Source organism: Streptomyces capparidis (assembly GCF_054782095.1).
Genome location: NZ_BAAGTD010000007.1, coordinates 1 through 57671 on the forward strand (window position 1 = coordinate 1; position 57671 = coordinate 57671).

Below are 57671 nucleotides of genomic sequence, written 5' to 3' on the forward strand. Positions count from 1 at the left end.
GGCGCCGGGCGGCGGCGCAGGTCAGCGCGCCCGCCGCGGCGCCGGTCACCGCCAGGTGCGCGGGCAGCCGGCCCCGGGGCGCCCCGGCCCGGTGCCACCAGTCGCGGCCGTGCAGCCGGGTCATCAGCACGTCGTCGGCGTTGCCCGCCTGCTGCCGCAGCGACACCCAGCGGTCGGCGGGCCGCACCGGGTGGGCGGTGACGCGGGCGCCCTCGGCCAGCTCCCACCCGGCGTCCAGCACCCGCAGCGCCAGGTCGGCGTCCTCGCGGAAAGCGCGCCGGAACCGCTCGTCGAAGCCGCCCGCCTGGGCCAGCGCCCGGCGGCGGTAGGCCATGTCGGCGGTGATCCAGCGCGCGCCGGCGAGCCCGGCGGTGCCGCGCTCCCAGTCGGTGGGCCGGCGTCCCGGCGGCAGCGGCACCCGGATGCGGCCCTGCACTCCGCCGGTGCGCTCACCGGCGCGGGCCAGGTCGGCGGCCAGGGCGCGGCGCCAGCCGGGTCCCGGCACGGTGTCGTCGTCGAGGAACACCACCCACGGCTCGTCCACGGACCGCCATCCGGTGTTGCGGGCCGCCGCGGGGCCGCGCCCGCAGCCGGCCACCACGGTCAGGCGGTCCCGCAGCGGCTCGGGCACCGACAGCCTCAGCGGCGCGCACTGGTCCAGCGGCCGGTCGTCCACCACGACCACGCGCCGCGGCAGCGGTCCCTCGCCCGCGGCCAGCGCGTCCAGGCAGGCAGTGAGGCCGGGGCGCCCGACGGTGGGCACCACCACGGCGTACACGGGCGCGGGGACGGGGCGCCGGGCGCCGCCCCTGCGGGCGCGGCGGGCCCTGCCGCCGGGGGTGCGGCGGCCCTGGGGGCGTGCGGGGTGCTCGGGCAGGTCGCTCACGGCTGGGCCTCCCCCTCGGCGCCGCGGTGGGCGAATATCCGGCCGCGCCGCACCACGAACGAGCCGATCGCGAGCAGGTCCACCGGCGCGGACCCGAAGCACTCCAGGGCGTCGCGCGGGTCGTCCACCATGGGCCGCCCGGCCGTGTTCAGGCTGGTGTTGACGACGACGGGCAGCCCGGTGCGCCGTTCGAACTCCTCCAGCATCCGGGCCACCAGCGGCTCGCCGCCCCGGTCCACGGTCTGGATGCGGGCGGTGCCGTCCACGTGCACCACGGCGGGGATCCGCTCCCGCCAGGCCGGGGCCACGTCGTGCACGAACAGCATGTAGGGGCTGGGCAGCGGCCCGTCGAAGATCTCCGCGGCCCGTTCGGCGAGCACCATCGGGGCGACCGGGCGGAACTGCTCGCGGCCCTTGACGTCGTTGAGCCGCTCCAGGTTGCCGCAGTGCCCGGGGTGGGCGAGCAGCGACCGGTGGCCCAGCGCCCGCGGGCCGTACTCGCTGCGGCCCTGGAACCACGCCACGATGCCGTTGTCCGCCAGCGTCCGCGCCACCTCGGCGGCCACGTCGGCGGGCCGCTCGTACGGCACGCCCGCCGTCTTCAGCCACGCCTCCAGCTCGGCGTCGGACCAGCCGCGGCCGAGGTCGGCGCCCGGCATGGGCGCGACGTCCTCGCCCGCCCCTGCCGCCAGGTGCAGCGCGCCGCCGAGCGCCGTGCCGGCGTCCCCGGCGGCGGGCTGCACCCACACCCGGCCGAACGGGCCCTCCCGGGCGATCCGCGAGTTGGCCACGCAGTTCAGCGCCACTCCCCCGGCCATGGTCAGCAGCCGGTCCCCGGTGCGGCCGTGCAGCCACGCCACCAGGTCGAGCAGCACCTCCTCCAGCACGGCCTGCGCGGAGGCGGCGAGGTCGGCGTGGTCCTGGGTCCAGGTCTGCTCCGGGCGCCTGGCCGGGCAGTACTCCGCCCAGGGGACGCCCGCGGCGTGGAAGCCGCCGTCGCCGGTGGCGTACACGTGGCGGCGCAGCTCCGCCAGCATCCGGGGGCGGCCGTGGGAGGCCAGCGCCATCACCTTGTACTCGTCGCTGGAGCGCAGGAAGCCGAGGTGGGCGGTGAGCTCCTCGTAGACCAGGCCCAGGGAGTGCGGCAGCCGCTGCCCGGCGAGCGGTTCCAGGCGCCCGCCGACGCGGCGGGCCGCCAGGTGGGAGGTGGCCTCGCCGCGGCCGTCCAGGACCAGCACCGACGCCGGGTCGGCGGCGCCGTCCACGGCGTGGGCGGCGGAGGCCGCGTGGGCGACGTGGTGGGGGACGAAGCGCACCTGCTCCGGGTCGAGCCCCGGCAGGGCCTCGGCGAGGAAGCCGGGCGCCTCGCGGGCGTAGGCGAGCCGCAGGTGGTCCCACGGGTCGTGCAGCCCCATCCGCTCCGCGGGCCGGGCCAGGGCCGGGTCGAAGGAGTAGGCCACCGCGTCCAGGTCCTGCGGGCGCAGCCCGGCCTGGGCCAGGCACCAGGAGGCGGCCTTCTCCGGCAGTTCCCAGGCGGAGAAGGGCACCGGGCGCTTGCCGTGCTTGCGGCGGGAGAAGCGCTCCTCCTCCGCGGCGGCGACGGTGCGCCCGTCGACGACCAGGGCGGCCGCGGGGTCGTGGAACAGTGCGTTGATGCCCAGGATGCGCATGGACGGTGCCTTTCGACGGGGGCGTCGCGGGGTGGCTTGCCTTTCGCTGGTGGGGGCGAGGTGCGGTGGGGCGGTGGGCGGACGTCGGTCGGGCCGTCCTGCTCCGGAGGCCGCCTCCGGGCCGTCCCGGGGCCTGTCGGTCGCGGGGGCTGCCGGTCACGGGGGGGCTGCCGGTCGCCGGGGCCGTGCCGTCGGCCGCGGCCTCCCGGCCGCCGCCTTCCGGGCGCGCCCGCGGTGCCGTCCGGTCGGGGCGGCCCGTCCCGCTCACGCCTCCTGGTGCTCGCGGAACCACGCGATCGTGCGCGCCAGGCCCTCCCGGGCCGGCACGCGGGGCTCCCACTGGAGCTTGTCCCTGGCCAGGGTGATGTCCGGGCAGCGCACCGACGGGTCGTCCACCGGCCGCTCGACGAAGCGGATGCCCGAGGCCGAGCCGGTCAGCTCCACCACCAGGCGGGCGAGTTCGAGGATCGTCAGCTCACCGGGGTTGCCGATGTTGACCGGCCCGGTGAGGTCGGACGCGGCCAGGGCCAGCACGCCCTCGACCGTGTCGTCCACATGGGTGAGGGAGCGGGTCTGCCCGCCGTCGCCCGCCACGGTGAGCGGCTCGCCCGCGAGCGCCTGGCGGATGAACGTCGGCACGGCCCGCCCGTCCCTGGCCCGCATCCGCGCGCCGTAGGTGTTGAACAGGCGCACGATCGCCGTGTCGAGCCCGTGTTCCGCGCCCTCCGCCGTGGTGAGCGCCTCCGCGTACCGCTTGGCCTCGTCGTACACGCTGCGCGGCCCCACGGGGTTGACGTTCCCCCAGTAGCGCTCGTTCTGCGGGTGCTGCTCGGGGTCGCCGTACACCTCGGAGGTGGAGGCGAGCACGAACCGGGCGCCGTGCTCGCGGGCCAGCGCCAGGGCGTTGCGGGTGCCCAGGCTGCCCGCCTCCAGGGTGTGCAACGGCAGCCGCAGGTAGTCGGCGGGCGAGGCGGGCGAGGCGAAGTGCAGCACCAGGTCCACCGGGCCCGGCACGCGGAAGGGTTCGGTGACGTCGGCGCGCAGCAGCGCGAACCCGTCCCGCCCGGCCAGGTGTGCGACGTTGTCGGGCGATCCGGTGCAGAAGTCGTCCACGCACACGACGGCCGTGCCGCGTTCCATCAGAGCGGTGCCCAGGTGCGAGCCGACGAAGCCGGCGCCTCCGGTGACGACCGCCCGGTGCCACCGCCGGGTGGGTATGGACATCGCTTCTCCTGTCCTCGGGGCCGTGTGGCGACCTCAGGGGCCTCTCGGGTCGAGCCGAGTACCCCGGATCACGGCTGAAAACCTTGATATGACCGATCGAATTGTTCGTTTCGCACCTTATGTGAATCGACCGGATCCCACCTGCCGGGCGCTCCCCCCGGGTGGCCCTCACCGCCCGTCACCCGGTCGGGGGCATCGGCGAGGTTCCGCGATCGGCCCGCACGCCCCGTCCCGGCGGGTCTAAGGTGCCCGGTCGGGGGGATGGCCCGGTCACGCCCGTACGGAGAGAAGCCAGTGATGACACGCACCTCGCGCCGCCTGTCCCTGCTGCCCCCGGCCGCCGCCGCGTTCGCGCTGCTGCTCACCGCCGCCTGTGGAGCCGACTCGGACGGCGGCGGGCAGGACGGCGCCAGGAAGCCGTCGGCCGGGGCGGGTTCGTCGGCGCCCGCGGAGGCGGACCGGGCCCCGGCGGCCGAACCGGCCACCCTGGAGCAGTTGGCCTCGGCCATCGGCTGCGACGCGGACGTGGTCGTGGACGCCGAGGAGCTGCGCCAGGGCGCGTGCACCACCGGCGAGGGGAAGTACCGGCTGCTCACCTTCGCCGAGGACGCGGGCCAGGCCGCCTATCTGGCCGAGGCCAGGGACTACGGCGGCACCTACCTGGTGGGCGAGCGCTGGCTCGTCACGGCGCAGCCGAGCAGCTCCCTGACGGCCCTGCGCACCGAGCTCGGCGGACGCATCGAGGAGGGCGCCTCCCACGACGGGCACCCGGGCGGCGGGCAGGCGGCGGCGTCCGGCGCGGGCCGAGCGGGGGAGCACGGCTCGGAGCACCCGGGTCACGGCGGGGGCTGACGCCCTGCGCGGAACCGCCGGGACGGATGTGGCGGATGTTTGAACACGGCCAACTCCCGCTCCGTAACTCAGCAAGGGGGCTGCACGTCGTACCGACCGAGTGAGGGTGCCTACATGAGCCGGCAACAACGTCACAAGCGCTCGCCGATCGTCAACAGGACGGTGGCGGCGGTCGCGGTCCTGGCCTTGGGGGGCGGCGGCATCGCGTTCGTCACCGCGAACGCCTCCGCCGGAGGATCCAAGAGCGGGGGCTCGAACCAGCAGCGGAACGTGGTCAGCGCGACCGACACCATCGACTGCCCCGACGTCGGCCTGCAACTCCCCGAGGTGCCGCAGCGGGCCCGCGCCGAGGTCGACCGCAACCTCGCCCTGCTGGACAGGCAGGTCGCCGAGGCGTACGAGCGCCTGAGGACGTCGCAGGGCCAGGGCGGCCCGAACTTCGTGCAGAACGCGATCCTCGGCCCGCTGAAGGACAAGCGGGTCGCGGCGATCGACCGCATCGCCATCGCCATCGGCCGGGGCGGCACCAAGCCGCAGGGCCTGGACCGCCTCGCCGCCTGCACCCTGAAGAAGGGCCAGCCCCAGCCCGACGTCAAGGAGACCCCGCAGCAGAACGGGGGCAACGGCGACGGCGGCAACACCGGCGGCGGGAACAACGGCGGCGACCAGGGCGGCAACGGCCAGGCGGGCAACGGCCCGGTCGCGTCGGACTTCGTGGACATCACCAAGGTCCAGCCGAACGTGCAGGGCAAGCGCAACCGCGGCGGCGCCTCGACGGGGACCTTCACCTCCCGGTGCGGCACCAACGAGAACGGCCACTTCAACTCGGACAACATGATCGTCGCGCCCGGTGTGAGCAACGGCGCCCACCACATGCACGACTACGTCGGCAACCTGACCACCGACGGCTTCTCCACCAACGAGAGCCTGGCCGCCGCGGGCACCACCTGCACCAACGGCGACAAGTCCGCCTACTTCTGGCCGGTGCTGCGCGTCCAGGACGGCACCCAGGAGCGGGACGCGGCCGCGCCGGGCGGCGGCACCGAGGGCAACGTCGGCAGGATCGTCAAGCCGTCCGAGGCGCAGATCTTCTTCCAGGGCAACCCGCGCGCCAAGGTGACCGCGATGCCGCGCTTCCTGCGGATCATCACCGGTGACGCCAAGGCGCACACCAACGGCACGGCCAACGCCAACGCGTCCTGGTCCTGCACCGGCTTCGAGAACAGGGTGCAGTTGAAGGACAAGTACCCGCTGTGCCCGGCGGGCAGCAAGGTCGTGCGCACCTTCAAGTTCCAGAGCTGCTGGGACGGCCAGAACATCGACAGCGCCAACCACCGCACCCACGTGGCGTTCGCCGCGGCCGACGGCTCCTGCCCGCAGGGCTTCCGGGCCATCCCGCAGTTGGTGCAGCGGCTGGTCTACGACGTGCCGGCGCAGCCGAACTTCGCGGTGGACTCCTTCCCCGAGCAGTTGCACAAGCCGGTGACCGACCACGGCGACTTCGTCAACGTCCTTTCTGACCGGCAGAACCGGCAGGTGGCGAACTGCCTCAACAGCGGCCGCCGCTGCTGAGGCACCGCACCGCCGGGTGGCCCGGACGGACGCGCCCGAGGCGTCCGCCTGGGCCACCCGCGTCGCGGGGGACCGCACCGCGCCGCGGCGCCTCACCGACGGACCCGCAACACACCCCCTGCGTTCACCCCACCGAACGACAGTCAGTCACGCGAACCAGCGGGGCGCCCGCCCGCCTCCGCGCCCCACGGGTGCCGCGCCGCCCCGTCCACCGCCGGGCACCGCGCCCGAGCGGGCCGCCGTCGAAGCACGTATCCCCTTGTCAGGCACCCTGTGATCGTGCTTGTCTGCACATCCGGCGAGCACCGGACAGCGCCGTCCGCACCCGACCGCCGACGTCCTTCCCCCGCCCGCTCGAGGAGCTGCCCTCCATGGCCCTGTTCGACCTGCCGATCGACGAGCTGCGCGCCTACCGACCGCGGACGAACGAACCCGAGGACTTCGACCAGTTCTGGGAGAAGACCCTCGCCGAGGCCCGCGAGTTCGACCTGGGCGCCGTCTTCACCCCGGTCGCGCTGCCGCTGAGCGGCGTCGAGGTGCACGACGTGACGTTCGCCGGGTTCGGCGGCCACCCCGTCAAGGGCTGGTTCGTGCTCCCGGCGGGGACCCGCGAGCCGCTGCCCGTGGTGGTGGAGTTCATCGGGTACGGCGGGGGGCGCGGGCTGCCGCACACCCACCTGCTGTGGGCGAACGCGGGCTTCGCGCACTTCGTGATGGACACCCGCGGCCAGGGCACCGGCGGCACCCCCGGCGACACCGAGGACCCGGTCGGCAGCGGCCCCGCCTACCCGGGCTTCATGACCCGCGGCGTCCTCGACCCGCACGACTACTTCTACCGGCGGGTCTTCACCGACGCCGTGCGCGCCGTGGAGGCGGCCCGCTCGCACCCGCTGGCCGACCCCTCCCGGGTGGCGGCGATCGGCGGCAGCCAGGGCGGCGGCATCACCCTGGCCGTGTGCGGGCTGGTGCCCGACCTCGCCGCGATAGCCCCCGACGTGCCGTTCCTGTGCCAGTTCCCGCGCGCGGTCACCCTCACCGACCGGCACCCGTACCGCGAGATCGCCCTGTACCTCAAGGCGCACCGCCACCGCGGCGAGCAGGTCCTGCGCACCCTGTCCTACTTCGACGGCGTCCACTTCGCCGCCCGCGGCCGCGCCCCCGCGCTGTTCTCCGCCGCGCTGGAGGACCGGGTCTGCCCGCCGTCCACGGTGTTCGCGGCGTTCAACGCGTACGCGGGCGAGGACAAGCACATCGAGGTCTACGACTTCAACGAGCACGAGGGCGGCGGCCCGTTCCAGCAGCAGGCCCAGTTGCGCTGGCTGCCCGGCAGACTGCGCTGACCCGCCCGCCCGGCGGGGAGGGGTCTCGTGGCCGTGACGCGCCCACGCGTCCCCCGATCGAGTGGATCTCCGATCCGGCGAACGGTACGGCGACCCGCCTCCGGCGGGCGTCTTCCCACGTCGGCGCGCCCCTGCCGGTGACCGTCGGTGAGGCTCAGGCTCCGACCGCTCCTGGATCGCCTGGTCAACCCGCCACCGTTGGTGGAGACTTGCTCACGGCAAGTGGCAGGGCCGAGGGGACCGCCGCGTCACGCACCGGTGGTCGGACCCGACGAGGGGAGCACCGGTTCAATGGCACGACTCGAGCTCGACAGCGTCGTCCGCGAGTACCGACGCGGCCGGCAGTCCGTCCGGGCGCTGAACGGGGTGTCCCTCTCCGTGCGGGGCGGGCAGCTCGTCTCCGTCCTCGGGCCGAGCGGCTCCGGCAAGAGCACGATGCTGCACATGATGGGCGCCCTGGACACCCCCACCTCGGGCCGGGTGCTGCTCGACGGCACCGACCTGGGCGAGCTCGACGACGACCACCTGGCGGACCTGCGCCGGGCGCGGGTGGGCTTCATCTTCCAGTTCTTCAACCTGCTGCCCGCCCTGACGGCGTGGGAGAACGTCGCCGTGCCGCGCCTGCTGGACGGCACCCGCCTGGCCGACGTGCGCGACGAGGCGATGGCGCTGCTCGAGCGGGTGGGCCTGGGCGACCGGGTCGGCAACCGGCCCGGCGAGATGTCCGGCGGGCAGATGCAGCGGGTGGCCGTCGCCCGCGCCCTGATCATGAACCCGGGCGTGATCCTCGCCGACGAGCCCACGGGCAACCTGGACTCCCGCACCGGCGCGGAGATCCTCGAGCTGCTCGCCGGGATCGCGCACGACGACGCCGAGCGCGCGGTGGTCATGGTCACCCACAGCATGGACGCGGCGCTGCGCAGCGACCGCGCGGTGCTGCTGGTCGACGGCGAGATCGCCGCCGACGGCATGCCGCAGGAGGTCGTGGCCAAGTTCGTCGGTGACGGAGGGCTGCGGTGATCCGGCTGCTCACCGTGCCGCTGGCCCGGCTGCGCCTGTTCAACCTGCGCTACCTGCGCGAGCACCCGGCCAGGACGGGTCTGTCGTTCGGCGTGGTCACGGTCTCCGCGGCCCTGATCGTCGCGGTGCTCGGCATCTACGGCTCGGTCGGCGGCTCCGTGGAGCGCCTGTCGCAGCGGGTCGCGGGCGACGCGGACCTGGAGGTCACCGGCCGGACGGACGGCGGCCTCACGCCGTCGGCGCTGGCCCGGATCGAGGCCACCGAGGGCGTGCGCACGGCGGTGCCGCTGGTGCGCTCCCCGGTGTACGTGGACGGCGAGCGGGTGCTGCTCTTCGGCACCGACGCCCGCGCCCGCGACCTGCACAGCGACCTGTCGGCCGTGATCGACGGGGCGGCCGCCGAGGACGGCGGCGACGCGATCCTGGCCGGCCCCGGGCTCGCCGGGCGGGTCGGCGGCGACGACGCGGTCGGCGTGCAGTCCATGACCGGGCAGGACGCCCGGGTGCGGGTGGCGGGCACGCTGACCGGCGCCGGCGCGGACCGGCTCAACGGCGGCGCCTACGCGCTCGCCCCGCTGCCGCTGGCGCAGCGCCTGAGCGGGTTCGGCGACCGCCTGGAGTCGGTGCTGGTGGTGGCGCGGCCGGGCACGGACACCGGGGAGCTGCGCGAGCGCCTCACCGGCACGCTCGGGCCCGGGGCGTTCGTGGCCGAGCCGTCGTTCCGCGCCGAGCAGGCGGACGAGGCCACCGCGATGATCCGCAACATCACGCTGCTGGTCGCCATGATGGCCCTCGCCGTCGCCGGGTTCCTGATCTTCAACACGATGAACATGGCCGCGGCCGAGCGCCGCGCCGAGATGGCCGCGCTGCGGGCGCTGGGCGCCCGCCGCCGCCCGATCATGCGGGACTTCCTCACCGAGGCCCTGCTGGTGGCGCTGGCCGGCGCGGCGGTCGGCAGCGTGCTCGGGTACGGGATGGCGGGCGTGTCGGTGGACTCCCTGCCCCCGGCGATCACCGACTCGGTGGACGCCCGCATCGAGCTGGCGATGCCGGCGAGCGCGGTGCCCGTGGCCGTGGTGGCGTGCGCGTGCGCGGGCCTGCTCGCCTCGTGGCTGGCGGCCCGCCGGGTCTCCCGGGTGCGGCCGGTGGAGGCGATGCGCCCGGCCGACCCGTCGGACGCCGCCGAGGGCCCGAACGCCGGGCGCGTCTGGGCGCTGGCCGGCGCGGCGGTGCTGTTCGCGCTGGCCTTCGTGGTCGGCGCCGCGTTCGACGACGCGCGGGCGTTCGGCAGCGGGTCGCTGTTCCTGCTGGGCGTGATCCTGCTGGGGTACGCGCTGCTCGGCCCGATGACGCGGGCCACCTCGTGGCTGGCGGGGCGGCTCGGCGCGTCGGGGCGGATCGCCGCGTCCTCGGTGGACCGGGCGCCGCGCCGGGTGTGGGCCACCGGGATGACGGTCTGCCTGGCCGTGGCGATCGGCGCGGCCACCACGGGCGCCTCCCAGAACACGGTGGACGCCGCGTCCGAGAACGTCTCCACCCTGGCGGACTCCGACTTCGTGGTGCAGCGGGCCGCGAAGGACGTGCTGCCGGTACGGCCGCTGCTGCCCGACTCGTTCGGGGAGGAGCTCGCCGGGATCGACGGCGTGCGGCGGGTGGTGGCCGGGCAGTTCACCTACCTCAACCTGGCGGACGGCCGGGCCCTGCTGGAGGGCGTGGACGGGCCGAGCAACTCCACGGCGTACCGGCTGGCCTCCCCGCGGGCGCGCGAGGCGCTGCTCGACGGCTCGGGCGTGGTGGTCTCCCGGGCGTTCGCCAAGGACCACGGCCTGTCGGAGGGCGGGACGCTGACGCTGCCGACGGCGGAGGGCGACCGGCGGGTCCGGGTCGCCGACGTGGTCGACTACGTGAGCATGGACGCGGGGCTCGTCGCCCTGTCCATGGACCGGCTGACCCGCTGGTACGGCGTGCCGGGCGCGTCGTTCTACGAGGTGCTGCTCGCCCCGGGGACCGACCGGAAGGCGGTGCGCGCCGCGGTGGAGCGGCTGGCCGGGCAGCAGCCGTACCCGGTGAACGTGCTGACGGGCGCGGAGTCGGTGGACGCCACCAAGGCGGCGGTGCGCCAGATGGGCGCCCTGGCGCTGGCCCTCCAGTGGGTGATCGCGGGCGTGGCGGCGCTGGCGCTGCTGAACACGCTGATGCTGTCGGTGGTGGAGCGGCGCAGGGAGCTGGGCATCCTGCGGGCGCTGGGCGGCAGCAGGCGCTACATCCGGCGGGTGATCCTCGCCGAGGCGGCGGCGGTGAGCCTGGTCGGGGGCCTGTCCGGGCTGGTGGTCGGCACGGTGCTGCACTACCTTTCGGCGGACGTGATGGGGAAGGTCGTCGCCATGGAGATCCCGTTCGGGATCGCCCCCGCGGCGATCGGCCTCGCGGTGGGCGCGATCCTCATCGCCATGGCCGGCGCCTGGCCCCCGGCCCGCCAGGCGGGCAGGCTCGACGTCGTACGGGCGATCGGGTGGGAGTAGCCGGGTGGGGCGCGGGGCCCCGGCCTCCGCGCCCACGGGCGCGCCGGAGCGCGGCGCCGCCGGTCCCCTGCCCGCCCGGCGCGCGGGCGCCGCGAGTCCCCGGCGCGCACCGCGCGTGGGCCCGCCGCCCACGCGGCGCCGCGCCGCCGCGGGAACGCCGTGGCCGCGGAGCGCGTCCTCGTCGGTGACCCGCGCGTCGCGGCGACGCGCACCGCGCGGGGACCGGGAGCCCCGGCTCGGGGCCCCCGGGAGCGCGCACTGGCGATATTCAAGCGGTTCTGGCATAGGTTCTCCCTCGCGCGTCGAGCAGCGGGGGCCGCCGGGTCGTGGCGGTGGCGGCGTCGGCTCGACGGACACGGACGACTCAGAAGGGGGACACGGGGGCGATGGGACGTGACGCACCGGGGCCGGGCCCGCACCAGATACCCGGACTGCTGCGGTTGGCGGTGACCGATCCGCTGCGGTCGATGTACCGACTGGTGAGCCGGTACGGCGACGTGGTGCGGATGCCCGTCGCGCCCGGGCGCAGCTTCCACCTGTTCTGCCGCCCCGAGCACGTCGAGCACATCCTGGTGGCCCGGCAGGCCCGCTACGGCAAGGCGTTCACCTACCGGCCGCTGCGGGAGTGGATCGGGCTCGGCCTGATCACCAGCGACGGCGAGCTGTGGGAGCGCCAGCGCAGGCTGATCCAGCCGCTGTTCTCGTACAAGCGGGTCGCCGCGCTGGAGCCGCTGATGGCGGCGGCGGTGGAGCGGATGCTGGACGACTGGGACCGCCTCCCCGACGGCACGGTGGTGGACACGGCCGCCGAGATGAGCGGGATGACGCTGGACATCGTGGGGGCCACCCTGTTCGGCGCCGACGTCAGCGGCGAGAAGGACCGCATCTTCCACGCGGTGGAGACCCTCCAGGACGCGGTGACCAAGGTGATCCGCAACCCGTTCACCTGGGTGTCCACCACCATGGCCCGCTACACCAGCCCCGGCTTCCGGCAGTGGGACCGGGCGATGGCCACCATCGACGAGGTGGTGACCCGGGTGATCGCCGAGCGGCGCACCCGGCCGGCCCAGGGGGCGCCGCGCGACCTGCTGGACGCGCTGCTCGCCGCCCGCTACGACGACGGCACGGCGATCGACGACAAGCAGTTGCGCGACGAGATCGTCACCTTCTTCATGGCCGGGCACGAGACCAGCGCCAACTGCCTGGCGTGGACGTTCTACCTGCTGTCCACCTCGCCGGGCGCCAGGGAGCGGCTGGAGGAGGAGGTGGACACGGTCCTGGCCGGCCGGGTCCCGGGCCCCGACGACCTGGACAAGCTGGTGTGGACGAAGGCGGTGCTGAGCGAGTCCATGCGCCTGTACCCGCCGGTGTGGACGGTGGAGCGGGACGCGGTGGAGGAGGACGAGGTCGGCGGGGTGCCGATCCGGCCCGGCAGCACGGTCGTGGTGCCGCCGTACCTGGTGCACCGCCACCCGGGCGTGTGGGAGAACCCGGAGGCGTTCGATCCGGAGCGGTTCCTGCCCCAGCGGTCGGCGGGCCGGCACCGGTACGCGTTCATCCCGTTCGGCGGCGGGCGCCGCGGCTGCATCGGCAACGTCTTCGCGCTGATGGAGGTCACCCTCGCGCTGGCGATGATCACCCAGCGGTACCGGCTGGACCTGCTGCCCGGCTTCGACCCGGAGCCGAAGGTCACCGTGACCCTGCGGCCCAAGCAGGAGCTGTCGATGGTGCTGCGCCGCAGGAACGCCTGACCTCCCCGCCCCACCACCGTTCCCCCCGCAGAATCCACCGCCGAATCCACCGCCGACCCCACCGTCGACGCAAGCCTAGGAGGACCGCATGCCGGGCCGTACCGCGCCGGGACCGAGCAGGAGGGAGAGCCCACGGCTGCTCGCCGCGCTCGGCCGGGACCCGCTGGCCGCCGGGATCGAGCTGTACCGCCGCTACGGGGACCTGGTGCGGGTCCCCCTGGTCCCGGGCCACGAGCTGTACCTGCTGTGCGCCCCGGCGCACGCCGAGCACGTCTTCGTCGCCCGCCAGGACAACTACGTCAAGGCGCTGACCTACCGCCCGCTGCGGGTCTTCCTCGGCGACGGCCTGGTGACCAGTGAGGGCGAGCTGTGGGAGCGCCAGCGCAGGCTGATCCAGCCCATGTTCTCCTACAAGCGGGTGGCCGCGCTCCAGCCGGTGATGGCGCGCAACGTCGCGCGGACGCTGGACGCGTGGGATCGGGAGCCCGACGGCGCGGTGGTGAACGTGTCGGAGGCGATGAGCCTGCTGACGCTCACCATCGTGGGCGAGGCCCTGTTCGGCGCCGACCTGAGCGGCACCGCGGCCCGGGTCTCCCCCGCGGTGACGCGGATGCAGGACTTCGCGGTCACCGCGATGCGCAACCCGCTGCTGCTGAGCGCCCCGCGGCTCGGGCTGCGCACCACCCCCGGCTACCGCCGCTGGGCGGCCGCGGTGGCGGCCGTGGAGGACGTGGTGGAGCGCCTGGTGGCCGAGCGGCGGGCCCGCCCGAACAGCGGCGACCGGCCGCGCGACCTGCTGGACGCGCTGCTGGAGGCCCGGTACGAGGACGGCTCGGCGATCGACGACCGGCAGTTGCGGGACGAGATCATGACGTTCCTCATGGCCGGGCACGAGACCAGCGCCACCACGCTCACCTGGACGATGTACCTGCTGTCCGCCAACCCCGGCGCCAGGGAGCGGCTGGAGGAGGAGGTGGACACCGTGCTCGCCGGCCGCGTCCCCACGCCCGAGGACCTGGACGAACTGGTGTGGACGAAGGCGGTGCTGAGCGAGTCGATGCGCCTGTACCCGCCGTTCTGGACGCTGGAGCGGGACGCGCTCGGCGAGGACGTGATCGACGGCGTGCGCATACCCGCGGGCGCCACCGTGGCCGTGCCGCCGTACCTGGTGCACCGCCACCCGGACGCGTGGGACAACCCGGAGGGGTTCGACCCGGAGCGGTTCCTGCCGGGCCGGTCGGCGGGCCGGCACCGGTACGCGTTCATCCCGTTCGGCGGCGGGCGCCGCGGCTGCGTGGGCAATGTGTTCGCGCTGATCGAGACGGCGCTGGCGGTCGCGATGACCGCGCAGCGGTACCGGCTCGACCTGATCCCCGGCGGGGTGCCGCGCCTCCAGCCGACCGTGACGCTGCGTCCGCTCGGCGGCCTGCGGATGGTGCTGCGGCGCCGGCGCCCGAGGACGCCGGCGCCGCCCGGCAAAAACGTTCACCCCGCCGGGGTGTGACCCGCTTCCCTACAGCGGCCAGGGCAGGTCGAGCACGTGCGGCAGGCCCAGCCTGTAGCGGACCTCGTCGGCCTTCTTCAGCAGCCGGAACTCCGGCATCTCGTACAGGGGGTGCACGACGCACGGCTCCGCGTCGGAGCCCGCCGCCTCCAGGAGGGAGTTGACGGCCCGCTTGGCGGTCTCGTTGGCTCCCTCCATGGTCGCGCACGAGAGGTTGTCGCGCACGTAGTCGCCGGCGAGGAACAGGTTGGGGATGGCCGTGGTGTGCTTGGGGCGGTCGTTCCAGGAGCCCACGGTGCTGACGATCAGCGGCTCGTCGTTGGCGGCCTGCCCGCTGCCGTCGGGGTAGTGGATCGCCGGGTCCAGGAACCACGAGCGGATCGCGGAGTCGGGCAGCACCTGCCGCCCGGTGTCCTCCAGTGCGGCGCGCATCTGCGCGAGCGTCTCCTCGGCGATCTGCTCGGGGGTGCACTCGCGCGCGGGCTTGCCGTACAGGATGCCGGGCGTGTCGAAGTTGGCGATGTTGACCGACAGCACCTCCCGCACCGAGCCGTCGCCGTAGGCCGCGGCGAGGTCCTGGTGCCAGCTCTGGGCGTGGCTGATGGACACCAGCGCCCACGGCGAGTCCAGGTAGTCCACGAACCCGCGGATGATCGGGGTCGGCCGGTCCAGGAAGTACTGGATGCCGTTCATCCACTGGGTGCCCAGCCGGTCCATCCGGGCCAGCGCCGGGTCGGCGGCCCTGACGTCGGCGTTCCACAGCTTGCGGGCGCGCTCCACGGGCACGGCGCTGAGGAACCAGTCCGCCTCCACCCGCTGGGCCCGCCCCTGCGGGTCGCGGACCTGCGCCGCGGTGATGCGGCCCGAGGCGAGGGTGAAGTCGTCCACCGCCCAGCCGACGTGGAAGCGCACGCCCCGGGTCCGCAGGTAGGCCACCCACGGGTCGATCCACGCCTCGCTGCTGGGCCCGTCCAGCACCCGGCCCATGTAGCCGGTGCTGCCGCGCCCGGCCAGCGCGTAGAAGTACAGCTCGGTGAGGATGCCGGTGGCGCGGGTCGAGGCCACGTCGGGACGGGAGGCCACCAGGTGGGTGGTCATCCCGTCGGAGAGCATCTTGCGGTACTCCTCGCTCATCTCCCGGGCGCGCACGAACTTCTCCCAGGGCAGCTTCTCCCACTGCCCGTACCGGCGCGCGTCGCAACTGGTGGCGAAGATCGCCAACTGCCGGGCGAAGAACGCGGTCTCGTCCGCGGGCAGGGCCTTGAGCTGCTGGAGCGTCGCGACGACGAGCCTCTGGAAGTCCTCCAGGGTGGGCGCCTCGGTGAAGTGGGACTGGAACGCCAGGTCCTCGCGGCCCCCGGAGCGGGCGTAGAGCACGCCGTCCACCGGGATCAGCCGGTCGTGGACGGTCCGCGACCCCTCGCCGACGGGGATGCGGGCCATCGTCTCCGGCAGGTGGTGGTAGAAGCCGGGGACGTAGCGGAACCCGTGCTCGCCGGGAAGGTCGCGGCGGCCCCCGCCGCCGGATCCGGGAACCCAAATCGAGCGGGACTTGCCGCCGAGTTCCTTGCGTTCGTAGACATCGACATCGAATCCGCGCTCGACCAATTCTTGAGCGGCGGTCAAGCCGGCCACTCCGGCGCCGAACACCGCGACCCGGCGGCGCGCATCGCCCGCCGCGCGCGCCGGTGCCGCATTCCACGCGCCCAAAGTGGCCGCCCCCGCGCCGATCGCCCCCGCTATAAAGCCGCGGCGGGTCGCCTCGCCCCGTTCATGTTGGTTCGTCAACGTGCCTCCTCGCCCCCGTGGGGCCCTTTCGCGATCTTGCCCCGAGTTTCCGGCAGATGACGCTACCCGGCATCTGGTCGGCGTCAAGGGATACGCCTATCCTTGCTTCCCGTAACAGCTCGACACGGAGGAGAAGCCAGCGTGCCGGCAAGTATGTGGCGCAGAACTCTCAAAGCGGCGTTCGATCAACCCGACACCGCGGCACACCTTCTCTTCCTGCGCGATTCCCAGACAGTGACGAGAATCCACTTCCTGCACGCGGCCGCCCACCTGGGAGTGCTCGCGGAACTCGAGACTCCCTCGAGCCGGGACGCGCTCGCGGAGCGGCTCGGCGTCACCCGCACCGAGCAGTTCGGGCTCATGCTCGACCTCGGGGTCTCCCTCGGCGAGCTCGCCGTCGGCGGCGGCCGGTACCGGCTCAAGGGCCGGCGCGCCCGCGCCCTGGTCGGCGCCAACGGCAGTGTGCTGCGGGCCCTGCTGGACGAGCAGATGGGCTACCACGCCTCGGTCTACGAGCACCTGCCCGAGCGACTGCGCGGCGGCGAGCTCGGTGACTACCTGGAGGCGACGGCCGCCGTGGTCGCCGAGTCCTCCCGGGTGGCCGAGCCCGTGGTGGCGTCCTACCTCTCCGACATCGTCCGGGAGGCCGGCAACCCCCGGGTGCTGGACGTCGGCTGCGGCTCCGGCATCTATCTGCGGGCCGCGTCCCGCCACCCGGCCGCCACCGGCGCCGGCATCGACATGCAGCCCGCCTCCGTCGAGCTGACCAGGAAGAACCTGGAACGCTGGGGCATCGGTGACCGCTTCGACGTGGCCTTGGGCGACATCCGCGACGGCGGCAAGGGCATCGAGGGCACCTTCGACGTCGTCTTCCTGCTCAACAACATCTACTACTTCTCTCCGGATGAGTGGCCCGACCTCTTCGGCACGCTGCGGTCCCTGCTGAAGCCGGGCGGCACGCTGGCGCTGGTGTCGATGTTCCGCGGCACCAGCCCGACGGCGCTGAACCTGGACCTGGTGCTGGCGTGCACCAAGGGCTGCTACGCCCTGACCACCCCGGAGAAGCTCTCCGCCGCGCTGCGCCGCGCCGGATTCACCGACGTCCGCGTGGACCAGCTCGTGGCTCGCGAGTCCCTGCTGGGGATACGGGCGAGCTGACGCGCGGTGCCGGACGCCCGCCGCGGGCGCCGGAGCTGACACAGGGAACTTCAACCATCGGGCTTGCGTCCCCGGCCGCGCTGGTGACATGGTTTGCAGCGACCGCCGGGGGCCAGAAGCGGGGGCTTTCGTGTACCACCGGAATCGCAGGCGGCGCCGTAACCGGAATACGGCATGGTGAGCGCAGCGGAGCGGCCGGACGTCATCATTGTGGGCGGCGGCCTCGCCGGATTGTCCACCGGTATCGCCCTGGCCGGCGCCGGAATCGACACGGTAATTCTCGAGGCGCGGCGGAAATCCTCCGCCGACGTGTTCGGTTTTCTGCTGTGGCCGCCGGGAACGCGTTGCCTGCGCTGGCTCGGCGTACTCGACGAGGCGCTCAAGGCCGGCCAGGAACTGGAATCCCTGACCTGGTTCCTCACGGGCCGGAAACAGACCTGGCTGAGCGTCGACCTGAACTCCCTCGGCGCCGGCACGTTCCTCGGGATCCTCCCCTCCCGGCTGGAGGCCATCCTGCGGGAGGCCGCCAAGCGCAGCGGGGTGCGGATCCTGGACGCCGTCGAGAGCTGGTCGGTGTCCCGGGAGCGCGGCTCCTGGACGGTGCGCGCGCAGCGGGAGGACGGCCCGGTGGAGCTCACCACCCCGCTGCTGGTCGGCGCGGACGGGGCGGGCTCGCGGCTGCGCGAGGAGCTGGGCCTGGCCTCCTCCCGCTGGCAGCCCTCCGGCCAGGTCATCGTCACCGGCGTCGGCGGCGCCCTGCCGGTGCGGGAGTCCCGGCAGGCGCTCACCCCGGAGGGGTCCGGCGGCTGCGTCAGCATAGGGCAGGAACACAGTTGGCTGTACGCGGTGACGCCCGAGTCCGGGGCGGCCGACCCCACCGAGACACTGCGCCACTACACCTCCCTGGACCCGGAGCCCGCCGAGGCCTACCGCAACGTCGAGCGGGTGGCGGTGCTGCGCCCGTGGACGATCACGGTGCCGCGGTGGGCCACCGACGGCGCGGTCCTCATGGGGGACGCCGCGCACGGGATGCTGCCGCACTTCGGGCTCGGCGGGTCGCTGACCCTGGAGGACGTGCCCCTGCTGCTCGAGGTCGTCGAGGAGGCCCTGCGCGAGGGGGACTTCCGAGCCGCCCGGCTGGCCGCCTTCCAGGCGCGCCGCCGCGCCCGCGTCGCCTACGCCCAGCGCACCTCCAACTCCTGGGCCCGTGTGCTGGGCACCAGCCTGCCGGGCATGCAGCGGGCCAGGGACCTGAGCATGCGCCGGCTGACGCACGACAGGGAGCTGGTCGAGAGCTTCTACCGCGAGCTGGCCTCGCCCTCCGTGCCCCGACTGTCCACGCGACTGCGCATGCTGCTGCCGTAGTCCCTTTCCCCAGGTGAGTTATGTCCGAGCGAGGAATGGCCGCCGTGGTCGGCGGCCGAGGTTTCATCGGCGGCGCCATCGTCGAGGCCCTGCGGTCCGACGGCTGGAACGTGACGGTGGTGACCCACAACGCCCAACTGGCCGCACGGCACCCCGGCTACCGCTGGGGCGACATGCTCGACCCCACCACACTCGGCCCCGCCGTCGAGGGCGCCGACGTGGTGGTGCAGAGCGCCAACTTCCCCAACTACCCGTTCGAGAAGCCGCAGTTGCGGCACACGTACCTGGAGTACGACGGGCTCGGCACCGAGCGCCTGGTGCGCGCCGCGAAGGCTGCCGGGGCGCGCCGGTACATCTTCGTCTCCGGCGTCGGGGTGACCGACGACCCGGTCAAGCCCTACTACCGGGCGCTGCTGCGCGGTGAGCGGGCCGTGACCGGGTCGGGCCTGGAGGCGATGGTGCTGCGCCCGGCGTTCGTCTACGGGCCCCGGGACAACGGCATCAACCGCATCGTGCGGGCCGCCCGCTTCCTGCCGGTGCTGCCGCTGCCGGACCAGGGGCGGCAGACCCACCAGCCGGTGCTGGTGGACGACATCGGCGCGGTGGTCGCGCGGGCCATGGAGCCGGACGCGCCGCAGGGCGTGTTCGAGATCGGCGGGCCCGAGCGGATGTCGATGCGCCACATGATGGAGTACGCGCTGCGGGTGGCGGGCAAACCGCGCACGGTGGTGAACGTGCCGTCGGGGTTCGCGCGCCGCGGCGCGGGGCTGCTGGAGCCGCTGCCCGGCCCGCTGATCACCCGCAACGCCGTGGACTTCATGCTGGAGGACTTCATCGCCGACATCGAGCCGCTGCGCAAGGCGTTCGACGTCGAGCTGACGCCCTTCGAGGAGGGGCTGCGGGGCTACCTGGCCCGCTGAGTCCGGTCCGTGTGAGGAGGGGAGCGCCGCCCCGGGGCGGCGCTCCCCTCGTCGTGTCCGGGGTGGCCCGGCGCGGGACCGGCGGCCCCGCGCACCTGCCGGCCCGTCAGTCCCGCCGCGCCGCCGCCGCGGTCTCCGCGCGCAGCACATGGCGGGCGATCTTGCCCGTGGAGGTGCGTGGCAGGTCCTTGACGATCTCGATGGTGCGCGGGCGCTTGTAGGCGGCCAGGGTCTGCCGGACATGGGCGCGCAGGCGGCGCCCGGCCGCCACCGCGTCCCCCACCGCCGTCTCGCGCAGGCGCACGTACGCGGTCAGCTCCGTGGTGGCGTGCTCGCCCGGCACGCCGACGACCGCGCACTCCAGGACGTCCGGGTGGCGCAGCAGGCTGTCCTCGATCTCCATGGGCGCGACCTTGTGCCCGCCCACCTTCAGCAGGTCGTCGGAGCGGGCCACGAACCAGTACACGCCGTCCTCGTCGCGCCGCAGTTGGTCGCCGGTGCGGGTCCAGCCGCCGACCATGGTGGCCTGCGTCTTGTGGTGCCGGTTCCAGTAGCGGGCGGCGTTGGCCTCGCTCCTGATCCACAGGTGCCCGACCTCACCGGGGCCCAGCTCGCGGCCCTGGTCGTCGCGCAGTTGGGCCTCGTAGCCGGGCACGACCGTGCCGGAGCTGCCCGGCGGGGTGCCGGGGCCGTCCGGGTCCGGCTGCCCGGCGATGAAGATGTGCAGGCACTCGGTGGAGCCGAGGCCGTTGACGATGCGCAGCCCGAACCGCTCCCGCCAGCGCTCCTCCAGGCTCGCGGGCAGCGGCTCGCCCGCCGAGACGCACATCCGCACCCCGGGCAGGTCCGCCGACGGGTCGCGGTCGGCCACGGCGAGCATCGCCGAGTACAGCGCGGGCACGGCGAACAGCACGGTGGGGCGCTGGTGCCGCACCAGGTGCAGCACCCGGGCGGCGTCGGTGGTCTCCGGCATCAGCACCACCCCGGCGCCGACCGCGAACGGGAACAGGAAGGAGTTGCCGAAGCCGTAGCCGAACGACAGCTTGGCCGCGGAGAAGCACACGTCGCCGGCGGTGAGCCCGAGCCGCCGCGGCAGCCCGTCGAGGGCGGCGAGCAGCCCGCGGTGCAGGTGCACCACGCCCCGGGGGACGCCGGTGCTGCCGGAGGTGTACTGGATGACGGCCATGTCGTCGGGGCTGGTGGGGCGGATCGGGCAGTCGTCGGGCGCCCGCCGCATCCGCTCCTCCAGGCTCGCCTCATCGCTCGGCTCGCCGCCGCAGGTCCACACCTGCCCGGGCCACGGGCCGGCGCCGGGGACCGGCGCGGGGCGCACCGCCGCCGTGACGGCCTCCCGCTGGGCGGGGCCCACCACGGCCAGCGCGGGGCGGCAGTCGGCGAACACCCGGGCGTAGTCCTCGGTGGTCAACTGGGTGGCCAGGGGCACCGGCACCGCCCCGATGCGCATCAGCCCGAGGACGCAGGCGAGGTACTCCGGGCCGTCCGGCAGCACCAGCGCCACCCGGGACTCGTAGCCGACCCCGGCGGCGGCGAAGGCGCCCGCGGCCCGGCAGGCCATGCGGTGCATCTCCCGGTAGGTGACCGAGCGGTCCGCGGTGCGCGCGCACACGGCGTCGCCGCGGCCCTGCTCGAGGTGGACGTCGAGGAAGCGGTGGACGCTGTTGCCTTCGCTCATGGTGGGGTGTGCCTCCCGGGGCCTTCAGCCGGCCGCCTGTAGGACGAGTGCCGCCGCGTGCCCGCCCGCGTCGGCGGCCAGGACGAGGACCCGGGCCAGCGGCCGTTCCTCGGGTGCGGTGGTGACCCGGAGCGCGGGCAGCTCCGGGTCCGGGTCGCGGTGCCCCGCGGTGCCGGGCAGCACTCCGGCGCGCAGGGCGAGCACGGCGGCGGCGGCCTGCACGGCTCCGCCGGCGCCCGCGCTGTCGCCGAGCCCGCCCTGGACGGCGCACACCGGGACGGACGCGCCCCACAGCTCGTGGACGGCGTGCGCCTCGGCGGCGTCCAGCGCCCGGTCGCCGCAGGCGGAGACGAACACCGCGTCGATGTCGCCGGGCGCGGTCCCGGACTCGGCCAGGGCCTCGGCGGCGGCGCGACGGGCGGCCCGGGCCGGGCCGGCCCCCTCGGGGTCCGGCGGGCAGAACGCCGCGCCCGCGCCGAGCAGTTCGGCCAGGACCGCGGCGCCGCGCCGCCCGGCCGCCGCGGCGTCCTCCAGGGCCAGCGCGACCGCGGCCTCGCCGGGCACGGCGCCGTCGCGGCCCTTGTCGAAGGGGCGGCCCTGCGGGGTGCGGCCGCGCCCGGTCAGCAGCTCGTACCAGGTCACGGTGTGCACGCCGCCCGCGAGCACGGTGGCGGCCTCGCCCGAGCGGACGGCGCGGGCGGAGGCGGCCAGGGCGTCCACGGCGGCGGCGCGCCCGGTGGACACCGTCAGGTTGGGCCCGGCGGCGCCGGTGAAGATGGAGGCGACGGAGGCGGGCGCGTTCAGCCCCGTCTGCGGGCCCTGGGCGGGGTTGACGCGCTCCGCGCCGCGCTCCAGCCGCCCCGCGAACAGGCCCACGTAGTCGGCCAGGCCCGCGGTGGTGGTGCCCGCGGCCACGCCCGCGGAAGGCTCGGTGTCCCACGGCTCCTCGAAGCCGGCGGCGCGGCGGGCGGCCACCGCGGCGACGGCGAACGCCGTGCTCTCCGGGCTGAGGGTGCGCACGCCGCGCCGGCCCAGGTACTCGCGCACCGGCGGCTCGGGCAGCGCGGCCACGTAGGCGGGCCCGGCCGGGGCCATGCCCGGCGGTGCGGGCGGCTCGAGCCGCGCGGCGTGGCCGGCGCCGCGCAGCAGCCCCTCCCACAGCGCGGCCGTTCCGAACCCCGCGGCGGTGAGGGCGCCGATCCCGGTGACGACGACACGGCCGTTCACGCGCGCCCCTCCTCCGCGTCCGGCGCGGTGAACACCACGCAGCAGTTGTTGCCGCCGAACCCGAAGGCGTTGTTGAGCACGGCGCGCACCGGCACCGACCGCGGCTCCTTGACCACCAGGTCGAGGGCGAAGGCGGGGTCGGGGGTGAGGGTGTTCGCGGTGGGCGGCACCAGCCGGTCGCGGACGGCCAGCGCGCAGGCGACGGCCGCGATCGCCCCGGCCGCGCCCTGGGCGTGGCCGAGCGCGGACTTCAGCGCGGTGACCGGGACCGCGGCCGGGCCGAACACCTCGGTGAGCGCCGCGGCCTCGGCGGCGTCGTTGGCGGGCGTGCCGGTGCCGTGGGCGCTGACGAACGACACCTGCCCGGGGGTGAGCCCGGCCATGGCGAGCGCCGCCCGCATGGACCTGGCGGCGCCGAGGCCGTCGGGGTGCGGGGCGGTCATGTGGTGGGCGTCGGAGTAGCTGCCGTGCCCGGCGACCACCGCGTACACGCGCGCGCCGCGGGCCCGGGCGCGCTCCTCGGACTCCAGCAGCAGCGCCCCCGCGCCCTCGCCGAGCATCAGGCCCCTGCGGTGCGCGTCGAAGGGCTGGACCGCCTCGGGCGCCAGCGCGCGGAAGCTGTTGAACATCAGGAACATCGCCTCGGACAGCTCGTCGGCTCCCCCGGCGACCATCGCGTCGGCGCGGCCGGAGGCGATCGCGTCGGCGGCCTGGGCGATGGCGGTGTTGCCGGCCGCGCACGCGGTGGGCAGCACCAGGTTCGGCCCGTGCAGACCGAACCTGCGGGCGGGCAGCGCGGCGATCCGCGCCGGGTCGTGCGCGGTGCCGGGGGACGGCAGCCTCCCGCGCCCGTGCGCGGCGCGCAGCTCCGCCTCCAGGTGCGGGCGGTTGCCGACGACGATGCCGAACGCGACCCCGAACCGCTCGGGCGCGTACGGCCCCGTGCGCGGCGCGCCGTCCGCCGCGTCGCCCTCGCCGTCCGCGTGGTCGTCGGCGGGGCGGAGCCCGCCGTCGCGCAGCGCCATGCCGGTGGCGGCGAGCGCGAACGACTCGCTGCGGCTGAGCGGCCCGTACCGCCGCTCGTACGCCGGGCGCGCCCAGTCGCGGACCTCGCCGCCGCGGTGGGTGAGGCAGTCGGCGGTGTCGAACAGGGTGATCTCGCCGGTGCCCGCGCGCCCCGCGAGCAGGGCGCTCCAGAACTCCTCGGTGCCCGCCCCGACGGGCGAGACCACGCCGAGGCCGGTGACGACCACGCGGGAGGGCTGGCCGTCGCGGGGCCGCCCGGGGAGGTGCTCGGTGCCGCCGCGCACGGTCAGCTCGCGAGGGCGCCGCGGGTGATCTCGACCGCGGTCCTGACCGAGTTGATCCGGACCTCGTCCTCCACGGTGTAGCGGACGCCGAGCCGCTCCTGGAGGGCGGCCACCAACTCGAGTCGCATGATCGAGTCCCCGCCGAGCTCCTCGAGGTCGGCCTCGTCGCTGAGTTCGTCCGGTTCGAGTTCCAGGATCTCCAGGGCGATGTCGCGCACCGCCGCGCGGATCTCGTCGTCCGTCATCGGACCTTTCCTTCCATGGTGGGGATCGGGTCGGGCTCGGGCTCCGGGCCGCGGGGGGCCAGGCCCAGCAGCGCGGCCAGGGCCCGCAGCGTCTCCCGGCGCACGCCCGCCGACCAGTGCATCCGCTGCGTCGCCAGTGCCCAGCCGGCCAGGCCGCACACCACGGCGACGGCCGTCTCCCTGCGCGGGGCGTACAGCGGCAGCGCGACCGCCAGGTTGAGCACCCAGTACTGGTAGAAGAACTCCCGTGTGGCCATGCTCTCGGCCGGCGACGAGGCCCGCCACAGGCAGCGGCCGAGCGCGGTGGCGACGGGCAGGAGCAGCAGCCACAGCCAGAACCGCCGCGGGAAGACGCCGACGGCGGTGAACAGCGCGACCATGACGTAGGTGGACCACACCATGCCGGTGGTGACCAGCGAGCCGTGGCGGCGCACCAGGCCGACCCACGCGCTGTGGTAGCCGATCTTCGCGTCCCCGGCCAGGTCGGTGAGGTCCTTGGCGCCGCCGAGCGCGAGCAGGGTGAGGAACCCGACGGCGAAGAACGGCAGCGGGTACTCGGCGAAGTCCGCGAGCGCGCCGGTGTCCCACTCCTCGCGGGAGAGCACCCAGCCGATCACGAACGTGCCGCCGAAGTGGAACGTCAGCACGACCGGCGCGGCCACGCGGTTGCGCGACAGCCGCAGCCCGTAGGAGTAGTTGACGCTCGCCAGCCCGCCGAGCAGCAGGAACAGGGCGAGCCAGGGGTCGGGGCGCAGCACCAGGAACACCACGTCGAGCGCGGCCACGGCGGCCCAGGAGCACACCGCGGCCCGCCGGATCAGGTCGAACCCGGCCCGGTGGCACAGCGCGGTGCGCTCGGGCCGGTTGACCTCGTCCTCGGTGCGGTCGGCGAGGCGGTTGAGCGTCTCGGTGCCCATGGAGTGCGCGAACCAGTACACCGCCCCCAGCACCACCCACTCCCACCGCGCCTGCCCTGCGGCGGACAGCGCGGCGTAGTAGGGGAGGAAGTACAGGGCGGTGAACCGGACACTCGTGGCACGCAGGAGTGCGGTTGCTCTGCTCAATCGTCCGCGACCCCACTGCTCGGTCCGTTGCGCATGGCTCTCCTAACGGGTTCGCTCCACCACGGCCGTGCACATGGCCCGCAGGCCGTCCTTGGCGGGGCCCTCGGGCAGCGGGGCGAGGGCCGCGTCGGCGCGCTCGGCGTAGCCGCGCAGGAACTCGCGGGTGCGGTCCAGCGCCGGGTGGGTGCCGAGCAGCGCCAGCGCCTCGGCGCGCTCGTCCGCGGTGAGGTCCTCCCGGGCGACCAGTTCCCGCAGCCTGGTGCTCGCGGGGTCGTCGCCCTGGGTGGCGTACAGCAGCGGTAGCGTGGTCACGCTCTTCTTGCTCAGGTCGGAGCCCGGCAGCTTGCCGAACTCCTCCTTCCTGCCGACCAGGTCGAGCAGGTCGTCGGAGACCTGGAAGGCCACGCCGAGCGCCTCCCCGAAGTCCTCCAGGGCGCGCACCGCGGTCTCGTCCGCGCCGGAGACCAGCGCGCCGAGCCGGACGCAGGAGCGCATCAGGGAGGCGGTCTTCTCGGTGACCATCGTCAGGTAGTGGTCGACGGGGTCCTGGTCGTCGGCGGGCCCGTCCATCTCGCGGATCTGCCCCGCCACCAGGCTGGAGAAGGTCTGCACCTCCATGCGGGCGGCGCGCACGGGCAGCGCGGCCAGCAGCAGGAAGGCGCGCGAGAACAGGAAGTCCCCGGCGAGGATGGCCACCGAGTCGTTCCACTTGGCGTTCACGCTCGGCACGCCGCGGCGGAGGGTGGCCCGGTCCATCACGTCGTCGTGGTAGAGCGCGGCGAGGTGGACCAGTTCCACGGCCGCGGCGGCCCGCAGGACGTCGGGGTCGCTGGGGTCGCCGAACCGCGCGGCGAGCAGGGTCAGCAGCGGCCGGTACCGCTTGCCCCCCGCGTCCATCAGGTGCCGGGACGCCTCGTGCAGCAGCGCGACGTCGCTCTTGACCGAGTCCTGGACGATCTGGTCGACCGCCGTCAGGTCGGAGTGAAGATCAGCGGCCAGCTCCTCCGCCAAGGAGGGCAGCCTGGAGTGTTCCCCTGCGCTCACGCGTTCCCCCATGATGTCCGCGCGTTGGGATCTCACCGGGCCTGGGCCCGGTGATGCCGTCAGGCATGGAGGCGAGGTTACGGAACCTTGGCCTTGGCGCGATAGTGGTTCGATCTACGCTTGGGCGCTCGAACGGGGTGCGAGCGCGGGGCGCACAGCCGGGCGCGCGGCTGTGACCTGCACATTCGATACGGAGTGGGAATGCCGCGCGCTTAGGTGGTCCAGCGCTGCTCGAGCGAGCCCCGAGCGGGGCGGCCCGCCGTCCCGCCCCCGGCTCACCCGTGAGGGCGACCACCGGCTCCGACTCCGCGGCCCGCGCCCGGCTCGCGCGTGGCGCGCTCCCGGCTCCGCGGGGCCGGGCCCGGCCGCCGAGCGTGCGCCCCGCGTGCAGAAACGATTACTTCATCGCCGCAGCTCAGAGGGGCTTGGGGGTCCTTCCAAACCCCGCCCGGCGCGCCGCGTGAGCGGCTATGCTCCTGCGACATAGCGGAGAGCGCCGGATCGATCACGCCAGGTGTTCGAATGCCGTCAGGCACTCGGTCCCGCCCGGGGTCCGGGCCGGCCGCTGCCGCCTCGTCACGGCGCGCGCCGCGCCGGGGCGCCGCGGCCGGACCCCGGCCGGGTGCGCCCGGACCGCCGCCGACCCGCCGCCGGAGCAGCCGCGCGCCGCTCCCGTCACCCGAGCCCTGTCAGGAGCCCCGCCCTGCCCAACCCCGCCCTGCCCAACCCCGCCCTGCCCGGCCACGCCCCGCCGCGGCCCCGCCGTCCGGCCCCCGCCGCGCCCCCCGCCGCCCCCCCCGCCTGACCCCGCCTCCCCACGCCCCACCCGCGTCCCCCGCCCCCGGCCCGCCCCCGCGACAACTGTTCAGAGGAAGCCGATGGCCCGTCCTGGATCACCCCCCGCGGACCGCGCGTCCGCACCCGCCGCCATATGGGCGCTGCCGCCCCTCACCGCGGCCCTGTCCGCCGCCGTGGCGGTGGCCGCCGTGGGCGAGGCGGCGCGCGGCCCCGTCGCGGTCCTCGGCGCGGTGGCGGTGCTCGCGGTCGGCGTGGCCGCCCGCGCCACCGCCGGCCGGGACCGCGCGGTGGCGGAGCTGCGCCGCGAGCACACCCTGCGCGAGGCCGCCCTGACGGACCGCCTGGCCGCCCACGACGCGGAGCTGACCAGGATCGCCCGGGACCTGCTGCCCGGGGCCGCCGACCGGCTACGGCGCGGCGACTGCTCCCGGCGGGTGCTCCGGGACGTGCTGCGCGAGGCGCGGCGGCACGAGGCGTTCGGCCCCGGCCATGTGGCGGTGCTGAAGGCGGCGGTGGAGCACCTCGCCGAGGAGGCGGAGCTGCGGGACGCCTCGCGGCGCGCGGTGGTGAGCATGATCCGGCGGGTGCAGTCCATCGTCCACCAGCAGGCCCGCGACCTGCGGGACATGGAGTACCGGCACGGGTTCGAGCAGGGGTTCTTCGACGACCTGCTGCACCTGGACCACGGCAACGCGCTGGTGGGGCGGCTCGCGGACGGCATCGCCGTGCTCGGCGGCGACCGGCCGGGCCGCCGGTGGACCCGCGACGTCCCGCTGTACAACGTGCTGCGCGGGGCGAAGTCCCGGATCCTCGAGTACCGGCGGGTCACCCTGCACTCGGTGCCGGAGGTCGCGGTGAAGGGCCCCTCGGTGGAGCCGGTCATCCACGCGGTGGCCGAGCTGCTGGACAACGCCACCCGCTACTCGCCGCCGCAGGCCCGGGTGCACCTGACCGCGTCCGAGGTGCGGTCCGGCGTGGCCATCGAGATCGAGGACGGCGGGGCCGGGCTCGACGACGACGACCGCAGGCGCATCGGCGCCCTGCTGGACGGGTCCGCCACCGGCAGGGACCTCACCGCCATGGGCGAGTCCCCGCGCCTGGGCCTGTCCGTGGTGGCCAGGCTCGCCCGGCGGCACGGCTTCCGGATCTCCCTGCGCGCCTCCGCGTACGGCGGGGTGCGGGCGGTGGTGGTGGTGCCCGAGGACGTCATCGCCGAGGGGCACGCGCCGCCGCGACTGGTGTCGGGGCTGACGGTGTCGCAGGTGGTGCGGCGGGCCGGGGAGACGCGCTCCCCGTCGCGGCTGCCCCCGATGCCCGCCCTGTTCCACGACGGGTCCGACAGCGACATCGTGGTGGAGCGCGACGCCGACGGCCTGCCGCGGCGCAGGCGCCGCTCCCCGTCCTCCGCCGAGCGCGTGGCGGCCTCCCGCCGCGCCGGGGCGGCGACGGCCGCCCCGGCCGAGGAGGCGGGGCTCGCCGGGCGGGAGGGGGAGCAGCGGGCCGGGGCGGAGCCCCTGCCGTACGACGTGGAGGGCGTCCTGGACGACGGCCTGCCGGGCAGCCCCTCCTGGGAGGCCACCCGGCGGGCGCCCGGCGGGGAGGGCGGCGGCGCGCCCGGCGCGGTTTTCGGCGCGGACTTCGGCGCGGGCGCGCGGGAGGGCGGCTCCGGGGCGCCCGGTGTGTGGCTGGGCGCCTTCTACGACGCCGTCGGCGGCGGCTCGGCGGGACCGGGAGCCGGCGGCGGCGGGTCGCCGGACGGCCCGCCCGGCGGCACGCCCGACAGCACCGACCACGGCCCGGCGGACAAGAGGGACGAGAAGTGACGCAGCGGCGGCAGAACCTGGACTGGATGCTCAACGACCTGGCGCGCGGCGTCCCGGAGGCGCGCCACGTGGTGGTGCTGTCCGCGGACGGCCTGCGGATCGCCCAGTGGGGCGGCGACATCGACGTCGCCGACCGCCTCGCCGCCGCCTGCGCGGGCCTCCAGAGCCTGTCCACCGCGGTCGCCGCCGAGCTGCCGGACAGCGACGGCCGGATGCGGATGGTGGTCATCGAGCTGGACGGCGGCTTCTTCTACCTGATGGCGGCCGGACCCGGCGCGTATCTGGCGGTGCTCGCCGAGGACGGCGTGGACGCCCATGTGGTGGGGCACTGCATGCGGGACCTGGTGGCCCGGCTCAGCACCCACCTGTCCAGCCCGCCGCGGGCCGACGGGGCGGCCGGGTGAACCGGCCGCACGGGGAGGGGCTCGCCGGACGCGTCCGGCGGGGGCGTCCGCTGCCCCCGCCGCCTTCCGGTGGCCGCCCGCCCGCCGGGCAGTTGCACGGCGCGGGGGCGCGCCCGGGGGCGCCCGGTCCTTGGGGCGCGGGGCACCCGGCGTCCCGCGCCCCGCGGGGCCCGTTCCGCGAGGGCGCCGACCCCGGAGCGGGCGGCCCCGCGCCGTGGGAGGAGGAGAGCCCGGACCGGATGTACGCCGTGGAGGACGAGCGCGGCGCGCCGTCCGCCGGGCAGCCCCCGCCGGACCCGGTCACCCTGGTGGTGGCCGCGTCGGAGCCCGAGCCCGGCACCCCGCCCGAGTACGCCTGTGTCCTGGGGATCTGCGCCCGCCCCCTGGCGGTCGCCGAGGTCTCCGCCCATCTGGCCATGCCGGTCGGCGCGGTGGCCGTGCTGCTGGCGGACATGCTGGCCGAGGGGCTGCTGGAGGCCCGGGCGCCGGTGCCCGCGGCGTCGCCGCCCGACGTGGCGCTGCTGGAGGCGGTGATGCACGGACTGCAACGGCTCTGAGGCCGCCCCGGTCCCCGGCCCGAGGACCCGCTGCCGGCGGTGGGGAGCGCCGGCGGTCAGGGGCTTTCACCGGCCAGGAAGGCGCGGGGGCGGCGCAGGGCCATGGCGGCGGCGCGGAAGCGGACGGAGCCGCCCGCCGCCGTGAGCCGCACGCCGATCCCGCCGCTGCCGCCGGGGGTGAGGGCGGTCCGGGCGGGGGCGGTGGTCCAGCCGTCGATCGCCAGCTCCGTGACGCCGGTGAAGACCAGGTGGAACTCGATGGCGTTCAGCCGGCGCTCCGCCCAGTCCCGCGGCGGCCGCTCCGGCAGGCCCCGGCGCCGGAAGCCCAGGGCGGCGGCGGTGCCCCGCTCGTCCACGTGCAGGCGGAACAGGTCGCAGCCGGACAGGTCCGGTGCAGAACCGAACAGCGCCACGGCCTCCGCGGGGTCCTCCAGCAGCCGGAACCAGTCAGTCGTGGCCATGGAAGGTCTTCTCGCAGACGTCGGGGACGGTGCCGAAAAGCTTGCGGTCCAGCGGGCTCGCGAACCGGTGGGGAACCTGGTCCGTGCCGTCGGCGCCGGGCCGGAAGACGCTGACGTGCGCGACGGTGAGGGAGTCGCTCGCGGTGAACGCCAGCTCGACGCCGGGGCCCGCGACCCGCGCGCGCACCCGGCGCGACGGCCGGGCGGCCAGGGTCACGTCCGCCGCCGCGGGCGGGTCCCACCTGCTCAGCCGCAGGTCGTCCACGGCAAGGAAGCACAGGTGGCACTGGACGCGCCCGGCGTCGCCGCCCGTCCACGGCGGCAGCGACCCGCCCGCGGGCACGGGCAGGTCGAGCCGCAGGGTGAGGGTGGGGCCGTACCTGCTCAGGGTGAACGAGCGCACGGGGACGGACACGAGCGGCGGAAGCTCGGCGTACAGCTCCCGCAGCACCTGCGGGTTCCTGAGCAGCCCGGTCCAGGGCGGGCTCACCGGCCGCCCCGGGCCGGGTCAGCCAAGGCTCACGCTCCACACGTCCCCGTGGCCCGGCCAGCCGTCCTCGCGGTCCTCGTCCTCGTCGTCCACCACCAGCACCGTCACCTTCGTCCGCGGCGCCCGGAACTCCCGGTACCCGCCCTGGCGGTGCGGTTCGAGGGCGGGGGCGTCCGCGCGGGAGGACAGCTCCTCGCGCAGCTCCGCCCAGGAGCAGTACCCGGGGAACGCCACGCCCGTCGCCCGCCGCCACGCCTCCGCCATGCCGGAGTCGTCCCCGGCCAGCCGGTGCAGTTCGACCGACCCGCCGGTGACGGTCCAGGCGGGGCCGCCGGAGAGGTACAGCTCGACGAAGCCGAAGTCGCGCCGGAGGCTGTCCTCGGCGTCGGCGACGTCCACGTAGTCCGCCGGCAGCGCGCGGGCGACCTCCTCCAGGGAGGATCCGATGCCCACGCCGTGGATCCGGCCGGTGGCGACCACGCCCGCCAGGAAGGCCGCGCCGCCGGCCCGTTCGCCGTCCGCCCGCTCGTGCTCGTTCACGTGCCCAGTCTCGCTCACCGGCCCGGTGTCCGCTCGGTGTCCATGGATCAGTCGTCCTTCAGATGGTCGATGAGGCGTTGCATCTCCTCGGAGCGGTTCTGCTTGTTGCCCCAGTTGTGGTCGTCCATGTGCTCCTTGGCGGACTTGGCCTTCTCCAGCAGGTCGGCGCGGAGCTTGGGATCGTTGTTCACCGCGTCCACCGCCTCTCTGACGCTCTTGTCGGAGGCCCAGCCGTGGGAGAGCCGGATCGGTTCCCCGACGACGTTGCCGTCCTTGTCGACGGAGATGCGGACCTCGTCCTTGCCGATGTGGACGTGCGCGCCCTTGGTCGCCCAGTCCGGGGCCACCGGGGAGACCCGGGGCTTGCACTTCTTGCCCATCAGGCCCAGCGGGTCGATCTCGGCGTGCGGGTTGCCCACGTAGGCGCGGTGGTTGGGGCCGGGATGCAGGCCCAGCGGGTCGGGGCTGACGTAGCGGGCGGTCTCGGGGTCGTAGTAGCGGTGGACGTTGTAGTGGAGGCCGGACTCCGGGTCGTGGTACTGGCCGGGGAAGCGCAGCGGTGTGTGGGCGGTGGCGCTGCGCTGCCAGGTGACGCCGCCCCACAGGGTGCCGCGGGTGCGCCAGGCGACGGCCCCGGACTCGTCCACCAGTTCCCTGGGGGCGCCGGCCAGGTCGGTGACGATGGCGAAGAAGCGCTGGTCGATCTCGCGCTGGCTGGTGGCGTCGGTGATCCGCTCGGTCTGGGCGACGGGCTGGAGGCCGTCGTGGTCCCAGGTGAGCGTGACGGGGTTGGGGGCCGCGCCGCCGGTGGTGGTCTGCTCGGCGAGGGTGGCGCCGTCCCAGGCGAAGTCCACCTGCTCGGCGACGGTGCCGTCGGCGGCGAGGCGCTGCTTGGCGATGCGGCGGCCCAGCGGGTCGTACAGGTAGTGCCAGCGGGTGCCGTCGGGGGTGACGAGGTCGGTGAGGCGGTCCTCGGCGTCCCAGGTGTAGCGCCAGGTGTCGGGCTTCCTCGACAGGCGGGTGCGGCGGCGCAGCACGATGCGGCCCTGGGCGTCGTGCTCGTAGTGGACGTTCCCGGCGCGGGTGATGCGGGTGCCGGTGTAGCTGCGCGGCCCGGTGGCGTCCTGCCCGGGGTGGTGGGCGGGCCATTCGGCCAGGGTCTGGTTGCCGGCCTCGTCGTAGGCGTAGCGCTCGGTCCAGTCCTGGGCGTGCACGGCGGTGACGCGGCCCGTCGCGTCGAGGTCGAAGGTGCGGCGGCCGGAGAGGTGGTCGTCCAGGGCGACCAGGTGGCCGTCGGGGCGGTAGGTGTAGGAGCGGCGCTGGACCAGGCCGGTGGGCGCGGTCAGCGACTGGCCGGTCAGGCGGCCCGCCCGGTCCCAGGTGTGGGTGAGGGTGAGCCCGCCGCCGAGCCGGCGGGCGGTCTCCCGGCCCAGCGGGTCGCGTTCGAAGCGGAAGGTGCGGCCCGAGGCGGTGAGCTCGGCGCGCCCGCCGGCCGCGTCGTAGCGGAAGTCGCTGACCGAGCCCATGGGGGTGATGCGGCGGGTGCGGCGGCCCAGGGCGTCGTAGGAGAACGTCAGGGTGCGGCCGTTGCAGGTCTCGGACTTCACCCGGCCCAGGCGGTCGCGCCGGTAGAGCAGTTCCGCGTCGGGGCAGGCGGCCTGCGTCAGGTCGCCCGCGGGCCCGTAGGTGTAGGTGGTGGTGCGGCCGCCGGCTTCCTTGGCGACGGTGCGGCCCATGGCGTCGCGGGTGTAGGCGACCGTCTGCCCGAGGCCGTTGGTGCGGGTGGCCAGGCGGCCCGCCGCGTCGTGGGTGTAGGTGAGGGTGCGTCCGTCGAAGTCGGTCTCCCGGGTCAGCCGGCCCGCGGCGTCGTAGGTGTACTCCCAGGTGAGGCCCAGCGGGTTGGTGACCCGGGTGAGGCGCAGCCGCGCGTCGTGCTCGAACGTGTGGCGCACCCCGTCCGGGCCGGTGCGGGCGGCCAGCAGGTCGAAGTGGGTGTACTCGCAGCGGGTGACGGCGCCGACCGGGTCGGTGTACGAGGTGCAGTTGCCCTCGCCGTCGTACGTCCAGGACTCCTCCGCCCCGTCCGGGTGGACGCGGCGCAGCGGCTTGCCCCGGGCGTTCCACTCCAGGCGGGTGGTGTGGCCGAGGGGGTCGGTGATCTCGGTGACCCGGCCGAAGGCGTCGCGGCGGTAGGTGGTGACCGAGCCCAGCGGGTCGGTCACCGCCACGGGCAGCCCGGCCGCGTCGGACCGGACGGTGGTGGTGTGGCCGAGCGCGTCGGTGACCGAGGTGAGGCGGCCCCGGTCGTCGTAGGTGTACCGGGTGGTGGCCCCGGTGGGGTCGGTGAGCGAGGTGCGGTTGCCCGCCTCGTCGTACTCCTGGTGCCAGGTGCCGCCGTCGGGCGCGGTGACCGTGGTGGGCAGGCCGAGCGCGTTGTACTCCGCGGTGCTCTCCGCGCCGTCGGGGCGCACCAGGGAGACCGGATTTCCTTCGTCGTCGTAACGGAAGCGGGTGGTGTTGCCCAGCGGGTCGGTGTGGGCCAGGAGGCGGTCGAGGGCGTCGTACTCGGTGCGGGTGACCCCGCCGAGCGGGTCGATCTCGGCGACGACCTGGCCCAGGTCGTTGACGAGGTAGCGGGTGGTGTGGCCCTCGGGGGTGGTGACCGCGGTGACGCGGTGGCCGGTGGCGGGGTCGGTGGTGTCGTAGGTGATCCGCAGGGCGATGTGGCCGGCCTCGCCGCCTTCGGCGACGCAGCGGTCCTGGTCGTCGTAGGCGTAGTCGTAGCGGCGGTCGTTGGTGTCGGTCCAGTGGATCACTCGGGCGCGGTCGTCGTAGCCGAACCGCATCGGCAGGCCGGAGGAGTCGGTCAGCTCGGTGAGGTTGCCGTCGGTGTAGCCGTAGCGCGCCAGCTCCGCGTCGCCGCCGCCGTCGGCGGCGCCGGCCAGGTGCAGGGCGGTGACGCGGGCGTCTTCGGTGGTGAGGAGCAGCCGGTAGCCGCCGCTGTGGGTGATCGCGGTGGGGGCGCCGTGCGGGTCGTGGTCGAAGGTGATCCAGTTGCCGTTGCGGTCGGTGATCTGGTCGATGCGGGCCTCGCCGTCGCCGCCGCCGGGCGGGCCGGAGAAGTGCCGGGTGTGGCCGGTGTCCGGGTCGGTGAGGGTGTAGTCGCCCTCGGGGGTGCGCTCCAGCGGCCGGCGCGGGCCGGTCTCGGGCAGCGTCGGCACGCCCGGCACCGGGTGCGGGTAGGCCAGGGCCAGGCCGTCCTCGGTGAGCAGCACCACGCCCTTGGCGTCGATCTCCAGCCGCTGGTCCACGGTGCTGGACCAGGACGGGCCGAACCACCGCCCCGCCCGGTAGCCGGACTCCACACGGCGGGTGAACACCAGCGGCAGCACGCCCGGCAGGACCACGTCCGTCTGCGTCAGGAACATCTTGCCCGTGGCCAGGTCGACCGGGTCCGTGCCGCCGCAGCAGCGGTCCTTGTCGCCCTTGTTGTGCTGGCCGGGGCCGTCCGAGGCGGTGCGGCGCCCGGCTCCGTCCGGGGCGTGCCGGGCGGCGCTGGCGGTCTTGCGCGCCGCGCCCAGGCCCTTGGTGCCGATCAGTTCGGGCACGAGCTTGCCCAGGCCCTCGGCCGGGTCCTTCATGAACGCGTTGAGCATGTCCTTGCCGGTGCCGGCCGGGTCGTTCACGGCAACGGCGAGTCCGGCGACCGTGCTGTTGAGGTTCGTCAGGTACTCGGCCGGGTGCGTCAGGTTGTACGGGTCCAGGATGTTGACGCTGCGGGCGAAGCTCACCAGGCCCGCCCCGCCCTTGACGATGCCGCCGGTGAAGTGCAGCGCGTCCAGGTCGAAGTTCGTCTTCGCGTCCGCGAGCTGTTCGGTGTACGACGGCTTGTCCGGCGCGGCGTCCCGCGCCGTGCGCACCGCCGTGCGCGCCGTCTCCGCCGCCTCGTCCCGCTGCCTGCGCGCCGCGTCCAGCTTCTCCTGCGCGGCCTTGGCGATCGCCTCCCCCGGGTCCTTGAACTCGCCGGGCCTGACCGGCTTCTCCCCCGGGTCCTTGCCCTCCTTGGCCGCCTTGTTGTACGCGTCGGCCGCGTCGTTGTACGCGTCCACCTTCGCGTTGTGCGCAGTGCGGGCGTCCTCCGAGGCCTTCTTGGCCTCGTTGTACTTGTCGATCGCCTCCTGCGCCTGCTTCTGCGCCCACTCGACCGTGTCCGCGAACCGGTCCATCGCGTCCGCGGCCTTCTCGAAGGCGTCCGCCGCCTTGAACCACTTGGCCGGCTCCACCGCCACCTTGTCCCGGAAGGCGTCGGCGGTCCTCCCCCTCCAGCGGCTGGAGTCCATCCCCTTCAGGCCGTTGCCGACCTTGTCGAACGCCTTCTGGAAGTCACGCAGGTGCGAGACGGTGGAGCGGATCTTGCCCACACTGCCGTGGACCAGCTTCTTCGGATCATCGGTCTGACCGAGCTGAAGCTCATCCGCCTTCGCCCCGAGCCGGTTGGCCGCCGAGTCCGACTTCTCCCGGACCCAGTTGGCCCCGCTCTCCCAACCGACCCGGTCCAGACCGCCGGCGACCTTGTCACCCGCCCAGTCGATCCCCTCGCCGAGCTTTTCCGCACCGTCCTCGACGGCGTCCTCGACGAAGTCCGGTGTGACGTCGCTGAGCCAGCCCATCAGGCGTCACCCCGCCCGGCCGCGCATACCGTCGTTGTCCGGTTTGGTGAAGTCATACTGGCTGCCCCCGTGTTGTGCCTGGTCAGCGTGTTCCCGACCTGTCGACCACAGTACGGCAGGGGTCCACCCCGGGTCCGAACGCGGTCATCGATGCATTACCGGAACGTGACACTTCTCGGCGGCGGCGCCGCCGGGGAAGCGGCACGCGGACGTTCCCCGGCCGTCCGCCGCGGTGCGGCGTCAGGTGCCGCCGCGCTCCTCCGGCGAGGGGCCGAAGGCGCGGTCCCTGGCCTGTTCCCTGGTCTGTTCGTCGATGCCGGCGGCATCCATCGTCAGGTCGGTGAGGCGGCCGATCCGGCCTTCGCTGGTGATCGTGCGGCCCGTGTCCTGCCAGGTCTGGCGGGACTCGTCGAGGGCGCGCTGGAAGGACTCCCCGCTGTAGTCCGGCCGGTAGGTGTCGGCGGAGAACAGCTCGCCCCAGTCGGCCTTCTCCACCTCGTCCTCGCTCAGGTGCGGGTTGCCCGCGAGGGAGTTGGCGGCCACCTTCAGCGTGCCGTTGACGTACTGCTCCTGCTCCCACATCATCCCGGCGGACAGGCCCACCCGGCTCGCCAGCTCGTTGGCGTCCTGGATCAGGGCGCGCACGCCCCACTCCCAGCGTTCGCAGAAGTCCTCGAAGTCGTCGCCGAGGCCCTTGTGCCCGGCTTCCATGCCGGTGAGCTTCAGCTCCTGGAAACCGGCGCCCATCACCGCGTCGGTCTCGGAGGCGACGCCCTTCAGCTCGCCGATCGCGCCCCGCAGGCCCTCGGTGATCTGCTTCAGCGACCCGGGGTCGATCCCCAGGTCCTCCCCGCCGCTCATCGTCCGGCCTCCCCGTCCACCGCCGCGTCCGGGCCGTCGACCGCGACCTCGTCCGGCACGATGCCGCGCACCGGCGGGAACACCATGGAGCCGTCCGGGTCGGCCACGTCCACCGCGATGCCCACCGGGCCGTCCAGGGTCGGGATCACCTGGTCCAGCAGGCGGGCGCCGAGCACCGAGCGGTACTCCCACTCCTCGTCCCCGCCCGCGCCCCGGGACAGCGCGAACCGGGCCAGCGCCGCCTCGTCGGTGAAGGCGTACAGCCAGCGGATGCCGCCGTGCCAGGCGGACATCATGCCCCGGTCGGTGACGGGCACCAACACCGCGGCGCGCCGCAGTTCGCCCACCAGCGCCGCCGGGTCCGCCTGCCCGGACCGTACCGCCGCGATCTCCTCGGACAATGTCATGCCGCCGGCCCCCGTATCGCATGTCCTCGGCAAGTTCCTGACCCACCACAACCGTACGACAGGGCTTGGACACCCGTCCCGCCCGGTGGCCGGAAGGTCGTTTCTCGCACGGAGTGACGCGTCTCGCGGGCAGGCCGGTTCCCCTCGGCGGGCGGGACGTCCCCGAGGGCGTGGCGCGGCCCGGCGTCAGTCGCCGTGCGCGGTGACGCGCCGCTCGGCCGCCTCCCACGCCGCCCGGTCGCCCGCCGGCTCGTACCGCCGCAGGCCCTGGGTCGCCGCCACCAGCCGCCGCATGGCCGCCAGGTCGCCGGCCAGGCCGTGCGCCCTGGCCTGGACCAGGATGTTGCCCAGCGCCGTCGCCTCGGTCGGGCCCGCGATCACGGGCAGCCCGGTGGCGTCGGCGGTCAGGGCGCACAGCAACTCGTTGCGGCTGCCCCCGCCCACGATGTGCACGTGGGTGACCTCCCGTCCGGCCAGCTCCGCGGCGGCGCGCAGGGTGCGGCGGTGCGCCAGGGCGAGGCTCTCCAGGACGCAGCGGATCGTCGCGGCGGGCGTGCCGGGGGGCCGCTGCCCGGTGCGGCGGCAGAAGGCGGCGATGCGGGCGGGCATGTCGCCGGGGGCGAGGAACTCGGGCGCGTCCGGGTCGACGAGGGCGGCGAACGGGCGGCAGGCCGCGGCCTCGCGCAGCAGCGACGGCAGGTCGGCGCCGGCGCCGGCGGCCCGCCACGTCCTGAGGCACTCCTCGACCAGCCACATGCCCATGGTGTTGCGCAGGTAGCGGACGGTGCCGTCGATGCCGCGCTCGTTGGTGAAGTTGGCGGCGCGGGACTCCTCGGTGAGGACGGGCTGGTCCAGCTCCAGGCCGGCCAGGGACCAGGTGCCGCAGGAGATGTAGGCGAAGCCGGGCCGGGTGGCGGGCACCGCGGCGACCGCGGAGGCCGTGTCGTGGGAGGCCACCGTGGTGACGGGGGTGCCGGCGGGCAGCCCGGTGTACTCGGCGACGTGCGGGAGCAGGGTGCCCGCGGGGTCGCCCGGCTCGCGCAGCGGCGGGAGGAGGGCGGGGTCCAGGCCGAGGCGGGCGAGCAGCGCCGTGGACCAGGTGCCGGTGCGGGCGTCGAACAGTCCGGTGGTGGAGGCGTTGGTGGACTCGGCGCCGACGCTGCCGGTCAGCCAGTGGACGAGCAGGTCGGGGATGAGCAGCAGGGTGCGGGCCGCGGCCAGGCGGGTGCCGCGGCGTTCGGCGGCGAGCTGGAAGACGGTGTTGAACGGCAGGTGCTGGAGCCCGGTGACGGCGTACAGCTCCCGCGGGGGCACCACGGCGTGCACGGGCCCGGCCGCGTCGCCGTTGCGCGGGTCGCGGTAGTGGTGGGGGTTGCCGAGCAGGGCGCCGTCCGCGTCGAGCAGGCCGTAGTCCACGGCCCAACTGTCCACGCCGGCGGAGGCGACGCCCCCGGCGCGGGCGGCGGCCCGCAGGCCGTCCAGGACGCCCTGGTACAGGGACAGGATGTCCCAGTGCAGGCCGGAGGGCAGGCGGACGGGGGTGTTGGGGAAGCGGTGGACCTCGGTGAGCTCCAGGGTGCCGGGGGCGCCGGGCGCCGCCGGGGCGACGCGGCCGACGATGACGCGGCCGCTGGTGGCGCCGAGGTCCGCCGCCGCGAAGGACGCGGCGGCGGACACGGCGGTGCGGGGTGGGTTCGCCATCGCCGTCCCGTCAGCGCAGGAAGGCGGCCGCGACGCCCGCGTCCACGGGGATGTGCAGGCCGGTGGTGTGGGTCAGGTCGCCGGCGGTGAGGGCGAAGACGGCGTTCGCGACGTGCTCGGGCAGCACCTCCCGCTTGAGGAGGGTGCGCTGGGCGTAGTACTCGCCGAGCTTGGCCTCCTCCACCCCGTAGACGGCGGCGCGCTGGGCGCCCCAGCCGCCGGCGAAGATCCCGGAGCCGCGGACCACGCCGTCGGGGTTGACGCCGTTGACGCGGATGCCGTGCTCGCCGAGCTCGGCGGCGAGCAGGCGGACCTGGTGGGCCTGGTCGGCCTTGGCGGCGCCGTAGGCGATGTTGTTGGGGCCGGCGAAGACGCCGTTCTTGGAGGCGATGTAGACGATGTCGCCGCCCATGCCCTGCTGCTTCATGATCCGCGCGGCTTCCCGGGAGACCAGGAAGGAGCCGCGGGGCATGATGCCGTGCTGGAGGTCCCAGTCCTTGGCGGTGGTCTCCAGCAGGGGCTTGGAGATGGAGATCCCGGCGTTGTTGACCACCAGGTCCACTCCGCCGAAGGCGAGGGCGGCGGCCCTGAACGCCTCGGTGATCTGCTCCTCGCTGGTGACGTCCACCGTCACCGCGACGGCCTTGTCGCTCCCGCCGATCTCCTCGGCGACGGCCGCCGCGTTCTCCGCGTTGATGTCGGCGACGACCACGCAGGCACCCTCGGCGGCCAGCCGGCGCGCGATGGCCCTGCCGATGCCGGACGCGGCGCCGGTGACCAGCGCGACGCGGGTGGCCAGCGGCTTGGGCTTCGGCATCCGCTGGAGCTTGGCCTCCTCCAGCGCCCAGTACTCGATGCGGAACTTCTCCGACTCCTCGATGGGCGTGTAGCGGGAGACGGCCTCGGCGCCGCGCATCACGTTGATCGCGTTGAGGTAGAACTCGCCGGCCACCCGCGCGGTCTGCTTGTCCTTGCCGAAGGAGAACATGCCGACGCCGGGCACCAGCACGATGGCCGGGTCGGCGCCGCGCATGGGGGGCGAGTCGGGGTCGGCGTGCCGCCGGTAGTAGGCGGCGTAGTACTCGCGGTACTCGGCGTGCAGCTCCTTCAGCCGGGCGACGACGTCCTCGAGCGGGGCGGTCGCGGGCAGGTCCACGACCAGCGGACGGACCTTGGTGCGCAGGAAGTGGTCGGGGCAGGAGGTGCCGAGCGCGGCCAGGCGGGGGTGCTCGGCGCGGGAGCAGAACTCCAGGACGGGGTCGGTGTCGGTGTAGTGGCCGACCTGGGGGCGGTCGGTGGAGGCCAGGCCGCGGATGACGGGCGCCAGGGCGGCGGCGCGCTCGCGGCGCTCGGCCCGCGGCAGCGGCTCGTGGCCGGGCAGGACGGGCCCGAACGGCTCGGGCCTGCCGCGCTCGGCCAGGAAGGCCTCCGCGGTGCGGATCATCCACAGGGCGTTGCGCTCGCACTCGGCGGAGGTGGTGCCCCAGGCGGTGATGCCGTGCCCGCCGAGGACGACGCCGACGGCCCGCGGGTTCGCCTCCTTGATCGCGGCGATGTCCAGGCCCAACTGGAAGCCGGGGCGGCGCCAGGGCACCCAGGCGACGCGGTCGCCGAAGCACTCCTTGGTCAGCGCCTCGCCGTCGGCGGCGCAGGCCAGCGCGATGCCGGAGTCGGGATGCAGGTGGTCGACGTGGGCGGCGTCCACCAGGCCGTGCATGGCGGTGTCGATGGAGGGGGCGGCGCCGCCCTTGCCGTGCAGGCAGTAGTCGAACGCGGCGACCATCTCGTCCTCGCGCTCGACGCCGGGGTAGACGCCGGCCAGGGCGCGCAGCCGGTCCAGGCGCAGCACGGCGAGCCCGGCCTCGGTGAGGGTGCCCAGGTCGCCGCCGGAGCCCTTGACCCACATCAGCTCGACGTCGGTGCCGGTGACGGGGTCGGTGGCGGTGCCCTTCGCCGAGGCGTTGCCGCCCGCGTAGTTGGTGTTGCGCGGGTCGGAGCCCAGGCGGTGGGCGCGCTCCAGCAGGGCGGCGACCTCGGGGTGGGAGGCGGTGGTCATGGTGGCTGTCTCGTCCTTCGGTGTGTGCGTGACCTCGGGGTGCGGGGACGACGGGGTGCGGGGACGACGGGGTGGTGCGGAGGGGACGGGGCGCCGTGCCGGGTCGCGGCTACGCGCCCCAGCCCGCCTGCTGCCCGCCGACCCGCTCGGCGACGATCCGCTCGGCCCAGCCGCAGCGCCGGTAGGCCGCGATCGGGTCCGGGTCCAGGCCCATCTCCTCGCGCACCTCGGCGAGCAGCGGGCGCACATCGGTGTTGTACGCGTCCATCAGCACCGCGTTGGCCCCGAGCACGTCGCCGTCGCGCTGGGCGACGCGCAGCGCGTCGGCGTCCACCAGCAGCGCCTTGGCGGTGGCCTCCTGGACGTTCATCACCGAGCGGATGATCGCGGGGATCTTCGGCTCGATGTTGTGGCACTGGTCGAGCATGAACGCCACGCCCGGGCCCAGGCCCCCGCCGCGGACCACCTCGTGCATGATCCGGAACAACTGGAACGGGTCGGCCGCGCCGACCATCAGGTCGTCGTCGGCGTAGAACCGGGAGTTGAAGTCGAAACCGCCGAGCCTGCCCTCCCGCAGCAGCAGGGCGACGATGAACTCGATGTTGGTGCCGGGCGCGTGGTGGCCGGTGTCCACCACGACCTGCGCCCGCGGGCCGAGTTTGAGGCAGTGCGCGTAGGCGGTGCCCCAGTCCGGCACGTCCATCGTGTAGAAGGCGGGCTCGAACAGCTTGTACTCCAGCAGCATCCGCTGCCCGTCCCCGAGCCGGGAGTACACCTCCGCCAGGGCGCCGGCGAGCCGGTCCTGGCGGGCGGCGATGTCGTCCTGGCCGGGGTAGTTCGTGCCGTCGGAGAACCACAGCTTCAGATCGCGCGAGCCGGTGGCGTCCATGATGTCGACGCACTCCAGCAGGTGGTCCAGCGCCTTGCGGCGGACCTTGGCGTCCGGGTGGCAGACGCTGCCCAGCTTGTAGTCGTCGTCCTGGAAGACGTTGGAGTTGATCGCGCCGATGGCCACGCCCCGCTCCTTGGCGTGGGCGGCCAGCGCGGCGTAGTCGTCCACCCGGTCCCACGGGATGTGCAGGGCGACGGACGGGGCGACGCCGGTGAACTCCTGCACCTTCGCGGCGTCGTCCAGCTTCTCCTGGGGGGTGCGGGGCACGCCTTCCTGGGCGAAGACCTTGAACCGGGTCCCGGAGTTGCCGTACGCCCACGACGGGGTCTCGATCCGCTGGGACTTCAGCGCGGCCTTCGCGGCCGACAGGTCAGACATGGCCACCTCTGGGTGTCCGGGCCCCGGGCTCCGGGCCGGTCGGTTGCTTCGTCGTGCTTGGGACGGGGTGCGCCGGGCGGTGCGCGGTGCGGTGATCAGCGGCTGGTCCGTGGTCGATCGGTACTGATCAGCGCGGTGGAACCCTATGAGTGAATCGTTTCATTGGGGAAGCTATCCGCCCCCGCCAGGGGCGTCAAGGGGTCGGACGGCGAACAGTTCCCGTCCCCGGCCGTGACTCGTCGGCGCGGCGGGCCCCGCGACCAGCCGGGCGACCGTCTTTGAAACATTTCACTCCCCCCGGGGCGCCGCGAGCTCCCCCGCCCGGCCCCTCCCCCCGCGCCCCTCCCTCCCCTCCGTCCCCCGGATGCACCCGGGCGCGCTCCCCGCGCCTTACGATGAACGATCACGAACGGTGGCGCGCGTGACCACCGTTCTCCTCGAACGCGGCGGCGGCGGAGCGGAGCTCATGGGACGCATGGTGGGCATCAAGGACGTGGCACGGCACGCGGGCGTGTCCGTCGGCACGGTGTCCAACGTGATCAACCATCCCGACATGGTGTCGCCGCAGACCAGGGCCCGGGTGCAGAGCGCCATCGAGCGCCTGGGCTACGTCCGCAGCGAGTCCGCCCGGCAACTGCGGGCCGGGCGCAGCCGGATCATGGCGCTGCTCGTGCTGGACATGGGCAACCCGTTCTTCGTGGACGTGGCCCGTGGCGCCGAGCGGGCCGCTCGGGAGGCCGGGCTCGGGGTCATGGTCTGCAACAGCGGGCAGGACCCGTCGGAGGAGGCCGAGTACCTGGCGCTGTTCGCGGAGCAGCGGGTGCGCGGGGTGCTGGTCACGCCCGCCGACACCACCGGCCGCAACCTCGCCGAGTTCCGCCGCCGCGACATACCGTTCGTGCTGGTCGACCGGGCGGAGGACGCCCAGCGGGGCTGCTCGGTCGCCGTGGACGACATCGCGGGCGGGGCGCTGGCCGCGCGCCACCTGGTGAGCGCGGGCCACCGCAGCATCGCCTACGTCAGCGGCCCCGGCCACCTCCAGCAGGTCCGCGACCGCCGCGAGGGCGCCCTGCGGGCCCTGGCCGAGGCCGGACTGCCGCCCGACGCCCTCGTCGAGCTCCCCACCGAACGCCTCGACGTCGCCGCGGGCCGCGACGCGGGCTCCCGCCTGCTGGGCCTGTCCCCCGCCGTCACCGCCGTCTTCTGCGCCAACGACCTGCTGGCCCTCGGGGTGCTCCAGTCCCTGTTCGCCGCCGGGGTGCACGTCCCCCGGGACATCGCCCTGGTCGGCTACGACGACATCGAGTTCGCCGCCGCCGCGGCCGTCCCCCTCACCTCCGTCCGCCAGCCCGCCATGACGATGGGCCGCCTGGCCGCGGAACTCCTCCTGGAGGAAACCGGCGAACAGGCCTCCCGCCACCGGCACCAGAATGTGCTGCTCCAGCCGGAGCTGGTGGTACGGGATTCGAGTCTGGGGCAGCGGTGAGGGGGCGGGTTCCCTTCGATCGCACTGGGTTCGCCCTACGGGAACCGTGACGGATTCCCTCGGCGGCCACGTCCATGTGTCGGCATCGACCGGGCCGCCGCGGCAGTGGTCAGCCGACGGTCTTTGTGCCGTCAGGCGGGCGAGCGTCACCTCGTGAGTGAGCCGTCCCAGCGGACCACAGAACCACGGACGCGAGCCGTCCCATCACGCGAGTGACTTCACGCCCTCGACAGCCCGAGAATCATCCATGGGCTGGCATCTAGGGCGCCTCGGAGCCGCAGTCAAGGGTGGCTCAGAGGTCGGCCGAACCGTCACACAGCGACAGCCGCTGTCGGCATCGCCCGGCAGGAGGTCTTTCTCTCCTCACGAGGCGCCATCTCCGCTCTTGACCCCACTCAGTTCGATCAGACGGAGCCCGCAAACCAGTCAGAGACAGGGTTCCGCCCAGTCCACCTCCACGTAGCGCAGCCCCTTGACCCCGACCTCGTCCAGGGCTTGTTTGACACGCTCGCCCATGAACACCATCGTGATTCCGCCCGGAACACGGAAGACGCGCGAGGCGAGCTCCGTCTCCCTGTCCCGACGGAAAGCAGGAAAACGCAGAGCCTCGTACGTTTCGTACGTGTCGATGACCGAGGCTTCCTTGACCACGACGTCCAGCACATTCGGCGCCTGTACGACGTGGACCGGGGCACCGTCAAGCACGCCTGAAGCAATGGTGTTGAGGTCCGAGTCGGCACAGTCCACAAGGACCCGATATGCGCGCTCGCCACAAACCCAGTCCAACATCTGCGGATACCAGAAGAAATCAGGCTTGACATGAGCCTCACCTGGTTCCCACACAAACTCGGCCATTCGACTCACGGCAGGGTACGGCGTATTCCAGTCGTGATCGTTAGCAGCCACAGGAAAGATGGACTCGCCTCCGTCCAGGCAGCCGAACTCATCAACATCGAGCTCCACGAGATAGGCCGTCATTACCTTCCGTGCCTCTCCCATCTGGCGTACTGATCAACGACTGCAAGTTCCGTTTTGAGCTGGGACATGAAGTCGAGCACTGCCCGCTTCCCCCCGCGTACGTCAGCGGCCATTACTTCCGTGTTTATGTAGGAATAGTAGAGTGCACGAACGTGCCCCGGTGACCCTGATGACTCATCCACACTCCGTTCTCAGCCGAAGCGATGTCGATTCCGTGCTTCTTCAGAACGTTCCACGCCTGCGCGACCTTCCTGCATCCACAGGGAATTATATGGTGCGCCTGGGCGTCAACGCCGACAGGCTTCGCTTCGCCAGCACTCACCATCAACGCCCACGCCTCCGCGCTGTGGGCGCGCTTCACCACCTACCTGCGCCGGGAGATCGCCGTCCGGCTCGGTATGACCCAGAGGGCGGCCCGCGCCGTGCTGCGGGTCTCCTTCGCCAAGGTCGCCGAGTACCAGAAGCGCGGCCTGGTCCACTTCCACGCCGTCATCCGGCTCGACGGCCCGGACGGCAGTGCCCTCCCCCCGCCCTCGTACGCCACCGTCGCCGTGCTCTCCGACGCCATCAGGGCCGCCGCGCCGCGCGTCCGCATCTCTGTCGTCTCCGACGCCGTCGGGGAACGTGAACTCGGCTGGGGCCAGCAGCCCGACGTGCGCGAAATCGCCGCTTTCGGTACCGACGCCGAATTCAGCGACCAGGCCGTGGCCGCCTACGTGGCGAAGTACGTCACCAAGTCCGCCGATGCCTCCGGCACCCTCGACCGAGCCCTGTTCTGCCGCCCCTGCCAGGGACGCGGCGCCACCCTCCTGCCCCACGGAACCCCGCTCCCCTGCACCGCCTGTGACGGCACCGGGCAGGCCCGGCCCCTGCCCCGGCTCGCCGTCGCCCGGCACGTCCGGCAGATGATCCGCACCTGCTGGGAACTGGGCCGCCTCCCGGAGTTCGCCGATCTCAAGCTCTGGAAGTGGGCGCACATGCTCGGCTTCCGGGGTCACTTCTCCACCAAGTCCCGCTCCTACTCGACCACCCTGGGCGCGCTGCGCGCTGCGCGCCGCCCGCCGTACCTGGCGCACCGAACAGGCCCGCGCCCACGCCGGCCTGCCCGAGCCCGACCCGGCCACCACACTGGTCGTCGGCCAGTGGGACTACCTCGGCTCGGGCTACAGCCCCGGCGGTGCGCTCCTCGCCGCCCATGTCTGGCACCGCCGGGAACTGGCACGGCAGTTCCCGGCCGAAGGGGGCTGCTGATGGCCTCGCCCCCGACCACCGTCCTCCACACGGAGGTTGCATCGGCGCTGGATCTGCTCACGGTGCCCCAGGTCATGGCCCGCCTCCAGCTCGGCCGCTCCGCCGTCTACGACCTGCTCCGCACCGGCCAGCTCGCCTCGATCACCCTCGGCCGCGCCCGCCGCATCCCCACCCACGCCCTCACCGACTTCATTCGTGCCCGGCTCGAACAGGAAGCCGCCGCCTGATGACCTCTCCGCGCCCCGCCGCATCCCGCCGCACCCGCTCCCGTGCCAACGGCGACGGAACCGTCTACCAGCGCAAGGACGGCCGCTGGGAGGCTGCCGGATACGTCCTCGCCCCCGGCAACACGCGCAAGCGCATCCGCGTCTACGGCACCACCCGCAAAGAAGCCCTCGCCAAGCTCACCGAGAAGATCGCCGCCAGCAACCTTGGCCTGCCCGTCGCGGCGGCTGACAGCACCGTCAGCACGTACCTGACGTACTGGCTGAACGGCGTCGCCGTCCACCAGGTGCGAGAGAACACCCACACCCGCTACGCCGCCTGCGTCCGCCTCCACCTCATCCCCGGCCTCGGGGCCAAGAAGCTCGCCCGGCTCACCGCCCGCGACGTCCGCACCTTCCTCGACCGCCTCCGCGTCGCCTGCCAGTGCTGCACCCAGGGAAGGGACACGGCCCGGCGGCAGTGCTGCGCCATCGGCCAGTGCTGCGACAAGCGCCTGTCACCGCTGACCGTGGCCTACGTCCACTCGGTCCTCAAGTCCGCCCTAGAGCACGCCGTCCGCGAAGACGAACTGCCCCGCAACGTCGCCCGGAACATCAAGACCGCAGCGCCCCGCCCCCGGCGCTTCAAGCCCCTCACAGCCGCCGAAGCCCGGCAGTTCCTCCACACCACCAGCAGCGACCGGCTCCACGCGCTGTACGAACTCGCCCTGCGCACGGGCCTCCGCAAGGGTGAGCTCCTCGGGCTGCACTGGGAAGACCTCGATCTTGACGGCGGCACCGCAAGCATCCGCCGCTCACTCCAACGAACCCAGAGCGGCGGCCTGACTGCCCTGCCCACCAAGACCCGCGCATCCGAACGCCGCATCGCCCTACCGACCGAGTGTGTTCACTCGCTGAAGGGCCAACGGGAACGTCAGGAAGCAGAACGCAAGGTAGCCGGGGTGGGCTGGAAAGACAGCGGGCTCGTCTTCACCACGCCGACCGGCGGACCGATCGACCCGGCCAACATGACCCGGCGCTTCGGCCGACTCCTCGACCGGGCCGGGCTCCGCCGTATCCGCTTCCACGACCTGCGCCACTCGACGGCCACCCTGCTCCTGGAACAAGGCGTCGACCTCGTCGTGATCAAGGAACTTCTGGGGCACGCCCACATCGGCGTAACGGCCGGCGTCTACGCCCACGTCCGACTCCGTCTCCAGCGCCAAGCCATCGACACCTTGGGCCACGCCCTCGGCCAGAACGACGACGGCCCAGATACCCCACCCGTCGCAGCTGTCGTCCGCTGACGTTGCCGTCAGCGTTGTCGTCAAACCGCTGAGGAGCCCCACCGATTCACGCTTTGGTGGGGCTCCTCTCACGTAGTGATTCTCGGGAGCGATAAAGACCAGAGGACTACCGAGATCCGCCTTCGCTGACGGGGCGCAATACAGACCTCAAACTGCTGATCGCAGCCTGAGCCTCTTCTTTCTCGCCAGCGTCGACCCAACTCCTCCAGAACCAGCCGTCTGCGGGCAATGCCACTTCCAGCGCCTGCATCGCAGACGAGGCAAGGGAGGGCGCAATCGGCTTCGCCAGCCATTCCGTGATGCTCGGGTATTCCTCGTTCCAAGCCAATGAACGTCCGGCTGGAACATTGGCCGCAACCACAGCAGCAGCAGCCATCACTTCCTCAGGCAGCACAGAGGAGGTCGAACTTCCGCCCGCCTCAATGGCGACACGGAACGTGCGCTCGACGACTGCCAGACGCTGCGGCGCGGGCTGTTCTTCCAGCTCATCGAGGAAGTCCTCAGCAGTGTCGCTGTCGAACGGGCCTGATCCCCAGGTTCCCATCACAAACTCCAGTCGAGACTTACGGCAGGTATCCGCCGAATGGAACTTCGATCTCTGGATCTCTTCGGTTCAAGAGAGTCCCACCCCTCGCCTTTACCCCTTCCATCATCGTCTGCTCCATACGGCGAATCGCTGTTTTACTCGTACCGCTAGGCAGAGTGAAGTAGGTGACATTCACCACGTCGTCGGCCGTATATCCGGCCTTGCGGACCGCATGCTTGGACCGCATCGACTTGTTCACTCGCTCTCTGATGCTTGAGGTAGAGCTTCCTACGTACTTCGTTCCGTCATTCAGGTGAATGGTGTAGATACCAGGCTGCTCAGGGACGTCGAACCGCGTTCCCGGCAGTGTCCCTGGCGCGCAATTCGAATTGTGGACCAGGACTGGTGTGGCCCCCGCCAGCACATAGTACGTGTGCAGTTCCTCGACCGTGAGGTTGCGGGTGCTCTGGGTTTCGGTGTGCAGGCGTACGTCCTGGACCTCGGCGGTCGTGCCGTCGGGGGTGCGCAGGAGCATGCCCGGCTCGAGGTCGCCGGCGTCGAGCCATGTGTCGGTGGTCTCGGTCCAGAACGGGTGGTGGGTGGTGGCCACGATGGAGGAGGTGCGGCCGTTCTTGCGGACGGTGATGTCGGCGAACTGCTTGTCGTCCTCGGTGATGATGGTGGCGACGACTTCCCGGGGCTTCGTCCTTCCGGTCTCCGGGTCGGTGGCGAGGACTTTGTCGCCGACCTTGATGTCGCCGATCTTCTTCCGCGTCCCGTCCGCCATGAGCACCTGCGCGTCGGGCAGGAAGCTGTCACAGCTCTTCCTGCCGATGCCGAGCCAGGATTTCGCCTTGCCCAACGCCCGGCTGGCGGGGCGCTTGACCAGTTGCCCTGCCTTGCCCAACTTCCAGGGCACGACAGCCAGGGCGGCTTCGCCGCACCTCGCCCGCTCGTCGTAGCAGTCGTGTGCGGGGCCCAGCCCAGTGAGCTCGGCCAAGCCGTCGAATATCGTCTCGCCGGTGGTGGGCGGAGTGATGGTGGGATACCGCTCCACTCCCATCTGCTTGACCCGCTCCCGCACCTCGGGCGAGCACAGGGGGTGGCAGCGTTCGAACTCCGCCAGGGCGGCGCCGTTCCGTTCGATGCGCTGGGTGATTCCCCGGTAGGCCGCGCTCGCCTCCCGGTCACGCTGCACGATGTGGTCGTAGTTCTTGTCCTTCTGCACCGGCTCGGTGCCGTTCCGGCAGATCCAGCCGCCGCCCATGCACTCGGGGTAGGCCTCGCCCGTGGGGTCGCTGAAGGTGGCGGGGCTGTTGTTGGCGTAGGTGTAGCCGTTGAGGGTCTGGGGGCGGTTCGGTTCGAGGAGGGGGTCGACGCTGATGAACCGGCCCGTCGTCGGGTCGTACTCACGGGCGCCGAGGTGGGTGAGGCCGGTGGTGGTGTCGGTGGTGCCGCCGACGAAGCCTCGCGTTCCGGGCCAGGTGGCGGGCTGGGGGCCGCGGGGTGCGCCGAAGGGGGTCGTGCGGCGCTGTTGCAGGGACAGGTCGGCGGCACTGATGGCGAGTTCGCCCGTGCCGTGGTGATCGCCGAGGGTGAAGGTGACGGTGCCGTCGTCCTTCTGGACGAGGACGTTGCCGCCGCCCGCGTCGATGTATCGGGTGGCCTTGGGAGTGGTGGAGCCCTTGGCGAGAGTGATCTCGGTGCTGCCGAGGTAGAGGGTGGTCTCGGTGTCGGTGCGGCCGATCAGGCGGTTGCCGGCCGCGTCGTAGAGGTAGGAGGTGGTCTTGGTGCCGCCGTCCTCGGTGGGTTCGGTGACGGAGGCCAGGTGGCCCTCGGGATTCCAGGTGAGGGTCTGGGTGTCGCCGCCGCGGGTGCGGGTCTTGGTGTTGCCGTTCTTGAAGTAGGTGTAGGTGTCGACGGCCTCCCCGGTTGGGCCCTCGGTGGTGACCGAGGTCAGGGTGTGCGGCTGGGGGGCGCCGGCGGGCGGGTAGGTGTAGGTGCGCAGCGTGTCGCCCGACGGGTCGTGCCGGGTCTCGGTGACGCGGTTGCCGGTCTTGTCGTACGTGTACGAGTGCCAGTACGGGGCGAGGCCGCCGACGGCCGCACCGGTCGGGGTGGCCGCGCAGGTCTCGGTGGGCTGGGTCCACTCCTCGGTGGTGCGGCGCAGGTGGTCGTAGGTGAAGCACTGTGTCTCCGTGCCGGAGCGGGAGACGTCGGAGACGGCCCGGACGTTGCCGATCTCGTCGTAGGTGTAGGTGGCGTGCTTGTCCACGCCGGCGATGTCCAGGCGGTCCACGCGGGTGAGGCGCAGCCGCTGGGTGCCGCGCTCGTACTCGTTCTTGACCTGGGCGAAGGCGCCGGTGGTGGTGTTGGTGAAGCTCGTCAGCAGGGGCTTGCCGGTGAGGCTGTAGCTGTCGACGGCGACCTTGGCGCCGGGGATGCCGGTGATCGTGACGGGGCGGAGGATGTCGTCGTAGCCGTAGACGACGCCGCCGCCGGGCAGCGAACCCGCCTTGGGGAGGCTGATGCCCGACACCGCGCCGTAGGAGTGGTAGCCGGTGCGGGTCTGGTAGCTGCCGGCGAGTGCGCCCTCCTCCTGCGGGACGACGACGGTGCCGAGGGTGGCTCGGTACAGGCTGTCGTACTCGTCGACCCTGGTGACGTACCGGGTGTCGCCCACGTGGCGGGTGCTGGAGGCGAGCTGGCCGACGGCACCGCTGACGGTGTCGTAGGTCCAGGAGGCCAGCAGCGGCCCGGTGGCACCGCCGCTGCGGGTCTCGGTCTTGCGGCCGAGGCCGTCGTAGGTGTGGTGGAGGACGTTGCCCTCGGCGTCCTCGCTGGAGACGAGCAGGCCGCGGTCGTCGTGGACGGTCTTCGTCGGACCCTTGTCCGGGTCCTCGGCGAGTTCCTGACGGCCCAGTTGGTCGTAGGTCCAGGTCCAGGTGTTGCCCACCGGGTCGGTGAGCTTGGCGAGTTGTCCGGCCGGGGTGTACTCGTAGCGGGTGGTGTCGGCCGGTGCGTCGGCGGCGCGGGTGTGGTGCTGGTGCAGCTTCGTGGTGCGGCCGCGGGCGTCGGTCTCGGTGGTGGTGGCCGTTCCGCCCACGGGGGGGATGGCCGTGACGCGGTCGCCGCCGTGGATGGTGCGGGTGGTGGCCAGGACCTGGTGGCCCTCTCCCTCGCCGGTGACCTGGCGGCTCAGGGTCTCGCGGCCGAGACCGTCGTACGTGTGCTCGCTGCGCGACTCGACCATGGACTCGGCGTCCACGCCGAACAGCTCTCCCGGCGTGACGTTCAGTCCGTAGTAGGTGGCGAACGTCTTGGCGACCAGGCCGCGCGCGTCGTAGAAGGTGTCCGCCAGCAGCCTGCCTCCGTCGGGCCCGGGGGCCTGGGTCTGGCGGGAGCGCAGGAATCCGTCGTAGAGGGCGTGGGACGTGAGGTAGTTGCCGTCCTTGCCGAGGTACTTGGTGGCGACGGAGACGATCTTCCCTTCGGTGACGGTGTAGGCGTATTGGAAGCTGGCGGGCAGGGCGGACCTGCGGTCGGGCAGCCAGACCTTGGTGGTGCGGCCGAGCGCGTCGTAGCCGAACTCGGTGCGCTTGCTGTTGGTGTCCACCGTGGTCAGCGGCAGCCCGCGCCTGGTGTCGAGGGTGGTCGTGGTGGTCTGCGGTGCCGCCGTGGCGGTGGCCTTGGGGCTGGTGACGGTCACCTGTGTCGGCAGTCCCGCGGCCGGGCTGTAGGCGGTGGTGGTGGTGCGGGCGTCGGTGCGCGGGGTGCGGGAGAGCTGCTTGCCCGCGAGGTCGAAGACGACGGCGGCGGTGATGTCGGTGGCGGTCAGGGCGCGGCCGTAGGCGTCGAAGGTGGACCCGGTCTCGAGGTAGGTGGCCTCGGTGCCGGTGTGCTTCTTCAGGGTGGCGACGGCGGTGGGGTCGCCCTTGGTGGGCGCGGCCCCGTACGCGCCGTTGTCGTAGGCCGTGCGGACGTCCGAGACGACCTGCTCGGCGCGGTCCACACTGGTGTCGTCGCAGGAGGTGGCGACGGTCTCCACGCGGGCGGGCGCGTCGAGGATGTTCTTGGTGGTGTTGTCGGCGTAGGTGGTGCGGGTGCACAGGTCGTCCGCGGTGGTGCCGGTGCCGCCCCGGTCGTCGACGGTGAGCGCGCGGCCCGCCACGGTGTCGAACGTGGTGTGCGTCCGGGTGGTCCGCCACTTCTCGCCCGCGCCGCCGTCCAACGAGGTGAAGGAGAGTCTGTCCGCGGTGCCCATCAGGTTCGCGGTGATCGTGCCCCAGTCGCGGGTGCGCTTGGCGGTCTCGTGGTGCCAGGGGCGGTCGATCGTCTTGCCGAGAATGGTGCCGCCGGGCCTGTCGTACTGCTCGACTCGGTAGGTGAAGCCGGCGGCGGACTCGTGGTCGGTGAGCGGGTCGCCCTCGCCCGCGCGCAGGGTGACCTGCACGTCCTTGGTGCCGTCCTCCTTCTTCGGGCCCTTCCTGTCGCCGTGCATGCCGCGCAGGAAGTAGTGGTCCGTCTGCGTCTTCAGCTCGGTGGAGCTGCCGGTGCGCACACGGACGTGGCCGTAGCCGCGCCAGGTCGACCAGGTTTTGAACTTCTCCTTGGTCATGCCGTCGTCGTCGTCGAAGTGCCAGGCGGCTCCGTCCAGGTAGTCGTACCTGGTGTGCTGGGTGGGCGATCCGCCGGTCCTGTCGGTGGCCTTGACGACGTCCACCACGTACTTGTTGAACCAGTGCTGCACGGGACCGCTGGTGCTGTCGCCGTCGATGAACTGCGGGAAGCAGCGGGTGGTGTTCGTCTGCGGGGTGGGCAGGGAGTCCCAGGCGCACGCCGGGGCCGAGTACTCGATGTCGAGCTGGCCGCCGGACTCGTCGGAGACGGTGGCCAGGCGCTCCTTGATGAACGGGGCCTTGCCGTCGCCGGTCCTGTCGAGGCGGTTGGCCCGCTGCGCGTAGCCGAGCGTCACCTTCGGGAGGGTGACGGTGGGGGTCGCGGTGTGGCCGGTGCGCTGGACGGAGGTGAGGATGAGCTGGCGGTCGACGTCGGATGTGCCCCAGCGGTGCCCCAGCTTCCAGGAGTCGACGGGGGCGTAGGTGCCGTCGCTCTTGAGCGTCTGGGTGGTGGCGCCGGTCAGCCGTTTGCGGGTCCAGAACGTCGGGGACAGCCGGCCCTTGTCGCAGTCGGTGCCGGCCGTGCAGTTCAGGTCCCAGGGCGTGTCGTACCAGTAGTACGCCTTGGCGTCGATCGTGTCGGGGGCGCAGGTCACGCCGGTCTCGGGCAGGCAGCGCTCGACGGAGTCGAAGTCCACCTTGGCCAGGGCCTTGCCGGCGTAGACATCGGTGGACTTCAGGCCGTACTCGATGCGGTCGAGGTGGCCGCCGCGGGTGTAGGGGGTGTCGTCCTTCGCCTGGAGGTTGCGGCCGTAGGAGTTGGCCTCCTTGTCGTAGTAGTAGACGACGGCGTTGCCGTGCGGGTCCACGACGTAGTCGAGGTTCCAGCGCCACGCCTGCTGGCACCAGGAGTCCGCGAACGCGGCGGTGTGGCACTCGTCGCCGGCGTCGTCGCCGAACACCGGCACCGTCCAGGTGGAGTCCGTGGTCTCCTTGCCGGTCGCCCAGCCCGTCGGCTTGTGGTAGCCGAAGTGGTACTCGGTGCCGTCCGGGGTGGTGACCTTCCAGTACTCGTTGTTGTTGTCGCCGTTGCCGCGGGCGCTGTCGGCGAGTCTGACGATCCTGGTGCCGTCGTCCTGCCGCAGCTTCCACCGGTTCTCGCCCGCGGGGACGAGCTCGCCCGCCTTGCCGTTGAAGCTGATGACGGCGTTGTCGTAGCCCCAGCACAGGTCGCCGGGCTTGTTGCCGTCCGCGTTGGTGACGTCGTCGTCGGCGCAGGGCTTGTAGCGGCGTTCGATGTAGCCGGGCCACAGGTCGAAGCCGTCACCGGCCCAGGAGGACTGGTTGTTGGTCCCGCCGGTGCGGCCGTCGACGGCCCCGGAAGAGTATCCGAGGGTGACCTTCGGGGCCAGCCCGCCGGGGACGTCGGGGACGTCCATGTCGTAGGACCAACTGAAGTCACCGGTGTTGAGGTTGGTGCTCCACGTTGCGGACGGGGACAGGGAGGTGGCCTTGTAGTCGCCGTTCTCGCTGGAGGGCGCCGCGGCGACGGCCAGCAGGGTGGTCGCTCCGGGGCGGAGCGTGGCGGCGCGGGTGGTGAGGCTCTGGGTCTCGGTGTCGTTGTCCGTGGTGAGGGGGATGGCGCGGCGGCACTCGGGTCCTGCGGGTGTGGTGGCGGCGCAGGCGGGCAGTTCGAGCAGGCGCAGCCGGGAGGCATAGGAGCCGCCGAACGCCTCGGCGAAGCCGGAGTAGTCCACGGTGACGGTGGCACGGACCGGTGTGCCGCCGCGTTCCGTGGTCCCCCGGTGCGGGGTGATGCCGAACAGCGGACCGTCGACACCGGCGCGGTCGGACGCGGCGCGGTCCAGCAGGCGGACCTCGGCCCGGGCGGGAGGAGCGGAGCCCGCGGCCCTGCCCGGCGGCGGCACGGTGACCGTGACGGGGATGTCGGCCGCCGTGGACCAGTCGCCGGAGACCGTACGGGCGTTGGGTGACAGGCCGACGGTCGCGGTGCCCGCCCGTGGCCAGGCGGCTCTCGGTGGCCGGACCGGGGTCCTGGGCGCCGGGTCCACGGCGCGAGGGCGCACCTTCACCGGGTGGCCCGGTACCGGCTTCTCCACCGCGACGGTGTCCGCCTCGCGGGTGCGGGTGTCCGCGACCGCGGGGGCGCCCGGGTCCTGGAGCAGGGTCGCGGCCAGAGCCACCGGCACGGCCACCGCGAGCCCGCGCCGCAGCCGGGCCCGGGCGCGCGCCTTTGTCTTGCCGTTCATCTGTGTCATCCCTCGCTGGCGCACCGGCGGCCCCCGGGTCGTGAAGGTGCGGTGCGGACGTTTCGGCATCGGTGGTCGTGATCCGTGCGCCCGCGGGCCGGGCTTCGGCCCGCGGGCGCACGGGGGCGGGTCAGCCGCCGTCGGGCACGGTGGTGGAGATGTCGTTCCAGCCCTCGGCCAGGTACTGGATCTGGGCCTCGTTCAGCGCTCCTTGGAACGCCCACAGGTCGTCGATCTCTCCGGACCAGTGCTCGCCGCACCTGCCGGCGGACTTGGCGCACCCGACGTTGAGAGCTTTCGTGGCATTGAACGCCAAGACGTCGGAGGCCCATGACGTGCTGCCGACGCACGAGGTGTCACCGGACTCGCCGTCGGTGCAGTGGGGGCTTTGCAGCTCACCGTTGACGTAAAGGCTCAGCTCGTCGCTGAACCCGTCGTAGACCACGGCGAGGTGGTTCCACGCGGTGGCGCTCGCGAACAACTGGTTGCCGACCGTGGCCGTCTCCGCTTCGGCGGCGTCCTCGCCGGGCATGGCGAGCTGCCACGAGCCCCCCGCGTCGGGCGAGTAGCGGAGGGTGTACCCGTTCTGGTGGGTGCCTTCCTGGCTGATGACGGTGGCCGGACGGGTCGGCTCGGCGGCCGCCCTGGCCCATGCGGTGACGGTGAAGCTCGCGCCGCTGTCCACCGGAGCCGGGGCCACGCTGCCTTGGCCGGTGCCGCTCTTCAGCAGCAGCGCGCCGCGGTCCACCCTGGGCTGCTCGGCGCCGACGGCGGCGTCGCCGCTCAGCGTCATCCCCCGGCCCGCGGCCGACGCGTCCGGAGTCACCCGGCCCGTCTCCGTCTCGAACGCCCACCGCCCCTTGACCAGCGGCCGCTGGCGGAACAGTTGCCGCACCTCGCCCTCGGCCAAGGGGCGGTCGAACAGCCGCAGGTCGTCGAGGTCGCCGGGGAAGAAGTTGCCGGGAGCGCCGTTGTAGGAGCCGGCGCCGATCTGGAGCGGGCCGGTGGCGGTCCAGGCGTTGCCGAGCGTGGCGGTACCGGCTTCCACTCCATTGACGTACAGGGTGAGTGTGTTCGCCACGGTGTCGTGCACGCCTGCCAGGTGCGCCCATTCGCCGCCTTGGGGGACGGCGCCCTTGGTCTGGATGGCGCGGACGGAGCCGGCCTCCGGGGTGTCCGCGCTGTGCTGGTTGAGGATCCAGCGGTCGTAGGCGGTGGAGTAGTAGAGCTCGATGCCGCTCTTGTGGGTTCCGGTCTGGGTGAGGATCACCGCGGTGTGGCCGGGTTTGGTTCTCGGCAGCCTGGCCCACACCGACACGGCGAAGCTGCGGGAGGTGTCGATGTGGGGGGCGGCGACGACGGCGCGGTCGTCGGTGCCGTCCAGGTGCAGGGCCCGGGCGTCCACGCCGGTGGCGCCGGATTCCGCGCCGCCGTGGAGGACGGCGGGCAGGACGCCGCTGTGCCCGGTGACGTGGCCGGGGTCGTCCTCGGTGTCGAGCGGGAAGACGGCGCGGGCCGGGCGTCCCGGGCCCTCGATGCGCTGCTTGGCGTGGAGTTGCCGCACCTCGGCCTCGGTCACCGGCCGGTCGAAGACCTGCACCTCGTCGATCAGGCCGGGGAAGAACGAACCGGGGTTCGCGCCACCGGCGCTCGCTCCGATGTGCAGGCCGCGGCGGGCGTCCCAGGGAGCGATGAAGGCGGTCCTGCCCGCCAGGGCTCCGTTGACGTACAGCCGCATCTGGCTGGCCGCGCTGTCGTAGGTGCCCACCAGGTGGGCCCACTCCCCCGCCTTGGCGCCGCCGGGGCCGGCCTGCATGGCGCGCACGGGGGTGGCGCCCGCCCGGTCCGAGGAGTGGCGGGTGAAGGCCCAGCGGTCGTGTTCCTTGGAGTAGTGGAGCTCGAAGCCGGGCACCGCGTCGCCGGACTGGGCGACGACGACCGCGGAGCCGCCGGGGGCCTTCGACAGCCGGGCCCACGCCGAGACCGAGAAGCTCATGGCGGTGTCGATCGCGGCGATGTCGGTGCTCGCGTGATCGTCCACGCCGTCGAGGGACAGGGCGGTGCCGACGGCGCCCTCGGCTCCGGTGGCGGCACCGCCGTGCAGGGTCGCCCGGCGCGGCGGGGACGTGCCCTCCGCCCGGACGGCGCCCGCGGACTCGTCGAACTGCCAGACGGCGCGGGCGGGTTGTCCGGAGCGGACACGGAAGACGTGGGTGCGGACCTCGCTGGCGTTGCCCGCCGAGTCGAGGGCCTGCGCGGTGACGAAGTTGATCCCGGCCTTCTCGGGCAGGACGCGGATGGTTCGTGCCGCGCCGGAGGTCGTGGACACCGAGTTCCCCGGCTTCGGGTCGCCGTTGACGCCGTAGCGGTAGGCGACCACGTCGCTGGTGGGCGAGGTGAGGGTGAAGGTGCCGTAGCGGCCGACGCCGTCGAGCCAGGGGTCCTGCGGATCATTCGGGTCGGAGGCCGGGTACTGGTCGGAGGCGATCGCGGGGCCCGCGGGCACGCTGGTGTCGATCAGGAAGGTGCAGCTATAGGCGTTCTTGAAGCTCCACGGCGACCAGTTGCCGCCGTCCCACACCCGCACGTACCAGTCCGCCGCCTTGTTCCTCGGGGTGGAGGAGGGCAGGGTCAGGTCGTGGTCGGACCCGGACGCCTTGAAGTGCGCGCCGATGTCGCCGGTCGTGGGCCAGGTCCAGTGGACGCGCTTGCCGTCCGTGCCGTTCCAGGACGCCCGGAACTGCACCGCCACCCTGTCCCCGTCCGGGTCGCCGACATTGTTGGCGCGCAGCCGCGGCAGGGAGCGGATCCTGGCCGGGGTGGACGGCTTCTTGCACG

At 73.6% G+C, this 57671-nt stretch carries 40 protein-coding genes and 1 pseudogene (1 of these 41 running past the window's edge); 17 read left to right on the forward strand and 24 right to left on the reverse strand.

What is annotated here, in order from left to right:
• The 3 genes from ACYVO2_RS08115 to ACYVO2_RS08125 all read right to left on the reverse strand — a co-directional run.
• Window positions 1-778, reverse strand: a 778-nt coding sequence (locus ACYVO2_RS08115) for a glycosyltransferase family 2 protein (protein WP_461007085.1), incomplete at its 3' end; no start/stop codon positions are given.
• Window positions 779-882: 104 nt separating this feature from the next.
• A complete protein-coding gene (locus ACYVO2_RS08120; protein WP_461006938.1) occupies window positions 883-2556 on the reverse strand; it encodes a carbamoyltransferase family protein in 1674 nt (557 codons plus the stop codon).
• A gap of 264 nt (window positions 2557-2820) precedes the next feature.
• Window positions 2821-3780, reverse strand: a complete 960-nt coding sequence (locus ACYVO2_RS08125; RefSeq protein WP_461006939.1) for a UDP-glucuronic acid decarboxylase family protein — start codon at window positions 3778-3780, stop codon at window positions 2821-2823.
• 297 nt (window positions 3781-4077) lie between these two features.
• On the opposite strand from ACYVO2_RS08125, the gene ACYVO2_RS08130 reads away from it, so the two are divergent.
• The 7 genes from ACYVO2_RS08130 to ACYVO2_RS08160 all read left to right on the forward strand — a co-directional run bounded on the left by ACYVO2_RS08130 (window position 4078) and on the right by ACYVO2_RS08160 (window position 14341).
• The gene (locus ACYVO2_RS08130) at window positions 4078-4632 is read left to right on the forward strand and encodes a hypothetical protein (RefSeq protein WP_461006940.1); all 555 of its coding nucleotides are present in this window, start codon (window positions 4078-4080) and stop codon (window positions 4630-4632) included.
• A gap of 114 nt (window positions 4633-4746) precedes the next feature.
• The gene (locus ACYVO2_RS08135) at window positions 4747-6204 is read left to right on the forward strand and encodes a DUF1996 domain-containing protein (protein ID WP_461006941.1); all 1458 of its coding nucleotides are present in this window, start codon (window positions 4747-4749) and stop codon (window positions 6202-6204) included.
• A 371-nt stretch (window positions 6205-6575) separates the two neighbouring features.
• Window positions 6576-7544: an acetylxylan esterase gene (locus ACYVO2_RS08140; RefSeq protein ID WP_461006942.1), complete on the forward strand. Its 969-nt coding sequence runs from the start codon at window positions 6576-6578 to the stop codon at window positions 7542-7544.
• A gap of 291 nt (window positions 7545-7835) precedes the next feature.
• Window positions 7836-8564, forward strand: a complete 729-nt coding sequence (locus tag ACYVO2_RS08145; protein ID WP_461006943.1) for an ABC transporter ATP-binding protein — start codon at window positions 7836-7838, stop codon at window positions 8562-8564.
• Window positions 8561-11086, forward strand: a complete 2526-nt coding sequence (locus tag ACYVO2_RS08150) for an FtsX-like permease family protein (RefSeq protein ID WP_461006944.1) — start codon at window positions 8561-8563, stop codon at window positions 11084-11086. The genes ACYVO2_RS08145 and ACYVO2_RS08150 overlap by 4 nt, the downstream gene beginning before the upstream one ends.
• A 386-nt stretch (window positions 11087-11472) precedes the next feature.
• Window positions 11473-12837, forward strand: a complete 1365-nt coding sequence (locus tag ACYVO2_RS08155) for a cytochrome P450 (RefSeq protein WP_461006945.1) — start codon at window positions 11473-11475, stop codon at window positions 12835-12837.
• 88 nt (window positions 12838-12925) lie between these two features.
• A complete protein-coding gene (locus ACYVO2_RS08160) occupies window positions 12926-14341 on the forward strand; it encodes a cytochrome P450 (protein ID WP_461006946.1) in 1416 nt (471 codons plus the stop codon).
• 9 nt (window positions 14342-14350) lie between these two features.
• Here the strand turns inward: ACYVO2_RS08160 and ACYVO2_RS08165 are convergent, their stop codons facing one another.
• Window positions 14351-16129 carry a hydroxysqualene dehydroxylase gene (locus tag ACYVO2_RS08165; protein ID WP_461006947.1) on the reverse strand — a complete coding sequence of 593 codons (1779 nt, stop codon included), beginning with the start codon at window positions 16127-16129 and terminating at the stop codon, window positions 14351-14353.
• Window positions 16130-16363: 234 nt separating this feature from the next.
• Here ACYVO2_RS08165 and ACYVO2_RS08170 point away from each other — a divergent pair, with 234 nt between their 5' ends.
• The 3 genes from ACYVO2_RS08170 to ACYVO2_RS08180 all read left to right on the forward strand — a co-directional run bounded on the left by ACYVO2_RS08170 (window position 16364) and on the right by ACYVO2_RS08180 (window position 19572).
• The gene (locus tag ACYVO2_RS08170) at window positions 16364-17287 is read left to right on the forward strand and encodes an SAM-dependent methyltransferase (RefSeq protein ID WP_461006948.1); all 924 of its coding nucleotides are present in this window, start codon (window positions 16364-16366) and stop codon (window positions 17285-17287) included.
• A gap of 174 nt (window positions 17288-17461) precedes the next feature.
• A complete protein-coding gene (locus ACYVO2_RS08175) occupies window positions 17462-18652 on the forward strand; it encodes an FAD-dependent oxidoreductase (RefSeq protein WP_461006949.1) in 1191 nt (396 codons plus the stop codon).
• A gap of 20 nt (window positions 18653-18672) precedes the next feature.
• Window positions 18673-19572, forward strand: coding sequence for an NAD-dependent epimerase/dehydratase family protein (locus ACYVO2_RS08180; RefSeq protein ID WP_461006950.1), 900 nt, complete (start codon window positions 18673-18675; stop codon window positions 19570-19572).
• Between the two features lie 106 nt (window positions 19573-19678).
• Here ACYVO2_RS08180 and ACYVO2_RS08185 read toward each other — a convergent pair whose 3' ends face one another.
• From ACYVO2_RS08185 to ACYVO2_RS08210, 6 genes are read right to left on the reverse strand one after another with little or no spacing between them, the layout of a single operon-like run.
• Window positions 19679-21265 carry a benzoate-CoA ligase family protein gene (locus ACYVO2_RS08185; protein ID WP_461006951.1) on the reverse strand — a complete coding sequence of 529 codons (1587 nt, stop codon included), beginning with the start codon at window positions 21263-21265 and terminating at the stop codon, window positions 19679-19681.
• 24 nt (window positions 21266-21289) lie between these two features.
• Window positions 21290-22492 (reverse strand): beta-ketoacyl synthase N-terminal-like domain-containing protein, encoded by a 1203-nt coding sequence (locus ACYVO2_RS08190; protein WP_461006952.1) that lies wholly within the window; start codon window positions 22490-22492, stop codon window positions 21290-21292.
• Window positions 22489-23802, reverse strand: a complete 1314-nt coding sequence (locus ACYVO2_RS08195) for a beta-ketoacyl-[acyl-carrier-protein] synthase family protein (protein WP_461006953.1) — start codon at window positions 23800-23802, stop codon at window positions 22489-22491. Before ACYVO2_RS08195 ends, ACYVO2_RS08190 begins: the two co-directional genes overlap by 4 nt.
• Window positions 23803-23804: 2 nt before the next feature.
• Complete coding sequence (locus ACYVO2_RS08200; RefSeq protein WP_461006954.1) at window positions 23805-24047, reverse strand: acyl carrier protein; 243 nt, start codon at window positions 24045-24047, stop codon at window positions 23805-23807.
• Window positions 24044-25111 carry a UbiA family prenyltransferase gene (locus tag ACYVO2_RS08205; RefSeq protein WP_461006955.1) on the reverse strand — a complete coding sequence of 356 codons (1068 nt, stop codon included), beginning with the start codon at window positions 25109-25111 and terminating at the stop codon, window positions 24044-24046. The genes ACYVO2_RS08200 and ACYVO2_RS08205 overlap by 4 nt, the downstream gene beginning before the upstream one ends.
• A gap of 42 nt (window positions 25112-25153) precedes the next feature.
• On the reverse strand, window positions 25154-26155 hold the full coding sequence (locus ACYVO2_RS08210) for a polyprenyl synthetase family protein (protein ID WP_461006956.1): 1002 nt from the start codon (window positions 26153-26155) through the stop codon (window positions 25154-25156).
• A gap of 878 nt (window positions 26156-27033) precedes the next feature.
• Between ACYVO2_RS08210 and ACYVO2_RS08215 the strand changes: the two genes are divergently transcribed.
• The 3 genes from ACYVO2_RS08215 to ACYVO2_RS08225 are packed head-to-tail and all read left to right on the forward strand — an operon-like array spanning window position 27034 to window position 29737.
• A complete protein-coding gene (locus ACYVO2_RS08215) occupies window positions 27034-28776 on the forward strand; it encodes an ATP-binding protein (protein ID WP_461006957.1) in 1743 nt (580 codons plus the stop codon).
• A 26-nt stretch (window positions 28777-28802) separates the two neighbouring features.
• A complete protein-coding gene (locus ACYVO2_RS08220) occupies window positions 28803-29180 on the forward strand; it encodes a roadblock/LC7 domain-containing protein (RefSeq protein WP_461007086.1) in 378 nt (125 codons plus the stop codon).
• The gene (locus ACYVO2_RS08225) at window positions 29177-29737 is read left to right on the forward strand and encodes a DUF742 domain-containing protein (RefSeq protein ID WP_461006958.1); all 561 of its coding nucleotides are present in this window, start codon (window positions 29177-29179) and stop codon (window positions 29735-29737) included. Before ACYVO2_RS08220 ends, ACYVO2_RS08225 begins: the two co-directional genes overlap by 4 nt.
• 56 nt (window positions 29738-29793) lie before the next feature.
• On the opposite strand, the gene ACYVO2_RS08230 is transcribed toward ACYVO2_RS08225, so the two are convergent.
• The 9 genes from ACYVO2_RS08230 to rhaI form a co-directional block, all read right to left on the reverse strand.
• Window positions 29794-30198 (reverse strand): Imm50 family immunity protein, encoded by a 405-nt coding sequence (locus ACYVO2_RS08230; protein WP_461006959.1) that lies wholly within the window; start codon window positions 30196-30198, stop codon window positions 29794-29796.
• Window positions 30185-30688: an Imm50 family immunity protein gene (locus ACYVO2_RS08235; RefSeq protein WP_461006960.1), complete on the reverse strand. Its 504-nt coding sequence runs from the start codon at window positions 30686-30688 to the stop codon at window positions 30185-30187. The genes ACYVO2_RS08230 and ACYVO2_RS08235 overlap by 14 nt, the downstream gene beginning before the upstream one ends.
• A gap of 18 nt (window positions 30689-30706) precedes the next feature.
• Window positions 30707-31228: a hypothetical protein gene (locus ACYVO2_RS08240; protein ID WP_461006961.1), complete on the reverse strand. Its 522-nt coding sequence runs from the start codon at window positions 31226-31228 to the stop codon at window positions 30707-30709.
• Between the two features lie 47 nt (window positions 31229-31275).
• Entirely contained in the window at window positions 31276-35898 is a 4623-nt protein-coding gene (locus ACYVO2_RS08245; RefSeq protein WP_461006962.1) for a putative T7SS-secreted protein, read from the reverse strand.
• A 240-nt stretch (window positions 35899-36138) separates the two neighbouring features.
• Entirely contained in the window at window positions 36139-36759 is a 621-nt protein-coding gene (locus ACYVO2_RS08250) for a hypothetical protein (protein WP_461006963.1), read from the reverse strand.
• Window positions 36756-37166: an SseB family protein gene (locus ACYVO2_RS08255; RefSeq protein WP_461006964.1), complete on the reverse strand. Its 411-nt coding sequence runs from the start codon at window positions 37164-37166 to the stop codon at window positions 36756-36758. Before ACYVO2_RS08255 ends, ACYVO2_RS08250 begins: the two co-directional genes overlap by 4 nt.
• A 186-nt stretch (window positions 37167-37352) precedes the next feature.
• A complete protein-coding gene (locus ACYVO2_RS08260; protein WP_461006965.1) occupies window positions 37353-38867 on the reverse strand; it encodes a rhamnulokinase in 1515 nt (504 codons plus the stop codon).
• Between the two features lie 10 nt (window positions 38868-38877).
• A complete protein-coding gene (locus ACYVO2_RS08265; protein WP_461006966.1) occupies window positions 38878-40923 on the reverse strand; it encodes a bifunctional aldolase/short-chain dehydrogenase in 2046 nt (681 codons plus the stop codon).
• 109 nt (window positions 40924-41032) lie between these two features.
• Window positions 41033-42193, reverse strand: a complete 1161-nt coding sequence (gene rhaI / locus ACYVO2_RS08270; RefSeq protein WP_461006967.1) for an L-rhamnose isomerase — start codon at window positions 42191-42193, stop codon at window positions 41033-41035.
• A 466-nt stretch (window positions 42194-42659) separates the two neighbouring features.
• Here rhaI and ACYVO2_RS08275 point away from each other — a divergent pair, with 466 nt between their 5' ends.
• Window positions 42660-43679 carry a LacI family DNA-binding transcriptional regulator gene (locus ACYVO2_RS08275; protein WP_461007087.1) on the forward strand — a complete coding sequence of 340 codons (1020 nt, stop codon included), beginning with the start codon at window positions 42660-42662 and terminating at the stop codon, window positions 43677-43679.
• Between the two features lie 426 nt (window positions 43680-44105).
• Here ACYVO2_RS08275 and ACYVO2_RS08280 read toward each other — a convergent pair whose 3' ends face one another.
• Window positions 44106-44657, reverse strand: a complete 552-nt coding sequence (locus ACYVO2_RS08280; RefSeq protein WP_461006968.1) for a hypothetical protein — start codon at window positions 44655-44657, stop codon at window positions 44106-44108.
• A 124-nt stretch (window positions 44658-44781) separates the two neighbouring features.
• Window positions 44782-44982, reverse strand: coding sequence for an AHH domain-containing protein (locus tag ACYVO2_RS08285; protein WP_461006969.1), 201 nt, complete (start codon window positions 44980-44982; stop codon window positions 44782-44784).
• Between ACYVO2_RS08285 and ACYVO2_RS08290 the strand changes: the two are divergent.
• The 3 genes and pseudogenes from ACYVO2_RS08290 to ACYVO2_RS08300 all read left to right on the forward strand — a co-directional run.
• Window positions 44972-45908, forward strand: a pseudogene (locus ACYVO2_RS08290) (replication initiator); the annotation flags it as partial. The gene ACYVO2_RS08285 and the pseudogene ACYVO2_RS08290 sit on opposite strands and share 11 nt — an antisense overlap.
• The gene (locus ACYVO2_RS08295) at window positions 45908-46135 is read left to right on the forward strand and encodes a helix-turn-helix domain-containing protein (RefSeq protein WP_461006970.1); all 228 of its coding nucleotides are present in this window, start codon (window positions 45908-45910) and stop codon (window positions 46133-46135) included. The pseudogene ACYVO2_RS08290 and the gene ACYVO2_RS08295, both read left to right, overlap by 1 nt.
• Window positions 46135-47418: a tyrosine-type recombinase/integrase gene (locus ACYVO2_RS08300; protein ID WP_461006971.1), complete on the forward strand. Its 1284-nt coding sequence runs from the start codon at window positions 46135-46137 to the stop codon at window positions 47416-47418. Before ACYVO2_RS08295 ends, ACYVO2_RS08300 begins: the two co-directional genes overlap by 1 nt.
• Before the next feature lie 106 nt (window positions 47419-47524).
• Here ACYVO2_RS08300 and ACYVO2_RS08305 read toward each other — a convergent pair whose 3' ends face one another.
• From ACYVO2_RS08305 to ACYVO2_RS08315, 3 genes are all read right to left on the reverse strand, one after another.
• A complete protein-coding gene (locus ACYVO2_RS08305; protein ID WP_461006972.1) occupies window positions 47525-47962 on the reverse strand; it encodes a DUF4259 domain-containing protein in 438 nt (145 codons plus the stop codon).
• A 19-nt stretch (window positions 47963-47981) separates the two neighbouring features.
• Window positions 47982-54833, reverse strand: coding sequence for a polymorphic toxin-type HINT domain-containing protein (locus ACYVO2_RS08310; RefSeq protein ID WP_461006973.1), 6852 nt, complete (start codon window positions 54831-54833; stop codon window positions 47982-47984).
• Window positions 54834-54963: 130 nt separating this feature from the next.
• Window positions 54964-57671 carry the 3' portion of a LamG-like jellyroll fold domain-containing protein gene (locus ACYVO2_RS08315; protein WP_461006974.1) on the reverse strand. 1528 nt of this gene lie beyond the right edge of the window, so only the last 2708 of its 4236 coding nucleotides appear in the window; the start codon falls outside the window, past its right edge — the gene reads right to left on this strand; it ends in the stop codon at window positions 54964-54966.

Bases quoted from the DNA above. Each gene is read 5' to 3' on its own strand.
- ACYVO2_RS08280 (WP_461006968.1), bottom strand. From the start codon at position 44,657: ATGACGGCCTATCTCGTGGAGCTCGATGTTGATGAGTTCGGCTGCCTG.
- ACYVO2_RS08200 (WP_461006954.1), bottom strand. From the start codon at position 24,047: ATGACGGACGACGAGATCCGCGCGGCGGTGCGCGACATCGCCCTGGAG.
- ACYVO2_RS08180 (WP_461006950.1), top strand. From the start codon at position 18,673: ATGTCCGAGCGAGGAATGGCCGCCGTGGTCGGCGGCCGAGGTTTCATC.
- ACYVO2_RS08175 (WP_461006949.1), top strand. From the start codon at position 17,462: ATGGTGAGCGCAGCGGAGCGGCCGGACGTCATCATTGTGGGCGGCGGC.
- rhaI (WP_461006967.1), bottom strand. From the start codon at position 42,193: ATGTCTGACCTGTCGGCCGCGAAGGCCGCGCTGAAGTCCCAGCGGATC.
- ACYVO2_RS08260 (WP_461006965.1), bottom strand. From the start codon at position 38,867: ATGGCGAACCCACCCCGCACCGCCGTGTCCGCCGCCGCGTCCTTCGCG.
- ACYVO2_RS08295 (WP_461006970.1), top strand. From the start codon at position 45,908: ATGGCCTCGCCCCCGACCACCGTCCTCCACACGGAGGTTGCATCGGCG.
- ACYVO2_RS08255 (WP_461006964.1), bottom strand. From the start codon at position 37,166: ATGACATTGTCCGAGGAGATCGCGGCGGTACGGTCCGGGCAGGCGGAC.
- ACYVO2_RS08145 (WP_461006943.1), top strand. From the start codon at position 7,836: ATGGCACGACTCGAGCTCGACAGCGTCGTCCGCGAGTACCGACGCGGC.
- ACYVO2_RS08135 (WP_461006941.1), top strand. From the start codon at position 4,747: ATGAGCCGGCAACAACGTCACAAGCGCTCGCCGATCGTCAACAGGACG.
- ACYVO2_RS08275 (WP_461007087.1), top strand. From the start codon at position 42,660: ATGGGACGCATGGTGGGCATCAAGGACGTGGCACGGCACGCGGGCGTG.
- ACYVO2_RS08265 (WP_461006966.1), bottom strand. From the start codon at position 40,923: ATGACCACCGCCTCCCACCCCGAGGTCGCCGCCCTGCTGGAGCGCGCC.
- ACYVO2_RS08305 (WP_461006972.1), bottom strand. From the start codon at position 47,962: ATGGGAACCTGGGGATCAGGCCCGTTCGACAGCGACACTGCTGAGGAC.
- ACYVO2_RS08130 (WP_461006940.1), top strand. From the start codon at position 4,078: ATGACACGCACCTCGCGCCGCCTGTCCCTGCTGCCCCCGGCCGCCGCC.
- ACYVO2_RS08120 (WP_461006938.1), bottom strand. From the start codon at position 2,556: ATGCGCATCCTGGGCATCAACGCACTGTTCCACGACCCCGCGGCCGCC.
- ACYVO2_RS08245 (WP_461006962.1), bottom strand. From the start codon at position 35,898: ATGGGCTGGCTCAGCGACGTCACACCGGACTTCGTCGAGGACGCCGTC.
- ACYVO2_RS08125 (WP_461006939.1), bottom strand. From the start codon at position 3,780: ATGTCCATACCCACCCGGCGGTGGCACCGGGCGGTCGTCACCGGAGGC.
- ACYVO2_RS08285 (WP_461006969.1), bottom strand. From the start codon at position 44,982: ATGGTGAGTGCTGGCGAAGCGAAGCCTGTCGGCGTTGACGCCCAGGCG.
- ACYVO2_RS08140 (WP_461006942.1), top strand. From the start codon at position 6,576: ATGGCCCTGTTCGACCTGCCGATCGACGAGCTGCGCGCCTACCGACCG.
- ACYVO2_RS08310 (WP_461006973.1), bottom strand. From the start codon at position 54,833: ATGAACGGCAAGACAAAGGCGCGCGCCCGGGCCCGGCTGCGGCGCGGG.
- ACYVO2_RS08160 (WP_461006946.1), top strand. From the start codon at position 12,926: ATGCCGGGCCGTACCGCGCCGGGACCGAGCAGGAGGGAGAGCCCACGG.
- ACYVO2_RS08155 (WP_461006945.1), top strand. From the start codon at position 11,473: ATGGGACGTGACGCACCGGGGCCGGGCCCGCACCAGATACCCGGACTG.
- ACYVO2_RS08185 (WP_461006951.1), bottom strand. From the start codon at position 21,265: ATGAGCGAAGGCAACAGCGTCCACCGCTTCCTCGACGTCCACCTCGAG.
- ACYVO2_RS08215 (WP_461006957.1), top strand. From the start codon at position 27,034: ATGGCCCGTCCTGGATCACCCCCCGCGGACCGCGCGTCCGCACCCGCC.
- ACYVO2_RS08250 (WP_461006963.1), bottom strand. From the start codon at position 36,759: ATGAGCGGCGGGGAGGACCTGGGGATCGACCCCGGGTCGCTGAAGCAG.
- ACYVO2_RS08230 (WP_461006959.1), bottom strand. From the start codon at position 30,198: ATGGCCACGACTGACTGGTTCCGGCTGCTGGAGGACCCCGCGGAGGCC.
- ACYVO2_RS08220 (WP_461007086.1), top strand. From the start codon at position 28,803: ATGCTCAACGACCTGGCGCGCGGCGTCCCGGAGGCGCGCCACGTGGTG.
- ACYVO2_RS08300 (WP_461006971.1), top strand. From the start codon at position 46,135: ATGACCTCTCCGCGCCCCGCCGCATCCCGCCGCACCCGCTCCCGTGCC.